Raw genomic sequence first — 57,671 nt, 5'->3', positions numbered from 1 at the left:
ACGTCAAGAAAGAATTGGAAGGCGCCATCGCTGTCGAAACGAAGTTTCGAATTCCGCCGGGCAAATCCGATCACGTGGTGACGGCAAAGCACACCGTGCGAAGGGACGTCGAGCTTCTTGGGATGACACCGCACATGCACCTGCGTGGCAAAGCATTTCGTTACACGGCGCACTTCCCCGATGGCAAAGAAGAAATTTTGCTGGACGTTCCTGCTTATGATTTTAACTGGCAGATGAAATACATCTTGAAGGAACCGCGAAAGTTACCTCGGGGGACCGTCGTCCACTGCCGCGCGGTCTTTGACAACTCGGAATACAATCTGAGCAACCCCGATCCTTCCAAGACCGTTGGATGGGGCGACCAAAGTTGGAATGAAATGATGATCGGCTTCATGGACGTGGTGAAGGCCGACTGACTTTGGCAGTCGAACCTTCGAAGAGCCAATGATGAACCAAGACCCGCGAATGCTTTTACCCGGGAGGCTGGTTGGTCTCTCATTTCTCTGTTTGGCGGTCCTGACGCCGACATTGGCAGACGATGACACCGCCAGATCGCCCGCTCGTTTCGATCCAGTTGTACGTGAGATCGAAGGCTGGATGGTGCACATCGAACCCGTTCTTTTGGGTGAAGCTGCTTCGGGTGACGGTGCCTCCGGAAATGAACACCGCTCGCTGGCGATGCTTGCCAACCATCTGCAACGCATCCAGATTCTGCTCCGTCCAGCAACACTTGCGAAGTTGCAACAGGTTGAAATTTGGATCGAAAAAGAGCATCCGAGCTTGGCGGCCATGCAATATCACCCTAGCCGCGGTTGGTTGCTGGGCAATGGGCACGATGAGCGACTGACGAAGAAGGTTCACATTCCACGAGCGGATCAGTTGCTGTCAAAGGAGCAAATGCTGAAGCATCCCGCGGTGATCTTGCATGAGTTAGCGCATGCCTACCACGATCAATTCTTGGGCTTCGATCAACCGGAAATCATCGCCGCGTTCGAAGAAGCCAAATTGACGAAGCGATACGAAAACGTTTTGTCGTACACTGGTCAAAACGTCCGCCACTACGGACTGAGCAACCACAAGGAATACTTCGCCGAAGGCACGGAAGCTTACTTCTATCGCAACGACTTCTTCCCTTTCGTGCGAGCCGAGCTCAAACAACACGACCCCACGCTGCACGACCTTCTCGGCCGTCTCTGGGGCGAACGTTCGAGCAAGTAGGTTGGAAAGATTAGATGTTCCTCCATGTACCTGTTTGACGAGCCGCGAAACCTTGCTTGGAGTTGCCCGCAAAACATGCGTTGATGCGAGGGATGCAGGCAGTTCCTTCAGCGGGCAGGATCAAGGACAACATGTAGCAAAATCGCTTGCTGAAAGCGTCACTGTAGGTCCGATGCACGCTGAAGAGTCCTCTGGGGCTGCCAATTGCCCTTTGGGGGCGAAGTGCTGCCGAACACTTCCACCCCCATGAGCCATGCAAGGCGAACGTGGCACGAGGGTTGCCCTTGCAGGAATGCAAGAAAATGGCATGTAGATCCTTTCCGAGAACGCCGCGATGACCAGCCAAACAAATGATGTCAACCGACAAACTTGCGGGATGACGATCGTGGAAGTGCTGGTCGCAATCGGCATTGTTGGGGTTCTCGCCGCACTTCTATTGATGGCAGTGATGCCGATCCGAGAGACGGCCAGAAACGCGTCGTGCAACAACAACCTGCGTCAGATTGGTCTTGCACTTCTAGCCTATGAAGCAACCTGGAAATCGTTTCCACCCGGCACAAGTTTCGACGGGATCTCCGCTCATGCCCGGTTGCTGCCACAAGTCGAGGAAGGTGCGTTGTTCGAAAAGATGAACTTCGACGCTTCTTTCCACGATCAGGCTCCCGAACTGAGATTTGCACCGGCTGTGTTTCTGTGCCCCAGTCGAGTGACACCTGACCAGCGAACAATCGCTGCGACAGGACCAACCAACTACTTATTCATCGCTGGTGGTGGTTTGCCTGGCGTCGAAAATGGAGTCATCGTTGGGACACCGGAGGATGGCAAGCTCATCCGAATGGCCAGCATCACCGATGGTCAGTCCAACACTGCCGTGATAACCGAGTGTGCGACCACCCCGGTCGTTTCTCCGAAGAGCAAGCCAGCGTACGGATGGCAAACTTCGCTATTCAAGACGTCCAAGCGATACGACGTAGAAACTGAGCTAGACGCATTCACGAGTGAATGCATTGTCATCGGTGAAAATCCAAGTGAGTATCTTGAACGACGTTCGAGAGGCCTTGGTTCAGAATGGCTCTTCGGATCACTTGGTATCACACGAATCATAAATTCGATTCCCAATCTGGCAACCAACTGCACAAATCGAGGTTCGACTGTCTCTGGGCTTTACTCGCCCTCAAGCAATCATCGGTCGACATTCGGAATTGTCTTTGCTGATGGTTCAGTACATGCGTTAACTCGCGAGATTGATCCTGACCTTTGGAAGGCAATCGGTTCCATCAACGGGCGAGAGTCGTTCAACGGTATTTTGTGAATAAATCGCAATTGACCTGGCTGCTTGGTGCTTTCATGCGTTGGTGCAGTCAAGCAGCAACATGCCCTTCAGGTGGCTCCACGCTCTCGGACGAAGATGAAAAGAATGTGATGCGCCACGACCTTCACCTAATGGTCTCGTCTTTCCGCTGGATTGGTCACCGCCAACTGAACTGCTGGAGCCGTTCGAATCATCAGCCAAGTAGCGACTGCTTTGATTTCAAGTGCGGGTGCGGTTTCTGTTCCAGTGTTCTTCGTTTTGGATCATGACGTTGCGGAGGTCATGAGCTTGTCATGGAGGCAATGTTAACAGTTATTGGTGGATTGGCATCTCGAAGGCCGAGGGTTCTGATTCGAGAAACATCCACGACGTATCGATCTCGACGTCGTTCCAATGCTGAAGGGTTCCGTTTGGCCACCGAACTTCGACATCGACATTGTCTTCTTGGTGTCCCAAACCAATCGTCATTTCCGGTTCGTCACGGCAAAGGAAACCATCCCCTGAGGTCACGCGATGTGTGTAGGTGCGATCCTTGCCTATCACCTTGATTGCCGCACCCACGGCGTTCCGAGTGGATGTTTTGCCTACCAAGGAAACGCGAATCCAATGATGAGCGGTCTCCGTGCGGTTGAGTAGGATCGCCGAATTTTCATTCAAATTGGTGATGGCAACGTCATCGCGACCATCGCCATCAAAATCCAATCGAGCCATTGCCCGGCCCACATGTGGTCGCGACCAATAGCCGCTTGAATCAGACACCGGTTGCAGCTGATATTTTTTGTCCTGCCGAACGAGCAACTGCATGGGTTGCTCATACGGTGGAGTCTGTTCGGCGGGATCATCGATGTATCCGTTGGTCACCATCAAATCAGGCAGACCATTGAGGTCAAAGTCTAACGCCGCGGTGCCGAATCCAAGCACATTGAAGCTATGCCGATGAAGTCCGCTTCCGATGGAATGGTCCCGATATCCAGAGCGGCATCCGTAGAAAAGCGAGGCCGGTTCGTCTTGGAAATTGGTGATGTGCAAATCCTCCTGCCCATCCTGATTGAAATCAGCGGCGGCGATTCCCATTGATGCCGACGGATTTCCAAAACTTCCGAACGCACAACCGTGAACCATCGCTGTTTCCTCCCATCCGTGTTGGGCGACGTTGGAATGCGTCCAAAGACGATCGTTTTGCTGGTCGTTCCCAACGAAGATTGAGTTGACCTGAACGTCTGAGGCATTCTTTCCAGCAATTGTTTTTCCGACATCCAGTCCGACAATGATTCCCAACGATGTGTCGGTCACTGTTTCTTCGGATGCACGGATTTCATTAAAACCGTCTTCCCAACCAGTTGGAGTCCCAAGTAATGCGAGGTTGGCGGCTCCTGCAAAACTAGCCGGTCCGATCAAGTAAGTGGGGCGGCCTTCTTCGTTGACCGGCGGCTTCTTCCAAATCTCTTCGCTGTCGGCATACGCCAGGGCAATCAGATCCTGCAGGCCGTCCGCGTTGATATCCGAGATGACAATCGATGAAGGAAGCCAAGTGGTCGGCTTTTCAAGCAGGACACTGCGTTGAAATGTGCCATCGCCACGATTGGTCAACAGGACAACGGAACCGAACTGGTTCACAGCTAGGTCGTCGAACCCATCCTGATTCCAGTCGCCCGCCGTGACACCTAGTGTGTACATGGTTTCGCCAGTTCCTGCCCACTGACTGATGTCTTTTACCTGAGTCTCAATGTTCCGGTACAGCGGATTGGGTTCGTCCGATTGGAAGTCTGGCGGGTCAGCGGCTCCTTGTGCGCAATAGAGATCACAGCGACCGTCCAGGTCAAAATCGATCGCCGCAATACCACCACCGAGCGATTGATAGATCGCAAACGCCTTGGACTGCGGTTCCTTCGCGACACGAAATTGGTGATTCAAACTAACATCCCCGGCGATGTTTTGCCAAACTGCCGTTTCAGGTGGTGAGGGCCAATCGTATGAACGATTGCCTGACGCGATCCGTGGCTGATTGGATCGATTGGGGGTCGTGCCGGAGTCCGGCAAGATGATGTTTCGTTTTGCATCTGGAAGTGATGTCGGCGGAAAGGCATTGCCTGATTGGGCGATGCTGGAAAATTGTTCCACCAACGCACGCACTTGGTCAGCCGAATCGCTTTGGCGACTCGCCGCAATGGTCCGCCACAAAACGGCTTCTAATGGTCGGTCGAGTGAGTCCAGTGCGTCGGCAAGTTCTTGCATCGTGTCCTCGGAAGGACTATCCGCAATTTGATTGCTCAGTCGAATTGTCTTGAGAACCTGACGAAATCTTTGGTGATGTTGGTCAGCCAATTGAATCTTGCCAGACGTGCGGTAGGTCTGACTGAGTCTCTGGATAGAACTGGCGTCCGTCGGGTCGATGGTAACGGCATTGGAGAATGCTGAGATGGCAGCTTCGAAGTTCTTTCGTCGAAGTGAGTGAATGCCCAGCGCGGCCCAATAGTCCGAATAGGCTTGTTGGTCGACGCGACCTTGTGCCAGTCGCTCTTCCACCATTTTGTCTTGTTGAAGCTCGGCCAACATGCGGGTGTGAAATGCCTCCACATCCGATGTCTGGTATTGCGTTGGAGGGCGGGATGCCAATTGATCCGCTGCTCCTTGGTAGTCATGTTGCTTAGCCAGTTGACGTGCTTTGGCAATCGGACCGATCGGTCGACTGCTGTCGACCTGAGAGATCGAGATTAACGCAGCGAGTTCCGGTCGACGCACATCACCGCTGCGGCACAACTGTCTCAGAGAACCCTGAGCGAGTTGCGGACGACCCATTCGAATCATCAGGCCTGCTAAGCGGCGGTGAATCATCACGGCATCGGGAGCAACGCGAAGCATTTGGCGATAACAGTCCGCGGCTTCTTCTGGACGCCCGAGTTGTACGAGCCAATCAGCCGTTGTTCCCAAAGCTGGCAACGCTGCATCGGACTCTTGGATAGCCGGATGTCGGAGTGTCTTGATGGCCGTCTCTAGATCGTCTGATGCCGCATGAAGTTGAGCAAGTGTGAACAACGCGATAGGGTCGTCGGGACTGGCAATCAAATACGGATGCAAAATCTTCTCGGCACCGCGAAGATCACCTTCCGCGATCAATGATTGAACTTGTTCAGCAGGAAACGGCATTGCTTCTGAGTTGACGCTCGCGTCCGGAGACTGTTTCGCGGTCGAGTTCGACTTAGCCGACACTGGTTCTGAGGCAAGCGGATTCGATGCCAGATCCGGATCCACGCTTGTGTCTTCGGAAAGTGGGCTCGAAGAATTCGTGGTGCTTGCCTGTCCACTTTCATTTCGCGGCGACGATGATCGATCCGAGTTGCAGCCGAACAACAAAGGCAAGATCAAAAACGTCGTGAGAGCCTTCCATCCAGTCCATTTTGAATCAACAAATCGTCCATTCCACGGGCGAGGTAGGTGGTCGTCTTGATGCAGCGTCAAACGCTCTCGACTCATTTACAGACCTTTGAAGAAGACTGATTCATGTGGATTTCAGTGTCGCGATAGTGCAGTCGAGTTGTCGCTGCTGCTGCAATCAAACGAAATCACGGAAGGGGGGCAGTCAAAGTGTCAGTCGTAGGAACCACGTGGGTAAATGCGAACTCTGAGCGTTTTTCGCTTCAATGAGCTACCTGGTTCGTCGTGGGCGGACTTTTGGGATGGACTCGGGTGTTTGAAGCACCAATGTTTTTCGTGTTTTCTGAAATCAAAACGACTGTCCCGTTGTGGCTCGACCATCCGTTGCCTTTCCCGTCAATGTTGGACGGCCTTGGTTTGGTTGAAACGAACAATCGAGTGACATGTCAACCAACTTGGTTTTGATGACCGTCTTCGTGATCTCAATCGTCTGGATCGATACCACTGGACTTTTGAATCGCAAAGACGCGACGAGTGGCAGCTTTGTTCTTCGCCGTACAAAGGGGACACGATTGTTCAGGCGGCGCTGATCCCTCTTGGAGATGGCACAGACCATCCTCGCCACACTTGGAGCAAACGGACTTCGCGATCCATGTGTTCAATCTACGTGCGGATCTCTTGAGCTTTGTGATTGTGAAGAACCTCTGTGATCACCTAGGGCGAAGAGTGCCCTCGAAACTAATGGCAAGGATGATTGTCTTGCATGGTGAATCTCATTGACGGAGAATTCTGCGAATACACGGTGAACCATTAAAGAATCTCGGAGCCAAATTGATGACCTACCAACATCGTTCGATTGTTGTCTTGCTCCTCTTCGCTGTCTGTCTTGGCGTTGGTGATTTTGGTGCGAGGGATGCCAATGCGACGGAAGTCGTGACAGGGTGTCAGCAATGGCAAGAAGTCGAGCTTGAGTTCACCGCTGAAAAGGAAGCCACCAATCCTTACACGGACGTGGAGGCTTGGGTGGATTTCACTCACGACGATGGGACCGTCATTCGTCGACAGATGTTTTGGGATGGCGGGCAAACATTCCGTGTGCGGTTTGCGTCACCGCTTTCATCCGGTCGCTGGCATTGGAAGTCAGCCGACGGCGGTGAGGATTCTGGGCTGCATGGAAAAACCGGTTCTTTCGCGGCGGTTCAGTCGAAGGTCGATGCACCGACTGCTTTCACGCAGCATGGTTTTTGGAGTGTTCCCAAGAACGGACGAAACTTGGTTCACGCGGATGGTACCGCCAGACTGCTTTGCGCTGACACGGCTTGGGCGTTGCCATGGCGAGCGACGGTGGATCAAGTGAAAACGTATGCCAAAGACCGGCATGCCAAAGGGTACAACGCCGTGTTGTTGATGACGGTGCAACCCGACCTGAAGACCAAAGGGCCGCGTTCTCGCACCGAAGCGGAGGGTTTCGATGTTGGCTTTGAGGATCTCCCCCAGGGGACGCTGACGAAACTGAATCCCGAGTACTTTCAGACGTTTGACCAGTTAGTGGATGTGCTGACATCCCATGGGATCGCTCCTGTTTATCAACCTGTCTTTCATGGGTACGGATGGAAAGGTGGCGGCACGGCTGGCAATGTGGTCAGCGCCGAAGACTACGCTCGGTATTGCCGCTACCTCGTCGCTCGCTATGGTGCCCGACCGGCGATTTGGTTGGTGGGAGGAGACGGGCCAGCCGAGAAAGCTTCCATCGTCGAGCAACTTGATGCTGCGGGAACGGAAATCGAGAAGTGGGATGCGTACCAACAGCCCACCGGAATTCACTATTCACCCCATGCGAAGAATCGCACGCATCAGGAGAAAGCGTGGTTGGATTTTCAGTGGTGTCAAACGGGGCACGGGGGCGAGCATGTCGCTGAACGTGTCGCTGACATGTGGCGGAACCGTCCTGTCAAAGCGGTCGCTAATGGCGAACCCACATATGAGAACATTGGTCGTACCGGCAATGGAGCCGGCTGGTGGCAGGGCCACGAAGCGTGGTGCAATCTGACCGCCGGTGGCACGATGGGAGTGGTCTACGGAGCCGGCAGTTTGTGGCAATGGCGGCTCGATGCCAACGAGCCTGGTCACGCGAATTGGTGCACCGCTCCAGGAGCAGGTTGGCGCGAAGCCCTCGACTTCGAAGGTTCCAAGTACCCCGGCATCGCCGCGAAAATTTTGGAGGGTTTGCCGCTTGCCAACATGGAGCCAAATTGGGACTGCACTTATGGACGGCGCGGATTGCTGGTCCCGGGCAAGCTGTTCGTGTTGTATTTGCCTGAAGGTGGGAACTCGGCGATTCTCTGCAAGGACGTGCCGCGATCGTACCGAGTTTATGATCCGAAAACCGGAAAGGTCATGGCAGAGGGGACGCTCGAGGACAAAGAGACCGCCCAAGCCAAGAGTGACTCATCGGGTGAGCCACGTGTGTTGGTGTTCACAGCGAACTGAGGTGGCGAGTTAGGGAGCCTGGCTGGGCGCCGAAAACAATGTCTCCTGCTGCAGTTCGCTTCGTTCGGTATGGCCTGTGTCGCTGCAAGGGACGCTCGAAAAATGAATGGTGGCTGGCGTCTGGGTTTCGCCCCGGATGGGGCCGTCGTGGGAGTTGGGGGCGTCCCTTGCTCGCGCGTTTTGAAGTTGCGTTTTTTGCAATTGGCGTTTGTTGGCCAACGGCCATCCACATCGAAGCCAGGGGCATCGCCCCTGGGATCGAGAACGAAGAGGACTGGTTGGCCAACGGCCAACATCAACCCATACGTTTCGAATTGAATTTGGCCGTTGGCCAAAATGGGGCCGTGTTATTCTGCTCCAGGGGCGACGCCCCTGGCTATGTTAAACGAGGCCGTTGGCCATTAGAGGAAAAAGCGCAACTTCAAAACGCGTGACTGGGGATCGCCGGATGGTGCCACCCGCCAAACATTGCTTGCTTGGATTGAGCGAGGCGTTTGAGCCGATTGCAAATCGCAAGTCGTCGCGATGGCCAGTGGGGCAATGGTTCTGCTCGGATGTTTGTGGCGGAGAGGTCCCGGACAAATGCGCACTGCATAGAAAGAGCGTGCCTGCCGGAGCGGCGCCGAAGCGGCTTGATCCGGCCTACTTGCTGACAGGAAGTGACGACAGTTGGTGGAGGGCACCGAGCGTTTCTTAGCAACGCGTGAACAGCACGTGACGATGTCAGCGGTGTGGCGCAAGCCGCCCGGTGAGGAACCGGAGGGCTCGCGCTCTTCCGCTATGTCACTGTTATTCACGACGTGCTCACTCGCGGATGAAACGCAGCAGGTCGTAGGACTGGGCGGTTTTTCGCTCGGTCATTTCCAGCGGCCACCAGTCGTATTCGAGGTAGCGGTCGGTTTGCTTGGTGATCACGTAGGCTTCTCCGCCCGATCGAAGCTTTTTCGCGGCGGTGACCATGAAGTGCTCGGCGATTCGGAAGTCGCCGTAATACGGCGGGTTGAGCAACGCGATGTCGCAAGGAGGCACGTTCGGTAGCTCTCCATTGTGGTTGACGATCGCGGTGAGGTTCTTGATCTGGTTTTGAGCTGCCGCTCGCTCGGTGCACTGGACGGCTCGCGAATTGCAATCGACAGCGTATGCGTGACCCGTTTTTGATCGCATCGCGGCTGCCATTGCGACGGCACCGTTGCCGCATCCGAGTTCCAGCACCGTGGAGCCTTCGGGGATGGGGGCGTTCCGGATCATTGCCGCGGCGGCTCGGTCGACGGACCGATGAGAGAACACCGACGGACGAGAATGCACGGTCAGGATGCGATCGTCGACTCGGTGAGTGAATTCAGCGTCGAAGTTTTTCGGTTTGAATGTCACCGAAGACTTTCGCACGGAATAGACGCGTCCGGTCGCGTGATCGTGGCATCGGACTTTGGGACCGAGAGCCTGCAACTGGTTCAGCAGCCAAGTGTCTTTGGGTGAGTTGACCGCGGCAATCAGTTCACCGCCGATCGTAAGACGCTGCCATGATTGATGAATCAGGTCGCGATTCATCTCCGCTTCGCCGGTTTTCAAGACTGGCAGCAAAGCGAGTTCCCATGTCGTGTCGGGAAGGTCGGGTTGGCAGATCACATGAACGTCTTCCGAGGTCACCTCGCGAGCCCGTTCGGCGCGGTGCAAATCCACGAACCAGCTTGTGGTCTTGCTGTTTGGGAATGCAGCAGCCAGTGCATTGGCGGCTTGTCCACGGCCCGGTGACATCACGATCGCGGAGGCGAGCGATGAACGTGTGGAAGAAGCCAGGTGATCGATCAGCAATTGTTCCGACGGAAGCGGTGGCAGGTCACTCACCGCTAACTCCAATTTGCAAGGTGATGGTTTCATCCTCGAGTAGGTTCGCGGTTCGAATCCGTGCCCAATCCTGGGCCTCGGCTTGCACGCGGTGGGTGCCACGAAAGGCTCGGACGGTGGCAATGCCGTCAGCGTTTGTTTGAACGGTTTGGTCGGTCCACCAAGTTTGGAAGATCAACTCTTCCCAGACTTGGCCGTTGGGTTTGATCGTCCAATCCTCGCGAATCATGGCGCCGTGGGGACGCCACATGTCGCCTTCCCAGAAACCCCAGGTCGTGAACCCGGTGGTCGCGGGATGGGCGAACACCAGCGTGAGAAAATCGCGAGTGAACTGTGCTTGGGTGGCTTCGTCACGCGTGTCGACATCAAACTCGGTGATTTCGATCGGCAACTGGAATCGTGAGAGTTCGTTGAGGATTTTCCAGGCTTCCGGCATTGTGATCAGGTCGGCTTGGAAGTGCCCTTGGACACCGATGCCTTCGACGGCCCCGCCGCTGTCCAAGATTTGTTCGATCTGCTGGATGTAAGTCGCAAGATGTTTTGATCGCTCGCTGCCGCCGGTCATCAATCCATATTCGTTGATGAACCAGCGTGCGTTTGGTTGAGAGCGTTGGCCGCGGTTGAACACGTCGGCGTAGTAGTCTCTTCCCAAGACGTCGCCGACCAGGGACACATCGCGAAGTTCGTTGATGGCATCCCAGACCGCGATTGGCATGTCACGTGTTCGCTCGAGAGCGGCGTCCATGGCGGTTTCGATTTCGGTTTGGAACCGCGATGGTTGATCGGCCAATTGTTTGACGCGATCGGGAATGAACTGCGGGTACAGCAGCAAGTGGTTCTTGATTTCAAAGCCCGCGTCGATGGCCCATTCGGCGGTCGCATCGGCTTTGACGACCCCGGCGGGACGATCCGTTCCCCAGTCCGCCCAGTAGCGAGGCAGAGTGACACGGTTGAACCAACGCTTGGTTTGGTCGCGAAATTTGGCGGCGTCTTCGCCGGCGTGGATCGGCGTGTTGCCGACGAAGGTCCCGAAGGCGTAGTCGTGCTTTTGCTGCTGAACTTGAACGGTTGCACCAGCCAGCGGTTGACCAGCGGCATCGACCACTCGGATGGTGAGGTTGCGTTTACGATGGCGATCGATGCTGCGCTGAGCTTCGGATCGCCAGGCATCGTTGTCCGCGCCTGGGTAGAACAACCGCGTGAACGGAAGGCTCGCGTCGGGAACGTTTCCCAACCCGACCAATTTCAGATCGCGAATTTCGAGTCGTTGCTTTTTCTCGGCGCACTGGATCGAGGCGTAGACACGTTTGGCGTCGTAGTCCTGCTTGGCACGAAAGCAGATTCGAAACGGATGCCACTGATTGGGAACGTCAAACGTGCGGAATCCGTTGGGTTCCTCGATTGGTTCCCAGGGATCGTTGGTCGCCATCGAAACATGAATGCTTCCCAGTCCATCCGTGTTAGACGGAAGTGCCCGCGCATCGAAGGAGACGCAGAACACCTCGAAAGCCGACACCGAGTTTGAGATCGGCTCGCACTGAACCTGTAGTGCCCAGGCTTCTTCTTGCGGGGCAGGGCAGTCGACCGTGATCAGGTTGTTTTGTCGGTCGATCGAACCGGTGCCGGGGCGGGCATCGAGTCGAAATTCGGCGGTGGGAACGAGCATGGTTCCCTCCGCCGGAGTTTGCGATTCTTGTGCGAACGCATGGATGAGCGTGGCCGGTGTCCCGAGAGAACTCAGGAGCAAAGCGATTGCCACAGGGGCCAGCCACCAACGCATGATCAAGCTCAATCTTGGATCTTGAGCAGGGCGTATTTGCGTTTGCCGCGGCGAAGAACCAAGACGGATCGACCGTCCAAGTCATCGACGGTCAAGCGTTTTTGAACGTCTTCCACGCGAGTGTTGTTGACGTACACGCCGCCTTCGGACAAAGCCCGTCGAGCGTCGCCGCCACTGTTGCACAGTTTCGCGGTTTGCAATGCCTCGACGATCCACAGACCTTCGCCTTCAAGAGCCGATTTTGGAACGTCGCAGGAGGGAACGTCGGCAAAGATTTCACGCAGTTGTGAATCCGTGGTGTCGCCGAGTTCACCACCGAACAGAATCTGTGTGGCTCGTTGAGCCGATTGGACTCCGGCTTCGCCGTGTACTAATTCGGTCAGCCATTGGGCCAGTCGTTTCTGTGCGGTGCGTTGACCGGGATCGTTCTTGGTTTTGTCTTCGAGTTCGTCGTATTCGGCTCGCTCGATTTCGGTCAGGTACGCCAAGCATCGCATCACGTCTTCATCGGCGACGTTGATCCAGTACTGGTAGAACGCGTAGGGGCTGGTTCGCTCGGGATCCAACCACACGGCGCCGGATTCGGTCTTGCCCATTTTGCGACCATCGCTGGTTGTCAGCAGCGGTGCGGTGATGCCGAACAATTGCTTGCCCAACATGCGACGGCCCAAGTCGATGCCAGCGGTGATGTTGCCCCACTGGTCACTGCCTCCGGCTTGGATGCGGCAATCATGAGTCTGGGCCAGGTTCACGAAGTCGTAGGCCTGCAACAACATGTAGCTGAATTCGGTGTAGCTCAGGCCGGCTTCGCTTTCCAATCGGCTGCGGACGGATTCTTTGCCCATCATTGCACCGACGGGAAAGTTCTTGCCGACGTCGCGAAGGAACTCGAGGTAGGAGTAATCCTTCATCCAGTCAAAGTTGTTCAGCAACTTGGCTGCGTTGTCGCCTTCGAAGTCGAGGAAGTGACGCATTTGAGCTGCGACGCCATCGACGTTCTTTTGCAGTTGATCGGCGGATAGCAGATTGCGTTCTTCGCTTTTGCCGCTGGGGTCGCCGATCATTCCAGTGGCACCGCCGACCAAGGCAATCGGATTGTGACCGGCACGCTGGAAGCGACGCAGCATCATCAACTGCATCATGCCGCCGACGTGCAGCGATGTCGCCGTGGGGTCAAACCCGATGTAGATCGTTTGCGGGCCGGAGTTGAGCAGTTCGGCGATTCCGTTTTCGTCGGTGGTTTGATTCAGCAAACCGCGCCAGCGGAGATCTTCGATCAGTGAATTGGTGGCGTTGGAGGTGGTCATACGAATTCGCTTCGGCACTCGTTCAGGATCGCCTCCGCGATGCGGAGATCTTCGGGGAAGGTAATTTTCAAGTTGTCAGCGGAACCAGTGACAAGCTGAACCGGGTGAGAGGTTCGCTCGACCAGTTGGGCGTCGTCCGTGGCCATGCGGCCTCGATCGCGAGCGTAAGCTTGACAAATGACGTCGATCGCGAACACCTGGGGAGTCAGCGCGACGTAGGTGTTGCGGCGATCGACTGTTTCCGATCCATCGCCCGTGGCTCGTTTGAGCGTTCCTGAGACGGGAGCGGCGAGGATGGCGGCGCCGGTTTCAGCCGCCTTGGCGATGACCCGGTCCAGGTCAGATTGGCGGACCAAGGGTCGTGCTGCGTCATGAATGGCGACTAGCGTCTGCGTGGATGCATTGGCCGCAGCGGATTCGGCTGCAAATCGTTTCACTTGTTCCAATGCCGCACCAACGCTTTCGCTGCGTGTTGCGCCGCCTCGAACGAGGTGGATCGGAACGGCGGAAGAGATGGCCGCGATTTGTTCACGAAACCTGGACTCGTCTTCTTCGGAGACCGCCAGGACGATTTGCCGAACGTCGCCGCGATGTTGGAAGCGATCAATGGCGTGTTGCCAAAGCGGTTTGCCGTCCAGGTGTGCGAACAGCTTGTTGGACTGGCTGCCAAAGCGTTGCCCGCTGCCAGCAGCGGGCATGATCACAGAAACGGAAGCAGCGCAGTTCATAAAGCTGGAACGCCGATCAAACGCGAGCGACAGGGTGCTTCAGTGGCAACCAAGCGGCATTGTCTTGGCTGCTGGCGACGCACTGTTGGATGAAGTACATGCCTTCGACGCCGTCATGAACGCTCGGGTAGAGCGACTTCTTGCGATCGATGGTGGCTCCTTCGGCACGTTTGGCCATGTCGTCAAACGCGGCGGCGTAAACGTTCGCGAAGGCTTCGAAGAACGCTTCGGGGTGACCCGATGGCAAACGGCACGATGCCGCAGCGGTTTCGTGCATGTAAGGCGCGTTGGGATCACGCGTGTAGATTTGGTGAGCCTTGCCGTTTTGGCGGTAGTGCAATTCGTTCGGGTTTTCTTGACGCCATTTCAGCGAACCCTTGGTGCCGTCGATCTCGATTTCAACATCGTTTTCGCGGCCGTGGCTGATTTGCGAGGCGGTGACGGTACCCAAGGCACCGTTTTCGTAACGGATCACGGCAGTGCCGTAGTCGTCCAGCTTGCGTCCTTCGACGAATGATTTCAGGCTGCAGCTGACCGTTTCAGGCAACACGCCGGTCATGAAGCGGCCCAGGTTGTAGGCGTGCGTGGCGATGTCGCCGAAAGCGCCCGCGGCACCGCTCTTGGACGGGTCGGTTCGCCAGGAGGCTTGCTTTTGGTCGTCGTCTTCCAGTTTGTCGCGAAGCCAGCCTTGGATGTACTGCGAACGGATCGCGTTGATTTCGCCCAGTTCGCCGCCCAGGATCATTTCGCGAGCCTGGCGAACGAGGGGATAGCCGGTGTAGTTGTGAGTCAGGGCAAAGATGACGTCGGAGTTTTCGACCGTCTTCAGCAATTGTTCGGCTTGATCCAAATCGAACGTCATCGGTTTGTCACAGACGACGTTGAAGCCCGCTTCGACAGCGGCTTTGGCGATTTCGAAGTGCGTGTGGTTGGGCGTGGTGACGCTGACGAAGTCGATTCGTTGGTCTTCTGGCAGCCGTGATTCGGCGTCCAGCATGGCTTCGTAGCTGCCGTAGGCTCGCGATTCATCGACGCCATATCCGGGGGCGGAGTTGCGGCTGCGTTCTGGGTTGCTGGAGAAGGCTCCGGCGACCAATTCGCTGCGATTGTCCAATCCGGCGGCAACGGTGTGGACGCGACCGATGAACGATCCCAGACCACCGCCAACGATTCCCATGCGGAGTTTTCGGTTCAGGGGAGCATTGAGCGACATGATGATTTTCGCGAGAAACGTGGAAAGAGGCGGTCCAGGACACGAGATTCCAATCGTAAAGTTCTCAGCCGATGCGTACAATCACAGGCTGAATCAACTCCATTGTTCCCTTCCTCCGCCGCTAGCTGAGAAACGATTCATGAAAGATTTTGCTGATCCCGCTCAATTGCCAGTCGTTCCAACCGAATCAACGCGATGCTGTGGGAATCGCGGATGGATGGTTGGTCTGGTCGGTGTGACTGTGGCAGCCGTTGGGGTGGCCATCTACTTCGCAGGTGTCGCCTCCGAGGCCCGTCGTTCTGCAGAAACCGCTGCTGTGGATGCGAACCCATCCGCGATGGCCAATTGGCAGAACCTGCCGATCGCCAACGCGACCGCCGCGGTAAGCAGCGAAACGTTTTCGCTCGCGACGGGTGCCGTCAGTGATCAAGCGGACGGATTGTTCGTCCTGGACCACAATTCGGGTTTGCTGCAGTGTTCCGTGATGTATCCACGAGTCAATCGTTTTGCGGCCACGTTCACCGTCAACATCTCCGATGCATTGGGGACCGATGGCAAAGGTGGGACTTACATCATGGCAACCGGGCAAGCCGATTTTCCTCGCAGTAGCAGCAACCCGGTTGGACGCTCGGTCATTTATGTCTTGGACACGGCAACGGGCAACTACGCGTGTTATGGCGTGCCCTTCAATGCTCAAGCGATGAATGCCAACCGTCCACAACAAGGGTTGTTGGTGTTGATCGGACAAGGAACCGCGAACCCGGTGATCGATCGCGATAACTTGCGTTGATCCCGAAACGGTTCCGTTGAACGCGAGCTCATCCGAAACGCTGGAAGTTGTCGACGATCGATTCCAAAAGGATCGATCGTGGACGGTCGCATGGATCGCGGGTTTGATCGTCGTCGGCATGGTGTTGGTGTTGGCGGGAATGGGCCGCCGGTTCTGGTGCGAGTGCGGTTCGTGGGTGCCATGGTCTTGGGACATTTGGACCGCCCATAATTCTCAACACCTGATCGATCCCTATTTCTTTTCGCACGTTTTGCACGGCGTGCTGTTTTATTGGGCGCTCCGATGGGTGCCTCGTTTGAATCGCACGCAATGCCTCTTGATTGCGTTGGGGCTCGAGGCAAGCTGGGAGATCTTGGAGAACTCACCGCTGATCATCGAGCGTTACCGCGAAGCGACGATGGCGGTGGGTTACACCGGTGATTCGATCGCGAATTCGGTCACGGATGTGGCGGCGTGCATGTTGGGATATTGGTTCTCATCCAGATTTCCATGGCGTTGGTCGGTCGCATTGTTCGTGGTGAGCGAGATCCTGATGCTGATCATGATTCGCGATAATTTGCTGCTCAACGTGTTGATGCTGGTCAGCCCGATTCCTGCGATTCAAGAGTGGCAGAGCGGCTGATTCGATCTTGCGAGCACCCTCCGCCGGATGGTATTGCGGAGCGTGAATGTTTGAAAATCGGCGTGTTGGACGCCCTTTTCATTGAAAATGACTGACTCCACGCCATGGAAGGCTGAATCAGGATGTCTGCTGGACGATTCCATTTGATCGCGTTGACGCTTGTCGTCGGTGCTTTGTGTTTAGGTTGGGACACTCGAACCTTCGCGGCGGAAGCGGAGTGGATTTGGGCGTCAGGAACAACCGCTGAGCAAGCGATCCCGCACGGTGAAACGTGCTGGTTCCGCAAATCATTGAATTTGCGTCACCGTGGCGAAGCGATCATCGAAGTCGCCGCCGACGATGCCTATGAAGTGCACGTCAATGGACGCAAAGTCGGTGAGGGCGAGTCCTACCGGCAGATGCAAGAGTTCGATATTAGCGACTACATCGAACCGGGACGCAATGTCGTCGCGGTCGAAGTTCAGAACACTCGTGGTAATACCGCTGCTCTGGTCGCCCGCGTTTCGATTCGCCCTGAAACTGGTGAGAAGTGGTTCACCTTCAGTTCCGATCGAACATGGAAAACCAATCTGCAAGAAGTTCCGTTGTGGAACACCGCCGCATACAACGATGGAGCTTGGCTGCCAGCATCGACCTTTGGTCCGCTTGGCGAAACCGCTCCTTGGGATCGCGAACCCAGCGTCGAAGTGGAAGTCGCCAAGGAGAATTCCGAACGCTTTCAAATCCAACGCGGCTTCGGTGTTCAGCGTCTGATTAACGACGAACAAGTCGGATCGGTCATCGCGATGGCGTTTGACGAGTTTGGCCATGTGTTGCTTTCGCAAGAAGGCGGGCCACTGTTGATCGTCACCGACCGTGATGACGACGGTGTCCCCGAAGACGTTCAAACTTATTGCGACAAAGTCGAATCCATCCAAGGCATTTTGCCGCTCAATGGTGAAGTGTTCGTGACCGCGGATGGACCAGACGGATCGGCTCTTTATCGCCTGATCGACAAGGATCGAAACGGCGAACTTGAAACGGTCAAGACAATCGTCAAGTTCAGCGGCAACGGTGGTGAGCACGGGCCTCACGGTTTGCGTTTGGGCCCGGACGGAATGATCTATGTCTCGGTTGGAAGTTACGTCAAGTCGATCGGTAAGACCGGTAGCGGTGAGACACTGAAAGACATTTACGAAGGTGACTTGTTGCCACGCTACGAAGATCCGGGCGGGCACGGTCGAGGCGTGAAGGCCCCCGGTGGAACGATCATCCGGACTGACATCGAAGGCAAGGTCATCGAGCGAATCGCGGGTGGATTGCGAAACGCATACGATTTGGCATTTCACCCCGAAGGCAACTTGTTCGTGCATGACGCGGACATGGAAGCCGACGTCGAAACACCTTGGTATCGACCCACCGCGTTGGTGGATGTCACCGAAGCGGCTGAGTTTGGATGGCGAACCGGTTGGGCAAAATGGCCTGAGTATTACATCGATCGATTGCCAAACGTCCTGGATACAGGCCGCGGTAGCCCCACTGGAATCGAGTGCTATGAGCACCACATGTTCCCGGTTCGATATCACAACAGTTTGTTCATGGCGGATTGGTCAGAAGGTCGGATCTTGAATGTCCGTCTGAAACCCAACGGCAGCGGATTCCAAGCCGACAGCGAGGTGTTCTTGAAAGGTCAGCCGCTCAACGTCACTGACTTGGCCGTCGGTCCCGATGGAGCTTTGTATTTTTGCACAGGTGGTCGAGGGACCGCCGGTGGCGTTTACCGAGTCGTCTATCAAGGCAAAATTCCAGAAGCGATGAAGCAACTCGGCAGCGGGATCGCCGCTGCGGTTCGCCAGCCTCAGTTGGATGCCGCTTGGTCCCGTCAACGCATCGCCGCGATTCGTCGCGAGTTGGGTAGTGATTGGGATCAGCAGTTGGCTGGAGTCGCGTACAGCGATGAGAATCCGCCGTCCTATCGCATTCGCGCCATGAATTTGATGCAAATGTACGGGCCCGTTCCCAGTGATGACTTGCTGATCGAATTGTCCAAGGCCGAAAGCGAATTGGTTCGCCGCCGGGCCGCGATTCAGTTGGGGCTGAATCCGTCCGAACGTGCGAAAGCTCGTTTGAATGACATGCTGAGCGACAGCGACTTGCGAGTCCGTCGTGCGGTTTGCGAAGCCATGCTTCGTAGCAATCAGATTCCGAGTGACCCACAGCCATTGATTGATTTGCTGGCTCACGAAGATCGAGTCCTTTCTTACGTGGCTCGCCAAGTTTTGCAGCGAATCCCAGCGGCGAAGTGGAAAGAGACTGTCATCCTGCACGAGGACACACGGACCGCTTTGGTTGGCATGTTGGCTTTGGTTGCCGCTGATACCAACAAGGCGACTGGATTGTTGGTTTTGAAGAGAACCAGCAACATGATGAAAGAATTCTTGAGCGACAAAGACTTTGTCGACACGCTTCGCCTCTGCCAGGTCACGTTACATCGTTGCAACATCAAGGCCGGCGAAGTTCAGTGGTTGTCCAAACAGATCGCGGATGAGTTCCCCGCGGGTGATTCTCGAATGAACCATGAGTTGATTCGCTTGGCAAGCTATCTGCAAGCTGAATCCTTGGTTCCTCGAGCGATGGAGTATTTGGAATCCGATGCGCCGGAGTTGGACCGCGTTTTGACTGCGATGTGTTTGCAACGAATCGATCGTCAGTGGTCGGCTCGCGAGCGATTCGCGTTGCTGAAGTTCTACGAAGGCATCGCCGGACGCGACAGCGAGGGGTCGTTGCCAATGTACATGGTAGGTGTGACACGAGATTTCGCTCGCCATCTTTCGGAAGACGACATCCAAGCGATCTTGGACGAAGGCAGTCGTTGGCGTAATTCCGCCCTCGGTGCTTTGTTCCAACTGAAACGTCCGATCGACGAAGCGACCGCCGAAAAGCTTCGAACGCTGGATGATGAACTCACAAAGGAAGCCAAGCTGGATGATGTTCACCGGCGTTTGCGTACCGGCATCATTGCCATGTTGGCTTCGGCTCCTGACGACGCGTCGGCCGCACACCTAAGAAAAATCTGGCGCACCGAACCTCAGCGTCGGGCGGTTGTGGCAATGGCATTGGCACAAAACCCCGACGGAGAAAACTGGGATTACTTGGTTCGTAGCTTGAACGTCTTGGATGGACCGGCCGCGAATGAAGTCGTCACTCGACTTCGCTCTGTGCCAATCGCCACCGATGATCCGATGGCTCTTCGGTCGTTGGTCCTGATGGGATTGCGAGCGGAGAAAGAAGGCACAACCTTTGAAAGTGTGGAGCAATTGCTCGAACACTGGACCGGCATGCAGCGTCCCGAGGGCGTGAAGCAGTCGATGGCCCCATGGCAGCGCTGGTACGCGAAGACATTCCCGGATCGTCCAGCGGCGGAATTGCCGCGAGAAGATGAATCGAAATGGGATTTCGAACAGTTGATTTCTCACCTGGAAAGTGACGAAGGGCAGGGCGGTGACGCCTTGGCCGGCGCAGAGGTTTATGCCCGAGCCCAATGTGCGAATTGTCACCGTGCTGGAAACCAAGGAACCGTCATCGGTCCTGATCTGACTAGCGTGGCTCGTCGATTCACACGTCGAGAGATCTTGGAGTCCGTATTGTATCCATCACATGTTGTGAGCGATCAATACGCCAGCAAGAAAGTGCTGACGTTGGACGGTGAGGTTTACGTCGGAATGGTGAGCAAAGCTGGTGGCGATCTACAAATTCGCGATTCGAACAATAACGTGACCACGTTGGCGGAATCGGAAGTGGATCTGATCCAACCCAGTCGATCGAGCATCATGCCGAGTGGCCTGCTGGATGATTTGTCGCTGCAGGATATCACCGACTTGATGGCCTACCTCAACGACGCTCGTCGAGTTGAAATCGCGACCCGACCGAAGTGATTCGGGTTGTGAAGCTTTGCCCGATAAGGGGATGACCTCTTAGAGGGCAAGGGCTAGATCAAGCGTTCGAGCATTGCGGTGGCCAGTCCAAGGACGAGGAAGAAACCGCACATGTCGGTCACGGTTGTTAGCAACGGGCCGCTGGCGACGGCGGGGTCAAAGCCGAGTCGTTTCAGCAGCAATGGCACGGTGCCTCCGATGGAGACGGCGATCAACGTGTTGGCACACAACGCCACACCCACCACGAGTCCTAAGTAAGGATTGCCGTCCCAGACGACGGCGACGATTGCGACCAGCAGTCCCAGCACCGATCCATTGATCAGTCCGACGCTGATTTCTTTCAGCCACACGCGAACCATTTCGGTGGGGCGAACCAAGCCGAGTGAAAGTTCTCGCATGCTGACCGCGACGGCTTGATTGCCGCTGCACCCGCTCATGTCGCTGATGATTGGCAAGAAGACGGCCAGAGCGATCACTTTGGACAATGTGTCTTGATAAACGGCGATCACGCCGGCCGCACCGATGTTCAGCAAAATGTTGATGCTGAGCCAGCTGAGCCGTCGTTTGGCACGTTGCCACAGCGGCATCGTTCGCAGTTCCTCGCCGCCGATGATCCCTTGGCTTTTTAGGAAATCGTTTTCAGCTGCGCGAGTTGATTCGTAGTCCACTGCATTCCGGTGGACGACCCCGAGAAGTTTGTGGTTGTCGTCGACGACGGGCACGCCGAGGAAATGGTGTGCGTCGAAGATGTCACGCAGTTCTTCCAGCGGCATGCTGGCGGTGATCGACAGCGGGTCCAGGATCATGATGTCCGCGACCGGGTCGGTTCGTTTGGCGAACAACAGGTTTCGCATGGGCAACACACCGACCAGTTTTTCATCGTCGTCGGTCAGGTAGGCATACTGAACGTCATAATCGCGGAACTCTTCTGCGTTTTCCGAGAGTGTCGTGATGACTTCGTGAACCAAGCTTTTCTGATTGAAACGCAGGATCTCACGAACCAGCAAACCACCGGCCTGGTCATCGCTGTAAGCGGCCAATTCCCGAACCGAGGCGGCGTCTTCGGGCGGCAATGCTTGCAGAATGGATTCGGCTTGATCGTCGTCCAAGTCACCTAGCAAGTCAGCTTGTTCGTCGCTGGTCATCTCCTGGACGATGGCTGCGGCGTCCGACGCGTCGAGCGAGTCGACCAACTCAGCCGCCTGCGTTTCGCTGAGGTGACGCAGGATTTCAGCCGCTTCCTCAGCGGGAAGCAGCGTCAAGACGGCGCAGTAATGCTCCTCATCCAAACGGTTTAGCGCCAACGCCTGATCGTTGGGGCCCAGGCGGGAGAGGAAGTTTTCGACGCCGACTGCGTCGCCTGCTTCGGCCAGTTCACCCAATCGCTCCCATGGTCGCCAATCCGATTGCTGCGCGGATTCGTCGAGGTCAGAAGTCGTGGGTTGTTCGGGGGAGGCGGGGGCATTCACTGGTGCAGGGGGCCGCTTGAAGGTGTAGATTGTCGGATTTGAGATGCCACGGCTGTTCCTACCGAGACCTCGTTTTGTCACTTGCTGTTCGACTACTGTCCGAATTGATCGCTTATCCAACGGTCAGTCATACCAGCAACGGAGCGATCACGGAGTGGGTGGCAGATCGTTTGCGAGCGCAAGGGTTCGAATGTGAGCAAACGCGGTACCTGGATGGCGAAGGTGTCCCAAAATTCAATTTGATTGCCAAGCGTTTGCCAACGGGATCCGGTTCGGAATCCGGCAATTTGTCGACACAATCCGTCGATCGGCTTGAGTTGGGTCGCCCCGAAAACGAGATTGGGTTGGCATATTTTTGCCACACCGATGTTGTCCCCGCGGATCGATGGGGTGGACCGGGCGGAAACCCGTTCGAGGCCGTGATCGAAGACAACCGTTTGTACGGTCGTGGTGCTTGTGACATGAAGGGGTCGTTGGCAGCGATGCTGGCGGCGATTGACGGTTTGGATGCCTCGAAGCAATCCGCTCCGCTATGGCTCGTTTGCACCGCCGACGAGGAAGTCGGGCTTCGTGGTGCCAAGGAATTGGCTCAAAACAGTCCGGCTTATCGCGAAATCGTTTCTTGTGATCCGGTCGCTTTGATTGGTGAGCCGACGGAACTGCGGGTTGTCCATGCTCACAAAGGCATGGGCGGTTTTCGAGTGATCTCGCATGGCAAAGCCGCCCACAGCAGCACCGACCGAGGCATCAATGCAAACGTCGCGATGATTCCTTTGTTGCAGACGATCCTGGAATTGCACGAACGAGTCCAGACGGACCCCATGTTGCGGGATGACCGATTTGATCCCCCGACGTTGACATTTAATTTTGGGATCAGCGACCACGCCGATGCCACCAACATTGTTCCTGACCGAAGTGAAGTATGGGCCAATTGGCGAACCATGCCCAATGTCGACGGCGAGTGTTTGATGGAGGACGCAAAGGTTGCTGCCGAACAACTTGGATTGCAATTTCGCGGTTACAAATCGGTCGCTCCGCTGGAAACATCAATCGACGATCCCACGCTGATGCGGATGTGCGAGTTGGCCAGTTCTTACTGCGGCCGTGAAAAACCGGAGACGGTTTGTTATGCAACCGACGGCGCGGTGTTGGGAGAACTTCAGCATCGAATCGTTTGCGGGCCGGGCAGCATCGAACAGGCGCATACCGTTGATGAGTTCATCGAGCTGGATTCGCTCGAGAATGGAGTCTCGCTTTTTCGAGATGCTATTCAGACCTTCGCCATGCGGTCTTGATTGATCGGCGTCGCTGATTGACGAGCGACAATTCAGCCGTAGAAGGAATCGACCCCGACGGCGTTGAATGCCGATTCGTAGTGTTCGACACGGGTTGGACGCGGTTCATCTCGCGGCCACCAAACCGCGACGACGTCAAAGCGACATGTGATGCCCAGAAGCTTCTTGCGTTTCAAATAACGAAGGGCGGCTCTCGTGATGCGGGCCTGTTTGTTTTCATCGACGCGGTCTGCCGGGTGTCCCGGTCGCGTGGTCGATAGCGTTTTGACTTCGACAAAGACAATCAGGCGTGGCCGTTTGCGAAGAGCGATCAAGTCGATTTCACCGGCGCGATCGGATTCACTTTCGGCGATAACGTTCAGGCCTTTGCGACGCAGTAATTGAGCTGCTGCTTGCTCACCACGACGGCCGAGTTGGGCGTTCTCATCGATTGAACCAAATCGATAGTCTTCGTACCAGCTTCTGACTCGCTCGCCGCACGTGGTGATCCAGGCAAGCGTCTGGCGAGTGCGATTGGCAAATTGGTTGGTTGCCAAACGTCGGCCTCAGGGTTTGGGGACGTGACGGTATTGACCGAAGTTCTTTTCCGCGATCCGACGCATCCGGCTTTCGCCTTCACGACTGTGATAGCTGATCGTGTGAACGATGCTGATTGGATCCGAGTCGCCGAACAGATTGGTCGACCGGTTTTCTTCGGAGAGCAAATCCTCGATGCCTTGGGGGAACTCGCCATCACTGAGCAAGAAGATCACATCGGGTTTGAGTCCCAAGGCGAAACGCAGCGGCTCGTAGGGGGCTTTGCCGCGATCCATGGAAACTCGCATGGCCCAATTGCGAAGTTGTTGTTTGTTGTTCGCGGTGGCATAGGCACTGCGTGATTCAGGTTCGGAGGATCCCGACAATTGCATGTAGTCGCATTCGGCATCAAAGAAAACGACGTAAAACCGCTGCTTCTCCGTCAACATGTCAATTGATTGCAACAGGGCCGATCGAGCGGATGTGAAGGCATCGCCCATGCTGCCGGAGCTATCGACGAGATAGACAAAGTGGTTGCCACCGCCTTCTACGCCGCAGAACTCCATTTGTGATTTGGAGCCGGACTTCAGCTTTTGCATCGCCTGTGATGCGGCAGACGAAGAGCTGGAAAGTGACGACAGGTTCGAAGCCGCCGCGGCAACGGAATCCATGGCCGTCGAGGTGATGTCCACCATTGGCATCTCACCAATCTCACTGACATCGTATTGGGTTTCGTTTGTTTGCGATTGAGTTGGTTCGGTGATGGGTTCGCTGCTTTCGATGGCAAACGTTTCCATCGCAGTCTCTTCGCTTTCGCTGCTTGCGGAAGCGGAGAATGCCATTTGATCTTTTGGGCGAGCGTTGCTGAGCGTGAAAGCGGCGAGGATAAAAAGCAGAGCCACATGCACGACCGTGCTGACGATCAACGCGGCAGGTTTGGCACGTCGTCCATTGGTGTTAGTTTCTTCGTCATCTTCCACAACGCTGGGAAGCGGTTCGCTGGCAAAGGACGGTTCGTCTTCGGTTGGAAATGGCGAATCGTCTTTTGATTCGAGATCAGATATCGGGGTATCCGAAGTCGTGGTTTCGTCGACCTCGTCCGGGGCGGCTGTGATCTCCGGGGCGGTAGTGACCTCGGGTTCAACTGGTTCCGTCGGCGAGGTCGGAGTGAGGTCCGGCAACGCAGTTTCACTGAGGCGTCTCATCTTCGGTGCTCGCACCGATACGCCGTGACCGGAATCGTGCCGGGTGGTGACCTTTGTGAACGAGTCAAATGCTTCGCGAACTTCGTTCCATGACGCGAAGCGACCGGAGCGTTGGAAGTTCGACGGGTTCAGGTGCTGTTGCGATGCACTCGGGGCAGGATCGGCTACGCGCGGCAGATCAATGGGCTGCCCCAGTTCGATTGATTCCAACTCTGCTTCGATTTGCGATGCGGTTGCTTCCAGTCGGGCCGCGTTGGCCTCGAGTCTTGCCGCATGGGCTTCGCGACGGACGCGAAGCAATTCGGAATGCAGCTTCGCTTTCCGAGCACGCAACGCGTCGGCATGATTCGGTGAAAGACCGGAGGCGGGGTCGACGCGATTGGAGTCGGGAGCGTTCATTAATCCGTTGGAAGCAGTCGGCAGAATTCACGCATCCAAGCGGGGTGAGCGGGCCAGGCTGGTGCCGTGACCAGGTTGCCATCGACGTGGGCGGTGTCCATGCCTTCGCCGGGTGTCATGTAGGTTCCGCCGCCGATCTGAACTTCGGGGGCGACGGCTGGATAGCAGCTGCACTCACGGTTCTTGAGCACACCTGCGGCGGCCAATACTTGTGGTCCGTGACAAACCGCAGCGATCGGTTTGTTCTGATCCGCGAAATGGCGAACGATGTCGAGGACCTTTTCGTTGAGCCGTAGGTACTCGGGAGCTCGGCCGCCCGGGATGACCAAGGCGTCGAAGGTTTCAGGTTGCAATCCATCGAAGTCCGCCGTGATAGCGAATCGGTGCCCCGGTTTTTCGCTGTAGGTTTGGTGACCTTCGAAGTCATGGATCGCGGTGGCCACGGAGTCTCCGGCGGATTTGCCGGGGCAGACAGTGGCCACGTCGTGTTCCAGCATCAGCAACATCTGATAGGGAACCATGGCTTCGTAATCTTCGACGAAGTCGCCGACGAGCATCAAAATTTTGGCCATTCTGCCTGGGAGCGGATACGAGGGAATGGAAAAGCGGCGTTCAGCAACTGCCCGCGAGAGGGGCAGATACTGGCGGCCTGAAAGAAGAACGCGAAAAACGGGTGCCGATCACGACGATTGAATCGATCTTTCGGGCTTTTTTTTGCGAGGCGAGTGTACCCAATTTCGTTCAGATTGGGAAATTCGCCGCCGCGGCTGTCGTGGATTATGCTGAACGGTCTTCCGGATGGCTCCCGTTCTTTTCTGGTATCGCTGCAATGCACCGCTCTTTTCATTCCCGTCTCATCCTTTCACTGACGCTGGTCGCCGCCCACGCGATTGGTTTGTCCGCGTCCGCACTCGCAGATAACGAGTTGCTGGGCCCCAACGAGACTCGCCAGCTTGGATTGGAAGAAGTTTGGCGACGCAATTTGAGCGTTCCTGCGGGGCGTCAATCGATCGTTGAACAAAAGATGGTCGTCCACCAAACGCAAAGCCATGTGTTTGTGGAAATCGTGGAAAAGTCGGGTGAGCCAAAACCTGCGGAATCCAAACCCGTTGCTGAGGGAGAAGACCCGGCTCCGGTGATCGACGAGAAGGCCGTTGTCTACGCGCGTTTTCAAGTCGACAGTGATTTGTCCGGGCGAGGTGCGATTGATCAGAAGGAAGCGGAGCGATTGGCGAAAAACGAAATCCGCCGCATGAAACGTCGAGGCATCGACGCTGAGTTGAGGAATCGGACGATTCCAACGATTCGGTTTTACACGCTTTCGGACGATGGGACCGTCGAGTGCCGTGACGCCGAGTCAGGTGATTTGATTTGGTTGCAGCGTGTTGGGTCCAATATGCGTGGCTACGGCGGTTTGGGAGTGGACGAGGAGTTCGTTTCTGTTGTCAACGGTGGTGAACTGATCAAGTTGGACGTCAAAAACGGACAGGTGTTTGGCGTGACCTCGTTGGAGTACGTGCCACTGCGAGGCGTCGTGCATTGCAACGGGTTCGCACTGGTGCCATCGATTGGCGATCGAATCGCGGGTTATGGATTGGTGGACCCAACGATCGATCCTTTCGCGGAAATTGTTGCTGGATCGTCATTGGCGATGCCCACGCACGCTGCGGACTCCAACAAAGTGGCTTGGGGAACCAGCAAAGGGTTTGTGTATGTGATGGAAATGGAGGGCGAACCCAACGTTCAGTTTCGTTTGAACACAGACGGGATCGTCAGCGGTGCTCTCGCCGCGGCACCCGGAGAACGATTCTTCTTCGGTTCGGAGTCCGGTCAAATCTACGGAATCAAAGCCACCCGAGAAGGTGAGGTGTTGTGGAGTCGACCGACCGGCGAGCCGATCTACAAAAGCCCGATCTTCTTCGATGAAAAGGTTTTCTATCCAACGACCTACGGCAATTTGATGTGCGTGTCCGCCAGCGATGGTTATTCGGTATGGCCACAAACGGTGCCCGGCGTCCAGGAATTACTCGGTGCGATCGATGGCAAAATCTACGCACGTAGTATGTCGGGATCGCTGTTGGTGATGTCCATGGAAGATGGCTCGTTGCTTGGCCGTTTCCCTCGCATTAAACCAGAGACGTTGGTCGTCAATCGTTACACCGACCGTCTGTACTTGGTCAACAATCGAGGCACCATGCAGTGCTTGCGTCGTCCCGGTTCAGTGATTCCGAAGGTGGTCAAATCATCGGCGCCGGTTGAAACTGAAGAGGAAGCCGATACGGAACTGGAGAAGCAAGAACCAGAATCGACGACGCCAAAGGTCGTCGACCCATTTGGTGGTGGCGGAGGAGCAGATCCGTTCGGTGACACCATGGACGATCCATTTGCTCCCGCGGGGGGGCAAGATCCGTTCGGCGACTTCTAATTCCTCCAGCAATCTGACATCTGGGCTCTCCTCGGAAGTGGAAACGATTCCGGGAGAGGGTACGCACGTGATCTAGCGCAAAGTCGTTCTTTTTGGTAGACTGCTGCCTGCTATTTGACGCTTTTTTTTGACGTGGGGGCGAGTCCGCCTTCAGCGTCAAAAACCCCGCATTTGACGGCCTCCACGGGCCGCCCATTCATGAGCGATTCCTCCTCGACTGACCCTGCTTCGAACAACCCATCCGAGGATCCAAACGCTGTGCCCGCTGGTGCGGCATCCGGCGACGGAAATTCAGCCGAGGCGAACGCTGGTCCACAACGACCCGTGGAACGTGTTTCGACGGGGCCGTCGGCAAATTCGGAGTACACCGACAAGGATTTGCTGCACCTGTCGGACCTTGAGCACGTTCGCGAACGTCCCGGGATGTACATCGGTGACACAACCGTTCGCGGTCTGCACCACCTGGTCTACGAAGTCGTCGACAACTCGATCGACGAAGCGATGGCTGGATTCGCGAAATCGGTCAGCGTGATCGTTCACACCGACGGCAGTGTCACGGTCGAGGATGATGGCCGTGGAGTTCCGGTCACCCGTCACGATCAATTGTCAGAAGAACTCGATCGCGAAGTCAGCACGCTTGAGGGCGTGATGACGGTGCTGAAGTTTGGCGGCAAGTTTGAGAAAGGGGCCTACCAGACTTCGGGCGGTTTGCACGGAGTCGGGGTGACGGTTGTGAACTTCCTGAGCCAATGGGCCGAGGTGGAAGTCAGCCGCGATGGTTCGACTTGGACTCAAGGCTACGAACGAGGCATTCCTACTGGTCCGATTCAAAAAGGTCGGCCGACAAAGAAGACAGGCACGAAGACCACGTTCAAAGCCGATGGTCAGATTTTCAGTGTCACCAAATACAACTTTGACACGCTGCAAAAACGTCTTCAGGAACTCGCGTTCCTCAACAGTGGTGTTCGCATCAAGTTCCTTGACGAGCGAAACGGCGAAGGAGGCGACTACCAATATGACCGTGGGATCGTCGAGTTCGTGGAACACCTCAACCGCGCCAGCGATGTGCTGCACGGCGACGTGATTCAGTTCGTCGGTGAGAAGGACGGTGTTGAGTATGACATGGCGCTGCAATACAGCACCGAGTTCACCGAAACGGTTCAGTCTTACGTCAATAACATTCACACGATCGAAGGCGGGACGCACGTGTCCGGTTTCCGTTCGGCGTTGACGCGGACGCTGAATAACTACGGCAAGAAAGAAGGCCTGTTTAAGAACACCACGCCGACCGGCGACGATTTTCGCGAAGGTTTGACGGCGGTGATCAGCGTGCGGGTTCCTCATCCGCAGTTCGAAGGTCAAACGAAGACCAAACTTGGTAACGGCGAAGTTGACGGCATCATCACCAGTGGTGTTGGTGAAGCGTTGAACAAGTACCTCGAAGAGAATCCTCGAACGGCCAAAGCGATCGTTCGCAAAGGTTTGCTCGCCGCCGAAGCTCGCGAAGCGGCTCGCAAAGCCAAGGACCAACTGCGTAAGCGTAAAGACGCCCTTGGTGGCGGTGGTTTGCCCGGCAAGCTTCGCGATTGCATCTCAAAAAACATGGAAGAGTGCGAAGTCTACCTGGTCGAAGGTGATTCGGCCGGTGGATCGGCCGAAGGCGGACGGATGCGTGAGTACCAAGCGATTCTGCCGCTTCGCGGTAAGATCATCAACGCTTACAAAAGCCGCGAAGACAAGGTGCTGGCCAACGAAGAAGTTCAGTCGATGATCCAAGCGATCGGTACCGGCATCGGTGCTGATCAGGATCTTTCGCGCCGTCGGTACAACAAAGTCATCATCATGACTGACGCCGACGTCGATGGCAGCCACATTCGCACGTTGCTGCTTTGCTTCTTCTATCGGCAAATGTATCAGCTGGTTGCCGCCGGGCATGTTTATGTGGCTCAGCCGCCGTTGTTCCGGGTCTCGCAGGGTAAGAACCGGTACTACATTCAGTCCGAAGAAGAGATGAAAGGCCAGTTGCTTGAACGTGGTTTGAATGACACACGATTCGAGACCGAAGACGGACGCAGCGCAGAAGGTGATTCAATGCGTGCACTCTGCGTCGCGCTGGCATCAATGGAAGATGCAATTCTTGCCTTGGAACGCCGTGGCGTCAGCTTGCGAGTGCACAGCGAACGCTTCGATCCGGTTACCGGCAAGCTGCCTCCGTTCTTGTTAACGATCCTTGGTGGTGAGCATTGGTTCATGAAGCAATCGGATGTCGAGGCATTCCTTGCTGAAAACGATGCGACGTTGGACATCGATCAAGCCGAAGAAGAGCTGAACGTCGAAGGTGAAGAGGAAGTCAAAAGCGATGAACCCGAGAAGGTGGTCGCGCACTTGGCCGAGCTTCACGAAGTCCGGACGATCAACAGCGGCTTGAAAGATTTGGAGCCGCTAGGATTTGGATTGCAGGATTTGATTCCCGCCGACCGTACCGGTTCCACCACCGCCCGGTTCGAATTGGTTCGCGGCGAGGATATGCGTCGTCCGCTGGAAGACTTGCGAGAGCTGTTGCCGGAGGTGCGAGCCGCCGGTGAAAAAGGTCTGCAAGTGACTCGCTTTAAAGGGCTGGGCGAAATGAACGCGGAAGAGCTCCGCGAAACAACGCTCGATCCTGCCAACCGGACGCTGGTGAAGGTCAATCTGACTGACGCGGGTGCGGCCGACGAAATGTTCCGTTTGTTGATGGGCGACAAAGTCGAACCCCGTCGCGAATTCATTGAAACCCATGCACTTGATGTGCGAAACCTGGACGTCTAGCACGATGGTCACACCGCCTCCCAGAGACAACACCGAAGGTTCGGACATCGAAACTGCGGAGGCGTTGATCCAAAGCGTTGCCCAGGTCAAAGAACAGGTCGGCCGAATCGTGGTCGGGCAGAGCGACGTGATCGAGCAATTGCTGATCGCGATCTTGGCTCGCGGCCATTGCTTGTTGGAAGGCGTGCCCGGGCTGGCGAAAACGTTGATGGTTCGGACGTTGGCCAGTTCGATGAACCTGGATTTTCGTCGTATTCAGTTCACGCCCGATCTGATGCCCGGTGACATCACTGGAACGGACATCATCCAGGAAGATCACGAAACCGGGCGTCGCGAGATGTTGTTTCGTCCCGGACCCGTCTTCACCCAAATGCTGTTGGCCGACGAGATCAACCGAACGCCACCCAAGACGCAGGCGGCATTGTTGGAAGCGATGCAGGAGCACGAGGTCACCGCGGGCGGTAAGACTTACGCTCTGAAGGAACCTTTCTTTGTTCTTGCGACCCAGAATCCGATCGAGCAAGAAGGAACTTATCCGCTTCCCGAAGCTCAACGCGATCGGTTTTTGTTCCACGTCGTTGTTGGATATCCGTCACGTGATCAAGAAGCGGAGATCGTTGAGCGAACCACGTCCGGCGATTTGGCGGATGTTCAGCCGGTCGTCAGCGGCGAAGACATTTGCAAGTTTCAGTCTGTGGTGCGACGAGTCCCATTGCCCGAGCATGTGAAGAATTGGGTGATCGATGCCGTGCGCTCCGCGCGGCCGAACGAACCCGATGCGAAGGATTGGGTCAAAGAGTGGATCCAGTGGGGACCCGGCCCGCGAGCGAGTCAACAATTGGTGTTGGCATCGAAGGCCCGTGCGTTATTGCACGGTCGCACACACGTGACGCTCGAGGACGCACAGGCGTTGGCGTTGCCAGTGCTTCGCCACCGAATCGTGCCAACATTTTCTGCCGAAGCGGATGGCATCGCGGTCGAGGATTTGATCTCGCGATTGGTTGCCGAGCAGAGTGCCGGCACGGCATCCGTTCTTTAGAGTTGGGGCGGTTCGCCTCGTGGTCTGTCGCAGCAAAAAGTGACGGGTGATTGTCGTGGCCTCGTCACTACCCTGAAAATAAGTCGTGGCTGGTTACTAAGCACGTGAGCGGGAGTCGTTGGGCTTGATCACGTAGCGGCGTCTCTCCGAGACGCTGTCATTTGCGAGTCTCAGAGAGACTCGCCTAGGTGAGGTTCTACCCGATCATTCCTGCCGACCTGCTTGGCTTTCTGGCCACTAGCTCTCCGCTCGTGCCGCGCGGCCATAGCTTCCTAGCACATGGGTGTGGTGGGTCGCTGTCTTGAGGTCTTCGATTGCTTTCGCGATCGCGATGTCTTGGCAATGCCCGGGGAACTCAACGACGAAGAAGTACTCGTTCTTGGTGCCGGGTTGAGGGAACGACTCAATCCAAGTCAGGTTCAATTCGTGTCGTTTGAAGATGCCCATCACATCGGCCAACGCGCCGGGTTGGTGGGCGACTTGAAACAGCAGCGTTGTTTTGTCCTGGCCTGTGGGTGCCGGTTGTTCGTGGCCGAGCACCGCGAATCGGGTCACGTTGTCGCGATTGTCTTCGATGTTGGCGCCAATGACACGAAGTCCATGGCGGCGACCGGCGGCTTCGCTGGCGATTGCAGCGACGCCAGCTTGAGTCGCGGCCAGTTTCGCGGCGGCCGCTGTCGAGCTGCACTCGATCAGTTTCGCTTTGGGCAAATGGTTGGCGAGCCAAACGCGGCACTGGGAGATCGCTTGCGGTTTACTGTGGACTTCGGTGATGGAGTCGCGATCGCACATCGCGAGCAGCTGGTGATGGATTGCAAGCTGCACTTCGCCGGTGATTGATACTTCGCCTTTGGATAGCCGGCCGAAGGTATCGACAACACGGCCATCGGTGCTGTTCTCGATCGGCACAATTCCTCCGGCGCAATCACTTCGTCCAACTGCGTCAAAGACAGCCCCGATCGAAGACACTGGAAGCAAGTTGGCGGCTTCCCCGAAATAAGCCAGTGCCGCCAAATGGCTGTAACTGTCCGGTGGGCCAAGGAACGCGTAAGTTCCCGGTCGAGTGGCTCGCCAGCAAGCCGACGCAACGTGTTGCAGTATGTTCCGCTGGATCTCGCTCTCTGGCATTTCGTTGTTTGTGCCATCGTTTCCGGATCCCGATTGTTTGAACCGGTCCACAACAGCGTCAATCGATGTCAGCGTGCTGGCCCAATCCGGGTTGGAATTTGACGCCGTGTTTTCAGTCATCGCTCGGCAGCGTTCACGCAGCAGATCGAGGATTTGTGTGTCGATCGATGCGATCGTATCGCGTGGGTCAACTGAACTCATGAGAGTGAATTTTCGGGCGTGAGCGAAAGATGACTGCCGTTTTGGCAAGGCAGCATTGTGGCATAGAGAGTAGTTTTGAGTGGCCTGCCAAAACGGTTTTGACGGATTTTTTTGAAACGTGTGGTCGTGTTTTGGGTCGGCGAAACACGTGTTTTTTGAGAGTTGACTTTTTGGCAAGCACACTGCGGGAGGGGCTCTGGCACAGATCTTGCCATATCTGTGGATCCAACCAAAAGGCTGACGAAATGGACCGCTCAGGGGCCGCGGTCGGCCCGGCGAAATCCAAATTCATATCATTTGACACCCACCATCCAGTTCGGACACAGGAGCTCACGCATCATGGCACAAGGCGAAAAAATCATCGGTATCGACCTCGGGACCACCAACAGCGTGGTCGCGATCATGGAAGGTAGCGAGCCCAAAGTTATCCCAAACCCTGAAGGCAACCGGCTGACTCCCAGCGTGGTCGCTTTCACTGACAAGCAAGAAACCATCGTCGGCGAACCCGCTCGACGTCAAGCCGTCACCAACCCGAAGCGTACCGTTTACTCGGCAAAGCGTTTCATGGGACGTCGTCACAACGAAGTTCAATCGGAAGAGAAAATGGTGCCCTATGGCATCACCGGTGGACCTGGCGATTACGTCAAGATTCAGGTTGGCGACAGCGAGTACACGCCACAAGAAATCTCCGCCAAGGTTCTTCGCAAGTTGAAGGAGTCGGCTGAGTCGTACTTGGGGCATAAAGTCAACAAAGCGGTCATCACCGTTCCTGCTTACTTCAATGACGCACAGCGACAAGCAACCAAAGACGCAGGCCAGATCGCCGGATTGGAAGTTGCTCGGATCATCAACGAACCAACCGCCGCCGCACTGGCTTACGGGTTGGATAAGAAGAAGGACGAGAGCATCATCGTCTTCGACTTGGGTGGTGGTACGTTTGACGTCTCGGTTCTGGAAGTCGCTGACAGCGGCGATGAAGAACAGGAAAGCCGCGTGTTCCAAGTTGTTAGCACCTCGGGTGACACTCACCTCGGTGGCGATGACTTCGATGAAGCGTTGATCAACTACGTTGCCAGCGAATTCCAAAAGGATAACGGCATCGATCTGCGCAACGACGCGATGGCGTTGCAACGTTTGCAAGAAGCTTGCGAGAAGGCAAAGAAAGAACTCAGTACTTTGCCAGAAACCGACATCAACTTGCCCTTTATCACGATGGATGCTTCGGGACCGAAGCACCTGACGATGAAGATCACTCGATCAAAGTTCGAAGAATTGATCGATGCGTTGGTGGAGCGTTGCCGTGGGCCAGTTCTGCAAGCGTTGAAAGATGCTGGCATGGATCCCAAAGACATCGACGAAGTCGTCTTGGTCGGTGGTAGCACACGGGTGCCAAAGGTACGCGAAGTTGTCAAAAGCATCTTCGGCAAAGACCCTCACCAAGGTGTGAACCCTGACGAAGTGGTTGCAGTTGGTGCCGCGATTCAAGGCAGTGTCTTGGCCGGTGACCGCAACGACGTGTTGCTGCTCGACGTGACTCCATTGACGCTCGGGATTGAAACCGAAGGTGGCGTGATGACCGCACTGGTCGAACGCAACACGACGATTCCGGCCGAGAAGAAGAATGTCTTCAGCACCGCCGCGGACAACCAAACCGCTGTGACCGTTCGAGTGTTCCAAGGGGAACGCAAGATGGCCAACGCGAACCGATTGCTCGCCGAATTCAACCTGGAAGACATCCCCGCCGCACCACGTGGTGTGCCTCAAATCGAGGTCAAGTTTGACATCGACCAAAACGGCATCCTGAGTGTCTCGGCGAAGGAACTGAAAACCGGGAAAGAAGCCAACGTCGAGATCAAAGACAGCGGCGCGCTTTCCGATAGTGATATCGAGCAAATGCAGAAGGACGCGGAAGCCAACGCGGAAGAAGACAAGCGACAATTTGAATTGGTCGAGGCTCGCAACAAGGTCAACCAACAGGTTTACCAACTTGAAAAGTTGATGGGCGAGAACGACGACAAGTTGTCCGATGACGACAAGGCTCCGATGAACGCTGCGATTGAAAAGGTCAAGAAAGCCGCTGAAGGCGATGACTTGGCTGAGATCAAAGCCGCGTCGGACGAATTGGAAGCCGCCTCGCAGGCGTTCAGCAAGGTTTTGTACGAGAAGACCGATGCGGCAGGCGAAGCCGGTGCCGATGCGGCGGGTGCCGCTGGTGCAACCGCGGGCGGTGGAGACGACGACGACGCGATCGACGCGGAGTTCGAAGTCAAAGAGTGACCCAACCGATGTGAGTCGGATGGTTGAATCCTTTCGGCTTGCACGTTTTTGATAACGGCGAGTCTCGCTCGGCTGCATCGCAGTCGAGCGGGCGCTCGCTTTTTTTATGCCCATTCATTTTGTCTCTGCAATGCCGTTCGGCGCGGGAATTGTATTGCTGATCCTCCAGATTGATTCCGCGTCCCACCTCCTTATCCCACCCACTTCTCTGCCTGGAGATTCTGATGGCCTTTCGAATCGACAAACTCACAACACAAGCTCAAAACGTGGTCGCAGAAGCGCAAGCTCAGGCCACTTCGGCCGGCAACGCCGAGATCGATCCGCTGCATGTTCTTTCGGCGGCGGTCAACCAGCGAGATGGCATCACGACGCCGTTGCTCGAAAAGATCAACGTGGATGTTCCGAAGCTGAAGTCGTTGCTGACGAGCGAACTGGAAAAGCTGCCCCATGCATCGGGCATGGGTCAGGCCCGAGTATCCGCGAAATTGCAGGCGGCTCTGGAAGCGTCGGCGACCTCGGCGGAGTCGTTGAAGGACGAGTACGTCAGCACCGAGCATCTGCTCGTTGGTTTGGCTCGCACCGACAACAAAGCCAAAAATCTGTTGTCTTTGCTGGGTGTGTCGGACAACGATCTGCTCACGGCAATGAGCCAAATTCGCGGATCGGCTCGCGTGACCGACCCCAATGCAGAATCGACTTATCAAGCTCTCGAGAAGTTTGGCATTGACCTGACCCAGTTGGCTCAAAGCGGCAAGCTCGATCCTGTCATCGGACGTGACAATGAGATCCGTCGTGTGATTCAGGTTCTCTCGCGTCGGACAAAGAATAATCCTGTTCTGATCGGACAGCCTGGTGTCGGTAAAACAGCAATCGCGGAGGGATTGGCACTTCGTATCTTCGAAGGTGATGTTCCTCAAAGCCTCAAAGGCAAGAAGGTCGTCTCGCTCGACATGGGAGCACTCGTCGCGGGAGCTAAGTTCCGCGGTGATTTCGAAGAGCGTTTGAAGTCGGTGCTTCGCGAAGTCAAAGACTCCGATGGCAAAGTGATTCTATTTATCGATGAGTTGCACTTGGTCGTTGGTGCTGGCAACGCGGAGGGTTCGGCCGACGCAGCGAACTTGCTCAAGCCTGAACTGGCCCGTGGTGCGCTCCGCTGCATCGGTGCGACGACGTTGGATGAGTATCGTCAGCACATCGAAAAGGATGCGGCGCTCGAGCGTCGGTTCCAACCGGTTTTCGTGGGTGAACCAAACGTGGAAGACACCGTCGCGATTCTGCGAGGGCTGAAACCTCGTTACGAATCGCACCATGGTGTCCGTATCACAGATAGTGCTTTGGTTGCCGCCGCCAATCTATCGGATCGTTACATTGCGGATCGATTCCTGCCGGACAAAGCGATCGACTTGATCGACGAAGCCGCCAGTCGTTTGGCGATGGAAAAAGAAAGTGTGCCTGAACCGATTGATCGTTTGCAACGTCGTCTTCGGCAATTGGAATTGGTTCACCGTCAACTGGTGGACGAACAAGAAGCTTCTGCCGTCGATAAACGCGTCGAGGTGGAAGAAGAAATGGAATCTGCCAAAGCAGAGTTGGCCAGTTTGAAGGAACAATGGGAAACCGAAAAAATGGGTTTGGACGACGTCCAGTCCGTTCGACAAGAAGTTGATCAGCTTCAGCATCGTTTTGCTCAGCTAGATGCGGATGCGAAGGAGAAGCAGCTTCGAGGCGAGAGTCCTGAGGATGCGTATAGCGAGATGCTGCAGGTGCAATCGCGGCTTCGTGAGTTGCAGGCCCGGATTGATGAAGCTGAAAAACATGACGATTCAGCGGATCAAACCAAGGAAGAACCGGGAGATGAAAAACGTCGCCTGCTTCGCAAGGAAGTTACCGAAGAAGAAATTGCAGAGGTCGTCAGCACTTGGACCGGTGTTCCAGTCACTCGAATGATGGAAACCGAACGAGCCAAGTTGTTGGTGATGGAAGAGAGATTGCATCAACGGGTTGTTGGACAGGATGAAGCGGTCACCGCAGTTTCGGACGCGGTTCGTCGCAGTCGCAGTGGGTTGCAAGATCCCAATCGTCCGATCGGTTCGTTCCTGTTCCTAGGACCCACCGGTGTCGGAAAGACGGAACTTTGCAAAGCATTGGCGGAAGTCATGTTTGATGATGAATCCGCGATGGTTCGTATCGACATGAGTGAGTTCATGGAACGCCACAGCGTGTCGCGACTGATTGGTGCGCCTCCCGGCTACGTTGGCTACGAAGAGGGCGGCAAGCTAACCGAGGCCGTTCGCCGGAGACCTTACGCGGTGATTCTGCTCGATGAGATGGAGAAGGCGCATCCGGATGTGTTCAACGTTCTATTGCAAGTGCTCGATGATGGGCGATTGACCGACGGGCAAGGCCGAACGGTGAACTTCACCAATACCGTGGTTGTGATGACCAGCAATGTTGGTAGCCAGGTGATTCAGCGAGTGACGGAGGAAGGCGGTGGTGAAGATGAAATGCGTCAGGCGGTGGAAGATGCTTTGAAGGCAAGGTTCTTGCCAGAGTTTCTCAACCGGATCGATGACACAGTGATCTTTCACCCGCTGCAGCAAACTCAGATTCGCAGGATTGTTCAATTGCAACTCGAAGAGCTGCGTTCGCGTTTGGCAGCCAATGGCTTGTCATTCGAAATCACAGACGCTGCGATCGATCAAATTGCGGAAGTGGGGTATGACCCAGCGTATGGGGCAAGGCCTCTGAAGCGTGTGATCCAACGCGAGGTGCAGAATCCGCTTGCTTCAGCGATTTTGAAGAACAGCTATGCCGAAGGCACCACGATCAAGATCGACCACGATGGCGATCAATTCGTGTTCTCTGGGTGAGTTGTTTGTCGCTGAACCGCATGCGACAATTGCGAGCATGAGTGCCAACTGCAATTCCGGCCGAAGCATTCGCCATTTTTCGGCGGATGCTGGCTAGGTTCGGACATTGTCGGTTGAGACTCGTTCTTGTGAGAATGCTCTGTCCCCCATCTTTCGAAGGTTTCGTACATGATGATGCAACGTGTTGCCTTGATGTTGACGTTGGTTTGTGTTTCTTCCGTGGTCGCTTCAGCCGAGGAAAAGCCAACCTTTGATTCGGAACAATCAAAGATCTCTTTCATCGGGGCAAAACCCGATGGCAAGCACGATGGTGGTTTCAAGAAATTCACCGCCGAGGCGACTTTGAATTTGGAAGATCCCAGCAAGGGATCACTGAAGATTGAAATTGACGCAACCAGTCTTTGGTCAGATGACGACAAGCTGACCAATCACTTGAAGAATCCCGACTTCTTCGATGTTCGCAAACACCCAAAGATCACGTTCGAATCGACCAAGATTGAACACGATGCTTCGCAAGATAAAGTCAACATTGTCGGGAAGCTAACCATGCTCGGCAAAACGGTCGAAGTCACGATCCCGTCGATGCCAAAGCTGGCCGAAGACATGCTTGTCTTAGCCGCGAATTTCGATATTGATCGAACCAAGTGGGGCATGACCTACGGAAAAGGCAAGATCAACGACGATGTTGCCATCCGCGCGTTGCTCGTTTTTAAACGATAAGACCGTGGAAACTCAAATCCTACTTTGGTGCGTGATAACGCCAGCGATCTTGTCGCTGGCGTTTGTCGTTGGTGCGTGGGCGATTCAGCGTTCCGAATCGAACGCTTGGTCGCGACCGCTGCCAGCAGTGCTAGCCGTGATTGGTTGGTGTGTTGCGGTCAGTGCCTGCATGTACGCGAGACAGGACTTGGATTGGTCCGCTTTGGAGGCTTGGCAAATTGTATTGGTCCCTATCGGGATCGCGTCGCTGTTGCTGGCTGCGTGTCCATGCGAAGCGGATTCATTGCAAGCGACAAGCCCGCGAACGAGCTTTGGACTCTGGTGGTTGATTGCCGGTCTGGGCTCCGTCGCGACTGCGATGTGGACCATGCCAACCGGTGATGGATGGACCGATATGTTGCCGCTTCATCGGCCTTGGATGGCATCCGTGGCGGCAGCATCGCTGATCAACGTTTGGTCTCTGGACCGGATGCGTCGTCACGGTGCATCACCGTGGATTCTTTGGGTTGGATTGGCCGGTTTGGTCGCTCCCACTTTGTTAGCGGCCAGTGCTTACGGTGGTCTGGCGGAATGGATGGTGAGCGGACTGGTTTCGACATTCGTTTTCGCGACTGCCGCAGTGCTGATGCCCGAGTCGACGATAGGCAAGTTGTTTCCCGCAGTGCTGTTGTTGGCGGCGAGCACCACCGCGACGGGGCGGTTCTATACCTATGAAGATCATCCGACTTGGTTGTACGGATTGATCCTGCTGATGCCAACTTGTATCTCGATTCCCGACGCGTGGCTTCGGGAAAGATCGACGATGGTCCGAGTATCCACGGCGGTCGTTGTCGCGGTCCTTTTACTCGCCGTCACCGGATGGTTCTTGCTCGGTGATTCACTGTTTGGTGAACCAACCGAGGAATGGTGATTTGGGAGTGGAAAGGGGCACAGGGGCACAGGGGCACAGGGACTCAGGACTCGTTCCACTTGCAGAGGTCGTCGACGTAGGCGGAGCCTCCGTCTCGGTTCCAGCCATCAAGCTGGCTGGGTTCTTTGAGTTGTTGGCCGCGACGCATGGGGGTCACGATGAACCGGCTGTCAATGTCCGAGAGCGTTGTCATGTCACCCCACAATTTTTCAAATTGGGCGACCGGGAACACGTCTTCTTGAGCGTGACCCCAGCGTTTCTTAACCTCTTTGAGGGTGATGTAGGTTGGCAAGCGTGCGGCCATTTGACGGACTGCCGCGTCAACTGCCGAGGCGTCGTTCAATGACTCTCGGTTCAACCCAAATGAGTCCAGCAGCGCGTCGATGTCGATCCAAGTCGTCATTGAGTTGTAGTACTTCAGCCCAAACTCGATTCGTTCATCAGGCATCGCGAGTCCTTCGACCAGTCTCGGGCGACCGGCAACCAGAGCGAGCCCTCCGCCGCGATCTTCCAGGCGGCGTGGAATGACTTCGTAGCTGAGCGTGGCTCCTGATTCGATGTGCAAGCCGAACAGTGCCGGGTCCACGTTGGCACCCAGTGTGTCAATGTTGTGCAACATCAGGTAGCGAAGGGATGGTTGATCACGCAGCATCTGCGAGAGCACACCATTGCGGAAAAGGTTGGGGACTTCGTACCAGTGCCCGACTGGATGCACGCACTGTGCCGCGACGTTGTCGGTGTAGTCGGAACCTTCACCGGTTTGCTGCGCCCAGTTCGCAATCGCGGATCGGGCGCTTTCACGCATCTTTTGTTGTTGTTGATCCAGTACCTGTTGAGCGGTTTCTTCCCACAGGAAGTGCAGGTCTCGAACCATAGGAACCATCCGCAATCCGACGCTGCGCCCACTGGAGACATGCACCGGACCATCGTGACCATAGTTGCGAGTGCGGTCCAAAACGGTCCGGATGGCTTCGTCGGTCATCCAACTGGTCGTGATGACGTGGGGGATCGTACCGCCGTGTTGAGCGGTCGTGGCACGGTTCTTCGCCAAGTGAATTTCGAGGAAGCTGCGATGCTTTCCCGCAAAACGGTGGAACGGATGGAGGGCTTTGCAAACACCGGCACCCTGCGTCCAGCGACTGCCAACGCCCGCGGCCAACGTGATGACCCCGATCTCTCCATTGGCGATGGCCTCGGAGCCAATGTCGGCTAAGCGGTCATCTAGGCCGTCGCGAGTATCCGTGACATGTTCTTGGGAGACGTCGGTGATTTTGAGGTCGCGGGAAAGTCGGTTGGCAGCCAAGCCAAATTTGCCGGCTCGCATGTCGGCTCGGATCTGCTCGTGCTGAGATCGATCAAAGCCGCTTCGTTTTAAGATCGCCGCAAGCGAGTCGTCGCTCGTTTGCGCTTCATCGTTCTGCGAGCTGGCGGTTTTGTCGTCCGACGGCAAAACGCTTCGAAGTAGTAATGCAGCGTTCGCATCGTGATCATTTGGGTCGCTGCAACGCCGTGAGATGCCCGCCAATTCTTCGCGGGTTTGAGGCGATAAATCTCGCAAGGGTTTGCGAAGCCATTTGGGCATCATCAACGCGTAATACTTCTGTGGCAGCACAGCGGACTGGGCCGGAATCAATTCCGCAAAAGTTCCATGGTCATTGATTCGGAAGTCGTAAACAACCGGATCCATGGCGAATGGCAACGCTGTCTCCAGTTGGCGTTTGACCGTCACCATTTCTTCGCTGAGCCAATCTTGTGCGGCTTGTTTGATGGTCGGATCAAAGATAAATCCCATGCCGCCGCCGGACATGCCGCCCAACATCCAGAATCCCCAGAACTGATCTCCGTACTGCTCGCGACAACGCTGGATCATCACATCGGTGAACCGGTTGGTTGCCCACGGAATGATCGTTTGTAGCGGGCCTTCGAAGTTCTCGGTGGTCAACGATCCGAGGCGGCGGATGTCGCCTTGTTGCAGTGCGTCAACCACTTCGTCGTAGATCCGCATGGCTTCTTGACGGCCAATCCATTGATCACGTCCACGAACGAGATAGTGTTCGGTGACCATCTCCAAGATGGGACCAACGTTTTGTGCCATGCCACCGTGAACGACGACCAACGAATCTTGCAGCTTTTGTCGAGCTTCCGCGCTGACGCGTTTTTCGCCGAGGACTTCATGGTCAGGCATCAATCGTCCGCGACTGATTCCGAATTCGGGATCTTCGTCGCCTGCGGTTTGCCCGCAGATGAGTTTGATGCCGGGCCATACACCACCCGAATCTTGCCATCCGCCTCCGCTGCCGCCGATCCATTCGCCCAAGATTGCACGTGCCGCAATCAAACGCCGGTCGGGTTCGGTCAGCTCGCCCTGAAGCGACTGGATCTGTCCGGTTGCTCGCATCAAGTTGCTGATGAGCGAACCGAGCAAGTTGGTTGAAACGGCCAGGCGAGAACCTTTGGGGATGTCGTTGATTTTGGAGACCAACTCCAATCCTTTGCCGCGACCGACAACTCGTTCCAGCAGGGATGCCATGTCAGAGCCGCAACCTTCCAGCCCTGGTGGGACGACACCGGCAGCAATCACAGCGGCTTTTAGCAATCCAAGGTAGTCCCTCGCAAAGTCAAACATTTCGGCGATGGTGGTCACTTCAACGCTGGCGTTGAGGTCGACGCTGACCAAACGAAACACCGGTTTGTCGATCACTCGTAGGTAGGTTTCGATCGGTGGTCGAACCTGGTCGTCCCGACCGCGAACGCCGAGGTCGACCGAGACGTTGATGACGCGAGCACCTTCGGGATAGTCCATTCCCAAAAAGAAGATGTCACTCCATGCCGAGTGCGAAACGTCCATTCGCACGGCGGTGGTTTCTTTCAAAACCGGCGAAAGATTCGGGGCGTTTTTGTTTGGCAATAACTCTTTGCGGATGCGAAGTGGATGTTCGGCGACGTGGCCCAGGCGGAACATCCATTGGTTTCCGCGGACAGTGCGGACGCTGTGGCGAACTTGATCGGCCAGCGTTTGGAAACCTAATTCGTGGTACGCCGATGCCAAAGCGCTGGACAATGAATCGCTGGCGCCATCGGTCGACTGGACTTCCAGAAATTCATCGATCGCTTCTTGAAAGCGGCGTCCGAGTAGATGTTCGTAACCTTCAAAGGGGATGCTGCCGGAACTGGATTGATCCAAGCGTGGCGGAAGGTGATACCGATAGATGGCCGATAAGAAAAACAACGCACGCACACGTTGATACAAGTTGTCTTCTTGACGCCGAAAGCGATCCAGTTCGGCGACATGATCGAGCAACTCGGATAGCGTGACATCTTCCAGCAACGATTCGAGCGAGCGATCACGCAAGTTCGCTTGGTCGGTGGTGATCGTTTCGATCAATGAGTTCATGGAGCGAAGTTCCGGCATCAGTTGGATCCTTCCAATGAGGACGATTCCGATGGTGGATCAATGGTTGCCGTGACTGGATTTTCCGTTCGCGTGGCAAGAAGTTCGACCAGTTCGGTCAACAACAAATCTCGATCGCGCCCGGACAATCCGATGGCCAATTGTGCGATCAGAACGCCGTACTGTTCGCCGATGTTGTAACGACGTCCCAGGAGCTGATAGGCAAGGTATTTGCCTCGGTGAGGAAGTTTTGCCATCGCATCGGACAGCGAGGGGCGTTCCATGCTTTGATCGGCGACGACTTCGTGCAGGCATTCCATGACCGCGGGAGTCAGGACATGCATGCCAAAGTAGCCAAGGTAGTAGCCGCTCCGCAGACCTGGCGTGATCAAAGATTGTTCTGCGAGTGTGGGCGTTGGTTTTTCGACAACGGTTCGCACGTCATACAATCCATCGAATCGAGGCACGCTGGCTCCGGCGACAATGCCAAAGTATGGCAAGCGGTGTTCTCGAGTGGACTGGACCGCGGAGACCGGACAGGAATGTTGTTCAGCCATCTCGATCAGTTGTGCTGCGCATGTTTTTGACGTGGCAGACAGATACAGGTGATCGCCGACAAGATGCAGGAAAGCATCGTCCCCGCAAAACGATTCCGCTTGCAGGATGGCGTCGGCGTACCCGAGCGGTCGTTCTTGATGGACGAATTGAAGGTTGCCGAGCGAGCCACCGGCCGCCTTGCGGTAGTTGTCCTCATCGCCGGGCTGGATCACGACGCAGATCTCTTCCACGCCCGCCGAGAGCGTTTCTTCGACGATCAACTGCAGAGCTGTTTTTTCCTCGCCCGAACCGTCGACCAGGCGTTGCAGCGGCAGGGTGTTTTGATTGGGGGCTGCGGCGGTGATGACCGCTTTTCGAACTCGCATGGATCGATCTTTGAGATAAGAAAAAGGCAATGATTAGCAATGAGCCTGAAATAGGTGTCAGGTACCCTCTGCGTGAAGCAGGCTTTGCGCCGTTCCGGCAAAAAGGTACCTGACACCTATTTCACGACCGTTCCTTCGTTGCATCGACCCACAGAATAGTCGAGGCGTAATTGGTCGCCACCAGATCACGTCAATTGAAGAGCGTGAGGGCGAAATCCCCCACCGCGGATGCGGTCAGCTATCCTGTTGGCGTTCCGCTTGGAAGGACTTTGTCGGTTTTTCCGTTGGTGCGGGATGTGGTTGATGGTCCCCGGAATAGAAGGTCAGTAGTGCGCGTTATCTCCGTTTCTCGCGACGTTGTGGTTTGGTCGTGTCTCTTGACATCCTGGATTGGCTTCGGAACATCTTGCCGAGCCGACTCTGATTCACGTCCCTCCGGTTCACGGCCCAATGTGTTGGTTGTTTTGACGGATGATCAGGGGTGGGGAGATCTCAGTCTGCACGGCAATCCCAATCTGCAGACGCCACACATCGATTCGCTGGCTCGCGATGGAGTTCAAATCAAAAACTTCTACGTGTGTGCGGTTTGCTCGCCCACTCGTGCGGAATTTTTGACCGGTCGTTATCACACACGATCGGGTGTGTTCAGCACCTCAGCGGGTGGTGAGCGATTTGACTTGTCTGAGCGGACCATTGGCGACGCTTTTCAAGCGGCCGGTTATCGGACCGCGGCGTTCGGAAAGTGGCACTCGGGCATGCAGGCTCCGTATCACCCCAACGCCCGTGGGTTTGATGAGTTCTACGGTTTCTGCAGCGGGCACTGGGGCAACTACTTTTCACCAATGCTGGAACTCAACGGCGAGATCGTGAAGGGCGACGGATTCATCGTGGATGATCTGACTCAGCACGCGATCGACTTCATGGAGCGAGATCGCGAAAATCCTTTCTTTATCTATTTGCCGCTCAACACACCTCATTCGCCGATGCAGGTTCCTGACGAGGATTGGCAAAATTTTGAAGGCAAAGAGATTGTGCCGGATCCGAGGCCGGAGAATGCAAAGAAAGAAGACGTTCAGCACACGCGAGCGGCGCTGGCTCTTTGTGAAAACATCGATGACAACGTAGGACAATTGCTCGATGCGTTGGAGCGTCTCTCGCTGAGTGAAAATACGATCGTCGTGTTCTTTTGTGACAACGGTCCCAATGGATCTCGGTTCAACGGTGGGTTGAGAGGCCGCAAAGGCGCTGTTCACGAAGGTGGTTTGCGATCGCCTTGTTTGATTCGTTACCCCAGCAAAATCCCTGCCGGTCAAACGGTTGGCGGAATCGCGGGGGCGATCGATTTGTTCCCGACCTTGGCGGATCTTTGCGACGTTGAGGTTGGGGCCACCGCCGGGCCGCTGGATGGCATCTCGTTGATCGATGGATTGCGTGAGCCGAAATCCAAACCCTCGGAGCGGTTGATCTTCACCGCTTGGAGTGGAAAATTCAGCGTCCGATCCAATCGTTATCGCTATCACGCGAACGGCGACTTGTTTGACATCGTGGCTGATCCTGGTGAGACAGGGTCGGTTGCCGAGGACCAGCCCGTCGCAACGGCTCGGCTGAAAAAAGCATTGGAGGATTGGGTGAAGGAGACCAAGCCTCGCGACCGGAGCCATTCGGAAGAGCAGGTCTTTCCGGTAGGACATCCCGATCATCCATGGACTCAGCTTCCCGCTCGCGACGCACAGGCAACCGGTCAGATTCGTCGTAGCAACCGGTTTCCCAATAGCAGTTACATGACCCATTGGCATTCAATCGAGGATGCTATGACCTGGGACGTCGATGTGCTGGCCGGTGGCCGCTTTGATGTGGAGGTTTTTTATGCTTGCCCCGAGTCGGCCGTGGGAACGCAGTTGCATTTGGAATGGAAGCAGGGTGAAACAGAGTCGGCAACCGATTCCGTCGTGACGGAATCCAATCCTTCCGGACCAATTCACTTGGACAAGGACCGTTCGAAAAGAGCTGAAAGCGATGAGAAGGATTGGAAGAAAATGCCGCTCGGCAAAATCGATTTGTCCAAAGGCAGAGGACGCCTCTCATTGACCTGCCCAAGAATCATGGGCGAGGATGGGGAGACTCGAGGCGTGGAGATTCGGCTGATGATGCTGCATCGCGTTCCCGCCGAGTGAGCGACCCCACCTGAAAAGCGAACAGAATGACGGAATCGGAAAAGAGGAAATCGCGAATCACGACTCGAACGCTGCAGCGCATGCGTGACCGGGGTGAACGGATCACGATGCTGACCGCCTACGATTTTCCCACCGCAAAAATTTTGGATGAAGCCGGTGTTGATGTTTTGCTGGTCGGTGACACCGTGGGAATGGTCGTGCAGGGGCACTCGACGACCCTTCCGGTGACGATGGATCAAATGATCTACCACGCCGAAATGGTGGGGCGAGCCGCGGACCACGCGATGGTGGTGGTCGATCTACCGTTCCCGGATGGTCAGCTCGATTTGCTTCACAGTGTCCGCTGTGGGGCTCGCGTGCTGAAGGAAACCCAGTGCCATGCGGTCAAGTTGGAAGGCGGTGCTGAGCAAGCCGAACGGATCGAAGCGATGGTGGGGGCCGGCATTCCGGTGATGGCCCACATTGGGCTGCGCCCACAGAATATTCATGTGGAAGGCGGCTATCGCCTGCAGCGTGATATCGAGCGATTGGTGGCGGACGCGAAGGCCGCTGAAGCTGCGGGGGCGTTCACAGTTCTTATTGAATGCGTTCCCAGCGAAGCCGCCGCTGCGATCACGGATGCGGTGAAGGTTCCAACGATCGGCATTGGTGCCGGCCGAGATGTGTCCGGACAAGTTTTGGTGACCCACGACATCCTCGGGCTGACATCAGGTTACACCCCAAAGTTCACCCGGTTGTTTGCCGATGTTGGCAATACCATCCGAGAGGCGGCCAAGTCGTATTGTGATGAAGTGAAGGCAGCCAGTTTTCCGAGCGATGCCGAATCGTTTGAGTGATTCACGGCGTCGTCGGCCACCGAATGACATCTGTCTTAATCCCCCCATCATTGAGAATGCAACGTGCAAGTATTTGAATCATTGGATGAGCTTTCCAACGCCGCCGCGGACGCTTTTTGCAAAGCTGCGAAAGAGGCAATCGAGCAGCGTGGTGTGTTCCGCGTGACGTTGTCCGGTGGCTCGACGCCCAAGCGGCTGTACGAATTGCTGGCGACGAAAGAGTTGCCGTGGCAAAACATTGAGTTTTACTGGGGCGACGAACGCAACGTCACGGAAGACAACTTGGACAGCAACTACCGGATGGTTCGCGAAGCGTTGCTGTCGCATTTGCCAGCCGATTCACTGCATGCGTTTCCGGTGCCAGTCGATCCGGACAATCCTGCCGCGACGGCGGAAGCCTACGAGAAGACTTTGCGGGAAACGTTTGCGGGTTCTGATGTCCCGACGTGGGATTTGGCTTTATTAGGAATGGGCGATGACGCGCACACGGCGTCGTTGTTCCCGGAGACGAAAGCCATCGAGCAGAACGATCGTTGGTTCGTGGAGAACTGGGTGCCTAAGATGAAAACCTATCGCTACACGCTGACCGCGCCCGCGATCAATTCCGCTCGGCAGCGTTGGTTCTTGATCGGTGGATCAAACAAGCGTCAGGCACTCGCCAGTGTTCGCAGTTCCGCCAGTGATTTACCCGCCGCGCTGTTCCCGTCGCGATTGATCGAGTCGCCGACTTGGTTTGTGACGCGCGATGCCGTCGCGACTGCTTAGTAGCGAGTGAACAACAAGTGACGATGTTAGCGGTGTGGCGCAAGCCGCCCGGTGAAGAACCGGAGGGCTCGCGCCCTTCCGCTACGTCACTTGTTGTTCACGTGGTCCTTAGAACAGGTTCATGATCGCGTTGATGCACCAGACGAAGATCATCACCATCAGTCCCAGCAGGATGATCAGGGCGATCACGATGGCCATCAAAATGGGCCAAACGCTTCCGCGGTGCTTGTCTTCGACGTAGTACTCTCGCAATAGAAGCAGATTGCGATGGTTGGCTTTGTAGAACAAGTCGAAGATGTTGCCCAAGACAGGGATGGTGCCAACCAATGCGTCCAGACCCACGTTGCCCAGCATTCTCAGCACGAGTCTTGGGCTCGCTCCATTTCTTGCCATCGTCGCGATCAGGATTCCGGACAACCCCATGCTGATCGCATCACCAGCACCGGGGACCAATCCGAGAATGAAGTCCAACCCAAAGCGGACTTTGGTGCCGGGGATACGAAATCGCGTGTCCAGCAAGCGGCTGTAGCGATCGACCCACCGCAGCGATGGATGACCAAGCTGCAGTTCGGTCAGGACGGCCGATTCACCAGTGAGTGTCGCTTCACCGTCGCGTGCCGATTTACCTCTGAGTCGTTTGGAAGCAGATTTCATGAGCGTGAATGGTCCCGGGATGATGCGATCGTTTGTGCGTCTGTCTTCAGAAGCCTCGTTGCAGTCCGGGGGTGATGTCCAGATCAAGCGATGCGAATTGTTCGGCTTCGAACTTCTTCCAGGCGATCGCACCCATGACAGCATTGTCAGTGCATAGGTGCGGTGGAGCGATCCAAAGCTCGAAGCCGTCTTTGTCGGCGGCGGCTTGCAGGTCACGTCGCAAACGCTGGTTGGCTGCCACGCCGCCTCCGACGATCAGCCGATTGATTGAGTTCTGAGGATCGTTGTTGCGATTTCTGTGCCGCTTGATCGCTCGACGGCATTTGGATACCAAGACATCGACAACAGCGGCCTCAAACGAGGCGCAGACGTCCCGTTTGACTTGGTCGGAAATGTCCAGCGACGCAAAGTCTTGGCGGCCCGGGCCGACGATGGCGTACCGAACCGCCGTCTTCAAACCGCTGAAGGAAAAATCATCGCCTGGATCGTGAATCATCGAGCGAGGGAAAGAGTATGCCTTGTCGTTTCCTTGCGAGGCGAGCTTTGCGACTTCGATTCCGCCGGGAAAGGGTAGGGACAACATCGCTGCCACTTTGTCGAATGCTTCGCCAGCGGCATCGTCGATTGTTCCGCCGAGATACTCCAGGTCGATCGCGGTGCGACAAACATACAGGCTGGTGTGACCGCCGGATACGATCAGGCCAATCGCCGGATAGATGTTCGCCGGGGCCCCTTCAATCAATTGACACGCATACAAGTGAGCGTGCAAATGATTGAGCGAGATCAGTGGTTTGTTCCATGCCAAGGCGAGCGTTTTGGCGGCAACGACACCGACCAGCAATGAACCAGCCAAGCCCGGACGATCGGCTACGGCGATCGCGGTGAGGTCTTCGCCACGAACTTTCGCTTGCGTCAGTGCCGTGTCGATCACCGGAAGGATGCGTTCCAGGTGGGCTCGCGCGGCGATCTCGGGGACCACACCGCCGAACTGCTCGTGAAGTGTTTCTTGGGTGGCGATGCATTGGCCAAGGACCGTGCCGTCGCGGCGAATGACCGCCGCGGCAGTTTCATCACAAGTGGATTCAATCGACAGCAGCAATTCAGAAGCGGCCGTCGGCGTCATAGTTGGACTCGCCCGAGCACGTTGTAAGTCGGACCGTGTTTCTCAAGAAAGCTGCCCACCACATGAATTTCGCGAACATTGAATTCGCCAATTTCGTCGTCTTCGAACTTCCGCCATCGATTGATAACGTCTGAGTTAGCACGGCGGGTTCCGCTTCGCGTCCGTCCCACGGTCAAATGGGGACGGTAATCTCTGGGTTCGGGTTTGTAACCCATCGCGGCGAATCGTTTCTCAAGATCAGCGACCAAATTGGTCAGTGTTGACGTGGCATCATCCACCGCGACGGTCAGAACTCGAGGGCGTTCCAAGTCCGGGATCCCGGAGGCACCCTCGAGAACCAATGCAAAGGGTTCTATGTCTTCGCAGGCGGCTTGCAGTGTGTTGCAAACAGCCGGTGTTTCAACGTTGTCGACTTCCCCGAGGAATTTCAGCGTGAGGTGCAAATTCTCGTCGGGAACCCATTTGATTCCGTCTCCTGGGCTTTTGGTTTCCGCCATCCAACGCGATGCTGTGCGGGCGAGATCGGATGGCAACGGAATGGCCAGAAAGGTGCGAATGGTTTTCATGAGCGAAAGTTTAACGAGATGACGTTTTCAGTGCATCGGTTCGAACCACCGAGTTTTGTGCCGCATCGATGGCGTCGAGGTGGGCACCTGCAAACGTTGCTTGCGCCACGGCCAACCATGTCGATCAGCGAATGGCAAAAGCTATCGAGCGGCGTCAAATCAGAAAAGCATCGTCTGCCCGTGTCTGATAACGACACATTGATTCTGCACGATGATACTCCCGAATCATGGTTGGGAACTCCCCGAGGAAGCGTGTTGCTGCTGCACGGGATTTGTGGCTGCCATGCGGCGGATTACATGGTGCGTTTCAAAAGAAGGTTGCTGGCGATCGGCATCCGTGTGTTCCGGTTGGACATGCGAGGATGTGGTGAATCGGTGGCGTATTGTCGTGGCATCACACATGCGGGACGAAGCGAAGACGTATTGGCCGCCATTGAGCGAATTGCCGACTTGACCGGCGAACAGGCTGCCCCGATCGGAGCCGTGGGAACTTCCTTGGGTGGGAACCAATTGTTGCGTGCGGCAGGACGGATCGGGGCTGGTTTGGACGCGAGGCCATCTTACTGGGATCGAATCGGTCCTATTCTGGCGATCGCACCGCCGATTGATTTGCAAGCCTGCAGTGATCGGATGGAATCTTGGTCTTTGCGGTTTTACAACCACTACTTCATCACGCAGTTGCTTCGCCGAGCCAAATCAACGTTGCAGATGAGAGAAGAGCTGGGCAGCCTATTGGACGGCCGGGCTCCAAAGACGCTTCGCGAATTTGATCGCCGGATCACCGCTCCGATGGCGGGATTTCCTTGTGAGCGAACGTATTACGCGGAATCTTCGGCCCATTCGGTCGTGGAGCAAATAGATGTTCCCGCGTTGATTGTCACCGCGGCCGATGACCCATTGGTTCCAGTTGATTCGTTCGTTGCATTACGCGACCGAGTGCACGAATCAACTCGCGTCCTGACCATGCCCACGGGAGGCCACCACGGGTACACCCAGTCCGACGGTACGGCATGGACCGACGAGTTGGTTGCCAAACTGTACGACTCGGCGTGGTAGCATTGATCGTTCACCCCTTGATCTGATGTCTCAATCTGGCGAGTGAACGAGTCGTGCTGAAGAAGTCCAACAACGCGTTTGCTCTTGGTCGCAGTTGGTGGGTTGTGCCTGTGGTTGTGATGACGGCACAGCTACTGCTGTACTTTGTGCTTGAGGCGACAACCGGTTTCGATGGCGATTCCGCAGCCGATTGGTGGCTGTTCATTTCGTTGTTTGTGATGTTGCCGACAATGGCCGCCATTTTGCTCTCGCCTGGCTCGAGATGGCCTCATTGGTGCGTTGCGAGCGTTTGTATCTGTTGGGGTGTCGTGATCTTTGGTTTCCAGTCGGGATTCGAGATCGGGATGGTCATTCCAGCGATGGTTGTTTGTGCCATTCAGGCTGCCAATTTTCGTTGGTCTGCCACACCTCCGTGGCGAATTCGTCCATCGAAATCTCGCAAGCCCAGCGTCTCGATCCGGTGGCTGTTGGTTTTTACCGCCATCGTCGCGGCGTTGATCACATTGATTCGTGTCTCGGGGCTCAATCGTGAGCTTGTTTCCATCGCGAGTTACACGACCCCTGCGGGCGTCCCCGCGTTGATCGCCAACTACCTCGTGATGATGAAATCACGATGGAAGAGGCTGGGTATGTTATTTGGCGTCTTTCTTGCCGGTGCATTCCTGCACAGTCAGTCACAGGCGGGGTGGACGCTGGCAGATGACGTTTGGCGTCAGCTTGTCGGCCAGCATCATTCGAACCGGTTTGCTTCTCAGATCCTGTTCGTTGCTCCTAGCGCGTCCCTAGTAACGGTCACGTTGATGCAGCTCGCCTTGAAGCGGTTTAGCAACGGCAGGCAACGGAAGTGGCCTTCAAAACAGCCAGCCAACGCGACGCTGTCGGGATAAACGTCAGCGTTTCTTTTGGGCTTCCCGCAACGGCCGACTGAGCGTTTGCTCGCATCAGTTAATGCCTTCGAAGGCGGCTTTGAGCAGATCGATTTGTTCCAATTTGTGAGCCGCCATTGAACCGGTGCTGGGGCTGGCCGATTCCGCACGAGTTGCTTTGGTGAACCGGAAGCGCTTATTGAGTTCGTCGCCGATCTTGAGTTTCAAGTACGGCCACGCGCCCATGTTTTCGGGCTCTTCTTGGACCCAACGGATTTCGGATCCTTCGGCGAGACCCTCAAAGGCGGCGAAGATTTCATCGGGCGACAGCGGGTAGAGTTGTTCCAAACGCATGATCGGAACGTCTTCGATATTTCGATCGGTGCGTTCTTGCAGCAGGTCGTAATAAACTTTCCCGGTACACAGAACCAATCGCTTAGCGCCTTCAAGTGGGACTTTGCGATCGGGCAAAATCTTTCGGAAACTGCCTTCTGCGACGACATCCAGTGGGCTGGTGACTTCCGCGTGTCGTAGCAGACTTTTGGGTGTCAGCACGATCAGAGGCTTACGCCATTTGCGAATGACCTGTCGGCGAAGCAGGTGGAAGTATTGGGCTGGTGTAGTCGGCTGGCAGATTTGGATGTTGTCTTCGGCCGCCATTGCCAGGAAGCGTTCGACTCGAGCGCTGCAGTGTTCGGGGCCTTGGCCTTCGAATCCGTGTGGCAGAAGCATGACCAAGCCGGATAAGCGATTCCACTTGTCTTCGGCACTGGCGATGAACTGGTCCACGATCACCTGAGCGGCGTTCCAGAAGTCACCAAACTGAGCTTCCCACATGCACAGGCCACTGGGGCAGTCCAGCGAGTAGCCATACTCAAACCCGAGCACTCCGGCCTCGCTCAGGGGGCTGTTGTAGAGTTCTAGCCGAGCTTGGTTTTCGTGGAGGTTTTTCAGCGGGCAGTATTCGTTGCCGTCGCGCATGTCGTGCAACACGGCATGGCGGTGGCTGAACGTACCACGCTCGCAATCTTGGCCCGTCAATCGGATCGGGTGACCCGCGTCGAGCAACGATGCAAATGCGGCGGCTTCCGCGGTGGCCCAGTCCAATGGACGTTCGCCGCTGGCCATTTCACGACGCTGTTGCATCGGTCGTTTGAGCTTTTTGTGCGGCGAGAATCCTTCGGGCAGACGGGTCAGTGAGTCAATCAACTCGCTCAGTCGCGTGGCCGGAATGGTCGTGTCGACTTCATCGGCAGGTTCAGGCCCGCCAAAGTACTCCATCCAGTTCGCGGCGAGCGTTTGCGTGTCGGGAACAAACGACTCGTGCTTGCTCGCTTCGAATTCGCTCTCGAGCTTTTCAGTCCGGTCACGACTGATCTCGTCGGCTTCTGCCTCGGTGATTTTCCCGAGTTTTAGCAGGCGATTGAGATACTGTTGTCGCACACCTGGACGACGATCGATTTCAGCGTACATCTGAGGTTGGGTGAAACGAGGTTCGTCACCTTCGTTATGTCCCCAACGGCGATAGGCGTACAAATCGATAACAACGTCACGGTGGAATTCTTTACGGAAATCCATCGCCAACGAGACGACCTGAGCGACCGCTTCGGGGTCTTCGCCGTTGACGTGGAAAATCGGGATTTGCAGCATTTTCGCGATGTCGGTCGCGTACGTCGTGCTACGGCCTTCGTCCGGTTCGGTGGTGAATCCGACTTGGTTGTTGATCACGACGTGCAGGGTGCCGCCGGTGCGGTAACCTTTCAGTTCGCTGAGGTTGAGTGTTTCTTGAACCACGCCTTCACCAGCAAAAGCGGCGTCGCCGTGAATCAAAATCGTCATCACATCTTGGCGATCCACGTCGCCACGGTTGTCTTGTTTGCAGCGTGTGCGTCCTAGAGCGACCGTGTTGACGTACTCAAGGTGGCTGGGGTTGAAGCACAGCGAGATATGCAATCGGTCACCGGACGCGGTTTTCCAATCGCTGCTGTATCCCAGGTGATAACGTACATCGCCACCACCGCGGCTGAGTTCAGGAGTTGGGTCATCGAACGACCAAAAGATATTCATCGCCCGCTTCTTGAGGATGTTCGCCATCACGTTGAGGCGTCCACGGTGTGCCATTGCCATGACAACCTCTTTGACTTGATGCTGGCCCGCTTTTTCAAGCGCCAGGTCAATCAGAGGAATCAGGCTTTCGGCACCTTCCAGCGAGAATGTCTTTGCACCGACGAATTTCCGGCGAACAAATTCTTCGAAGATCGTCGCGTCGGCCAGTCGCGTGTAAATCCGCCGTTGGACTTCGTGCGACAGGTCCAACCGGTTTTCCGTCGTTTCCATCCGACGCTGCAGCCAATCGCGAATGTTGCGATTGTCGATGTGCATGAACTGCGCACCGATACTGCGACAGTAAGTGGATTGCAGTTTGTTCAGAATGACGTCAAGCGTGCTGCCCGAAACGTTTTCGAGAATGCTGCTATCAAAAGGACGGGCCAGGTCTTGCTTGCTCAGTCCATGGCTTCGCGGCGACAGTTCCGGGCAGGTGTGTTCGAACAACCCCAATGGGTCCAGGGTGGCGACCAAGTGACCGCGGACGCGATATTCCCGAACCAATTGGTCCACGCGATCTTGGATGCGAGCCAGCCACAGGGCTTGGTCGACATTTTGATCGCCGGTGGAGCCAGGACGCTCCGACGTGTCTTCGGCGCTGCCGGGTTGGCCGGATGCAAACGCGGGCGCAACGACGGAGCGTGCGCCCGAGGTTTTCCCATTGGCGGATGCATCACCTTGCGAAGCCGTTTGGCTGGCGGCAGGTGCAGCGTTGGTCCGCGCACCAGCCCCGACCAGGAACTGCTCGAAGTATTGACGCCAGGTTTCCGAAACGCTCGACGGATCACGTACATATTGCACGTACAAATCGTCGATGTAGTCCAACGAATAGCTATTCATGAGTCCCGCAACGAACCGCCGTCGCCAAGCGGATCGCAAAGGAGGAAGGAAACGTGGAAGGTGGGAGATAACGTCAAAAGCACGCTTCCAATCGGGGTGCTGATGCCGCGCCTGAGTCTACTGTACGGAACCAATCCCGGGGTGGGTAGGACGACCGGGTGAACTTTTCGCCGGTTATCGGTACGTTTGACGAGACGATGAGGTTTTGGGAACGTTTTTCCCGCCCGCTTGTCTTTGTTTGCACCACTTTCAGTTTTAGAAATTTACTCAGAATGGCCGTTTTAATTCAGCTCCGAGACGCCGAGAAACGGTTCGGCGACCAAGTCTTGCTCAACGGCGCCAACGTCTCTTTGGTTGATGACGTGAAGGTGGGCTTCGTAGGACGAAACGGGGCAGGTAAATCGACGCTGTTGCGAATCCTGTTGGGCGAAGAAGAAGTCGAAAAGGGTGAGGTGATTCACCACCCCAATCTGAGGATCGGTTATCTGCGTCAGCATGATCCGTTTCATGAAGGCGAATCGGCTCTCGATTTTCTGATGCGAGACAGCGGCGAACCGGATTGGCGTTGCGGTCAGGTTGCTGGCCAATTTGAGCTGAAAGGCGACTATCTAGAGGGGCCGGTGAAAGCCCTTTCGGGCGGTTGGCAGACTCGCGTGAAGTTGGCGGCACTGCTGCTTCATGATCCCAACCTGCTGATGTTGGACGAACCTACCAACTTCTTGGATTTGCGAACTCAGATCCTGCTGGAACACTTTCTGCGTGATTTTGGCAAAGCCGCCCTGATCGTCAGCCACGACCGGGCTTTTCTGAAAGCAACTTGCAGCCAGACATTGGAGCTTTCGCGTGGACAGCTGACGATGTTCCCCGGCAAGATTCAGGAATTCCTCGAATATCGCGAGGAGCGACGCGAGCACGAAAAGCGTGTGAATGCGACGGTGGTGGCGAAGCAAAAGCAACTGCAGCGATTTATCGACAAGAACCGAGCCAATGCTTCCACGGCCAGCCAAGCCCGGAGCAAGGCAAAGCAACTCGAGCGATTGCAGACCACTGAAATCGTGGGTGACGAACCAACCGTCAACATTCGCGCGCCCCGCGTTCAGCCTCGACAAGGAACCGCCGTCCGATGCGAAGGGCTGGCGATTGGATATCCAGGACACGTCGTCGCCGAAGATATCTCACTCGAAATCGAGCACGGTCAGCGTGCGGCGATCGTTGGAGACAACGGTCAGGGCAAGACAACGATGCTGCGGACTCTGGTCCACTCTCTCGAACCCATCGAAGGTTCCATGAAATGGGGCCATGGGATCGAGATCGGAACGTATGCCCAGCACGTGTACACGACTTTGGACGAGCGGCAAACGATCCTCGAACATCTCGAGTACGCGTCCGATCCAGAAACCACTCGCCAAGATGTACTGGCGATGGCCGGTGCATTGTTGTTCCGCGATGAGCACATTCAAAAGAAGATCAAGGTGCTTTCCGGGGGCGAACGGGCACGCGTTTGTATGGCGAGCCTTTTGCTAGGGACCGCGAACGTGTTGGTGCTTGACGAACCAGGTAACCACTTGGACGTCGAAACGGTGGAGGCTCTTGCGGACGCGCTGAAGCTTTACAAAGGCACGGTGATCTTCACCAGTCACGATCGTCACTTCATGGCCGAAGTGGCAACCAACGTGATCGAGGTTAGAGACCGCCGTGTTCGCAACTATTTCGGAAGCTATGAGACTTACTGCGAAGCCGTCGAGAAAGAGATCGACGAGGGTGAGCGAGTCCGCAATGCAAATGCAAAAGCGTCCGGCACGGCTCCTAAAACGGGGGCAGCAAAAGGCAGCGGCGATTCAAGACAAGACCAGAAAGATCAACGCAAGCGTGAGAAAGAAGTCAAAAATCTCGAGCGGAAAATTGCCAAGCTGGACGACGAGAAAAAAGATCTGAACAAGAAACTATTGACGGAAACAGATCCGGGCGAAGCCGTTCGCTTGCACGATCAGATGAAAGAGATCGAATCGGAATTGAGCGAAGCCGAAGAGCGTTGGATGGAGCTGAGTGCTGATCAGTGGGAATGATGGATTGTTGATCTTGCGAGGCTTGCTAGCCCACGAAATCAGCCAGTTTGAATCAGTCGCCGATGGCCGGTTCAATCAACAGCAGTTCTTGCTGAGGCATCGAGACGGTGATGCTCTGCTGGATTCCGCTTGGCCACCGCACTTCCAAGGTCACCTCTGAATCAATTTCCGGAATGGCAAACGAAAGGATCGGTTCATTCGAACTTTGATAGCCCGATCCGGCCGTTCGCTGCCGCATTTGGACGCCGCTGCTGGTTGTTGCCAATACAGTTGTTCCGATGGCATCTCGTTCGGATTGAACGCCGACGACACGCACTGACAATGAATTGGTCGCACGAGGTGTTTGGTTGATCAACAGCGCGGTGGGGCGGAACAGGTCGGTGACCACCAAGTCCGTTTGCCGATCTCGGTTGGCATCCAGCGTCGCCATCGCCCGTCCCATTCTTGGT

General features: G+C 55.8%; 39 protein-coding genes (2 of these 39 running past the window's edge). 21 read left to right on the top strand and 18 right to left on the bottom strand.

Translation table 11 applies throughout. The features are described 5' to 3' along the window. The 3 genes from RB_RS18740 to RB_RS18730 form a co-directional block, all read left to right on the top strand. Positions 1-416, top strand: partial view of a redoxin domain-containing protein gene (locus tag RB_RS18740; RefSeq protein WP_164922210.1) — the 3' end only. The gene continues 1,342 nt to the left of window position 1, outside the view; only the last 416 of its 1,758 coding nucleotides appear in the window; its start codon lies beyond the left edge, outside the window; its stop codon occupies positions 414-416. A 28-nt stretch (positions 417-444) separates the two neighbouring features. Next, a complete protein-coding gene (locus RB_RS18735) occupies positions 445-1,218 on the top strand; it encodes a M90 metallopeptidase family protein (RefSeq protein ID WP_011122175.1) in 774 nt (257 codons plus the stop codon). Positions 1,219-1,552: 334 nt separating this feature from the next. After that, on the top strand, positions 1,553-2,530 hold the full coding sequence (locus RB_RS18730) for a DUF1559 domain-containing protein (RefSeq protein WP_011122173.1): 978 nt from the start codon (positions 1,553-1,555) through the stop codon (positions 2,528-2,530). A gap of 312 nt (positions 2,531-2,842) precedes the next feature. Here RB_RS18730 and RB_RS18725 read toward each other — a convergent pair whose 3' ends face one another. Beyond that, positions 2,843-5,677, bottom strand: coding sequence for an FG-GAP-like repeat-containing protein (locus RB_RS18725; protein WP_231845780.1), 2,835 nt, complete (start codon positions 5,675-5,677; stop codon positions 2,843-2,845). A gap of 1,062 nt (positions 5,678-6,739) precedes the next feature. On the opposite strand from RB_RS18725, the gene RB_RS18720 reads away from it, so the two are divergent. Next, entirely contained in the window at positions 6,740-8,395 is a 1,656-nt protein-coding gene (locus RB_RS18720; RefSeq protein ID WP_164922209.1) for an apiosidase-like domain-containing protein, read from the top strand. Between the two features lie 804 nt (positions 8,396-9,199). On the opposite strand, the gene RB_RS18705 is transcribed toward RB_RS18720, so the two are convergent. Genes RB_RS18705 through RB_RS18685 form a run of 5 tightly spaced genes read right to left on the bottom strand, consistent with a single transcriptional unit; the run spans position 9,200 to position 15,349 of the window. After that, positions 9,200-10,240 (bottom strand): class I SAM-dependent methyltransferase, encoded by a 1,041-nt coding sequence (locus RB_RS18705; protein WP_011122163.1) that lies wholly within the window; start codon positions 10,238-10,240, stop codon positions 9,200-9,202. Then, positions 10,233-12,020, bottom strand: coding sequence for an endo-1,4-beta-xylanase (locus RB_RS18700; RefSeq protein ID WP_164922207.1), 1,788 nt, complete (start codon positions 12,018-12,020; stop codon positions 10,233-10,235). The genes RB_RS18705 and RB_RS18700 overlap by 8 nt, the downstream gene beginning before the upstream one ends. Positions 12,021-12,028: 8 nt before the next feature. Further along, a complete protein-coding gene (tyrS, locus tag RB_RS18695) occupies positions 12,029-13,327 on the bottom strand; it encodes a tyrosine--tRNA ligase (RefSeq protein ID WP_007332625.1) in 1,299 nt (432 codons plus the stop codon). After that, on the bottom strand, positions 13,324-14,055 hold the full coding sequence (gene ispD / locus RB_RS18690; RefSeq protein ID WP_011122160.1) for a 2-C-methyl-D-erythritol 4-phosphate cytidylyltransferase: 732 nt from the start codon (positions 14,053-14,055) through the stop codon (positions 13,324-13,326). Before ispD ends, tyrS begins: the two co-directional genes overlap by 4 nt. 16 nt (positions 14,056-14,071) lie before the next feature. Beyond that, a complete protein-coding gene (locus tag RB_RS18685; RefSeq protein ID WP_011122159.1) occupies positions 14,072-15,349 on the bottom strand; it encodes a Gfo/Idh/MocA family protein in 1,278 nt (425 codons plus the stop codon). A 58-nt stretch (positions 15,350-15,407) separates the two neighbouring features. Between RB_RS18685 and RB_RS18680 the strand changes: the two genes are divergently transcribed. The 3 genes from RB_RS18680 to RB_RS18670 all read left to right on the top strand — a co-directional run bounded on the left by RB_RS18680 (position 15,408) and on the right by RB_RS18670 (position 20,594). Beyond that, a complete protein-coding gene (locus RB_RS18680; RefSeq protein WP_007332622.1) occupies positions 15,408-16,058 on the top strand; it encodes a hypothetical protein in 651 nt (216 codons plus the stop codon). A gap of 16 nt (positions 16,059-16,074) precedes the next feature. Continuing rightward, the gene (locus tag RB_RS18675; RefSeq protein ID WP_011122157.1) at positions 16,075-16,680 is read left to right on the top strand and encodes a DUF2585 family protein; all 606 of its coding nucleotides are present in this window, start codon (positions 16,075-16,077) and stop codon (positions 16,678-16,680) included. A 122-nt stretch (positions 16,681-16,802) separates the two neighbouring features. Further along, positions 16,803-20,594, top strand: coding sequence for a DUF7133 domain-containing protein (locus RB_RS18670; RefSeq protein WP_011122155.1), 3,792 nt, complete (start codon positions 16,803-16,805; stop codon positions 20,592-20,594). Positions 20,595-20,647: 53 nt separating this feature from the next. On the opposite strand, the gene mgtE is transcribed toward RB_RS18670, so the two are convergent. After that, a complete protein-coding gene (gene mgtE / locus RB_RS18665) occupies positions 20,648-22,063 on the bottom strand; it encodes a magnesium transporter (RefSeq protein ID WP_164922206.1) in 1,416 nt (471 codons plus the stop codon). Positions 22,064-22,137: 74 nt separating this feature from the next. Between mgtE and RB_RS18660 the strand changes: the two genes are divergently transcribed. Continuing rightward, entirely contained in the window at positions 22,138-23,358 is a 1,221-nt protein-coding gene (locus RB_RS18660; RefSeq protein ID WP_231845778.1) for a M20 family metallopeptidase, read from the top strand. Positions 23,359-23,390: 32 nt separating this feature from the next. Here RB_RS18660 and RB_RS18655 read toward each other — a convergent pair whose 3' ends face one another. From RB_RS18655 to RB_RS18645, 3 genes are read right to left on the bottom strand one after another with little or no spacing between them, the layout of a single operon-like run. Beyond that, on the bottom strand, positions 23,391-23,894 hold the full coding sequence (locus tag RB_RS18655; RefSeq protein ID WP_007328162.1) for a YraN family protein: 504 nt from the start codon (positions 23,892-23,894) through the stop codon (positions 23,391-23,393). A gap of 9 nt (positions 23,895-23,903) precedes the next feature. Beyond that, positions 23,904-25,478, bottom strand: a complete 1,575-nt coding sequence (locus RB_RS18650; protein ID WP_011122152.1) for a hypothetical protein — start codon at positions 25,476-25,478, stop codon at positions 23,904-23,906. Further along, complete coding sequence (locus tag RB_RS18645; RefSeq protein WP_007328160.1) at positions 25,478-26,050, bottom strand: DJ-1/PfpI family protein; 573 nt, start codon at positions 26,048-26,050, stop codon at positions 25,478-25,480. The genes RB_RS18650 and RB_RS18645 overlap by 1 nt, the downstream gene beginning before the upstream one ends. A 257-nt stretch (positions 26,051-26,307) precedes the next feature. Here RB_RS18645 and RB_RS18640 point away from each other — a divergent pair, with 257 nt between their 5' ends. The 3 genes from RB_RS18640 to RB_RS18630 all read left to right on the top strand — a co-directional run bounded on the left by RB_RS18640 (position 26,308) and on the right by RB_RS18630 (position 31,750). After that, positions 26,308-27,903, top strand: a complete 1,596-nt coding sequence (locus tag RB_RS18640) for an outer membrane protein assembly factor BamB family protein (protein WP_231845777.1) — start codon at positions 26,308-26,310, stop codon at positions 27,901-27,903. Between the two features lie 198 nt (positions 27,904-28,101). After that, positions 28,102-30,711: a DNA gyrase subunit B gene (locus RB_RS18635; RefSeq protein WP_037247075.1), complete on the top strand. Its 2,610-nt coding sequence runs from the start codon at positions 28,102-28,104 to the stop codon at positions 30,709-30,711. A 4-nt stretch (positions 30,712-30,715) separates the two neighbouring features. Further along, positions 30,716-31,750 carry an AAA family ATPase gene (locus RB_RS18630; protein WP_007338403.1) on the top strand — a complete coding sequence of 345 codons (1,035 nt, stop codon included), beginning with the start codon at positions 30,716-30,718 and terminating at the stop codon, positions 31,748-31,750. Between the two features lie 237 nt (positions 31,751-31,987). Here the strand turns inward: RB_RS18630 and pheA are convergent, their stop codons facing one another. After that, on the bottom strand, positions 31,988-33,079 hold the full coding sequence (gene pheA, locus RB_RS18625) for a prephenate dehydratase (RefSeq protein ID WP_011122147.1): 1,092 nt from the start codon (positions 33,077-33,079) through the stop codon (positions 31,988-31,990). A gap of 339 nt (positions 33,080-33,418) precedes the next feature. On the opposite strand from pheA, the gene dnaK reads away from it, so the two are divergent. From dnaK to RB_RS18600, 4 genes are all read left to right on the top strand, one after another. Continuing rightward, positions 33,419-35,356, top strand: a complete 1,938-nt coding sequence (gene dnaK / locus RB_RS18620) for a molecular chaperone DnaK (RefSeq protein WP_007326035.1) — start codon at positions 33,419-33,421, stop codon at positions 35,354-35,356. A gap of 224 nt (positions 35,357-35,580) precedes the next feature. Continuing rightward, positions 35,581-38,226, top strand: a complete 2,646-nt coding sequence (gene clpB, locus RB_RS18615) for an ATP-dependent chaperone ClpB (protein ID WP_164922205.1) — start codon at positions 35,581-35,583, stop codon at positions 38,224-38,226. A gap of 168 nt (positions 38,227-38,394) precedes the next feature. Further along, the gene (locus tag RB_RS18605) at positions 38,395-38,946 is read left to right on the top strand and encodes a YceI family protein (protein WP_011122143.1); all 552 of its coding nucleotides are present in this window, start codon (positions 38,395-38,397) and stop codon (positions 38,944-38,946) included. Between the two features lie 4 nt (positions 38,947-38,950). Next, a complete protein-coding gene (locus tag RB_RS18600; protein WP_164922204.1) occupies positions 38,951-39,856 on the top strand; it encodes a hypothetical protein in 906 nt (301 codons plus the stop codon). A 43-nt stretch (positions 39,857-39,899) separates the two neighbouring features. Here the strand turns inward: RB_RS18600 and RB_RS18595 are convergent, their stop codons facing one another. Further along, positions 39,900-43,268: a UTP--glucose-1-phosphate uridylyltransferase gene (locus RB_RS18595; RefSeq protein WP_011122141.1), complete on the bottom strand. Its 3,369-nt coding sequence runs from the start codon at positions 43,266-43,268 to the stop codon at positions 39,900-39,902. Beyond that, a complete protein-coding gene (locus tag RB_RS18590; protein WP_193427743.1) occupies positions 43,268-44,170 on the bottom strand; it encodes a sugar phosphate nucleotidyltransferase in 903 nt (300 codons plus the stop codon). Before RB_RS18590 ends, RB_RS18595 begins: the two co-directional genes overlap by 1 nt. A 329-nt stretch (positions 44,171-44,499) precedes the next feature. Between RB_RS18590 and RB_RS18585 the strand changes: the two genes are divergently transcribed. From RB_RS18585 to pgl, 3 genes are all read left to right on the top strand, one after another. Next, the gene (locus RB_RS18585) at positions 44,500-46,344 is read left to right on the top strand and encodes an arylsulfatase (RefSeq protein WP_164922203.1); all 1,845 of its coding nucleotides are present in this window, start codon (positions 44,500-44,502) and stop codon (positions 46,342-46,344) included. Between the two features lie 26 nt (positions 46,345-46,370). Continuing rightward, a complete protein-coding gene (gene panB, locus RB_RS18580; protein ID WP_011122138.1) occupies positions 46,371-47,180 on the top strand; it encodes a 3-methyl-2-oxobutanoate hydroxymethyltransferase in 810 nt (269 codons plus the stop codon). Positions 47,181-47,243: 63 nt separating this feature from the next. Next, positions 47,244-47,945: a 6-phosphogluconolactonase gene (gene pgl, locus RB_RS18575; RefSeq protein WP_011122137.1), complete on the top strand. Its 702-nt coding sequence runs from the start codon at positions 47,244-47,246 to the stop codon at positions 47,943-47,945. A gap of 108 nt (positions 47,946-48,053) precedes the next feature. Here pgl and RB_RS18565 read toward each other — a convergent pair whose 3' ends face one another. Genes RB_RS18565 through thpR form a run of 3 tightly spaced genes read right to left on the bottom strand, consistent with a single transcriptional unit; the run spans position 48,054 to position 50,288 of the window. After that, positions 48,054-48,599, bottom strand: a complete 546-nt coding sequence (locus tag RB_RS18565) for a DUF4112 domain-containing protein (RefSeq protein WP_007338413.1) — start codon at positions 48,597-48,599, stop codon at positions 48,054-48,056. A 46-nt stretch (positions 48,600-48,645) separates the two neighbouring features. Beyond that, positions 48,646-49,722, bottom strand: a complete 1,077-nt coding sequence (gene tsaD, locus RB_RS18560) for a tRNA (adenosine(37)-N6)-threonylcarbamoyltransferase complex transferase subunit TsaD (RefSeq protein WP_007338414.1) — start codon at positions 49,720-49,722, stop codon at positions 48,646-48,648. Next, positions 49,719-50,288 carry an RNA 2',3'-cyclic phosphodiesterase gene (gene thpR / locus RB_RS18555; protein WP_007332599.1) on the bottom strand — a complete coding sequence of 190 codons (570 nt, stop codon included), beginning with the start codon at positions 50,286-50,288 and terminating at the stop codon, positions 49,719-49,721. Before thpR ends, tsaD begins: the two co-directional genes overlap by 4 nt. Positions 50,289-50,306: 18 nt before the next feature. On the opposite strand from thpR, the gene RB_RS18550 reads away from it, so the two are divergent. Then, positions 50,307-51,344, top strand: a complete 1,038-nt coding sequence (locus tag RB_RS18550) for a YheT family hydrolase (protein WP_011122136.1) — start codon at positions 50,307-50,309, stop codon at positions 51,342-51,344. Positions 51,345-51,397: 53 nt separating this feature from the next. Continuing rightward, a complete protein-coding gene (locus tag RB_RS18545) occupies positions 51,398-52,231 on the top strand; it encodes a hypothetical protein (protein WP_011122135.1) in 834 nt (277 codons plus the stop codon). 54 nt (positions 52,232-52,285) lie between these two features. On the opposite strand, the gene RB_RS18540 is transcribed toward RB_RS18545, so the two are convergent. After that, positions 52,286-55,156, bottom strand: a complete 2,871-nt coding sequence (locus tag RB_RS18540; protein WP_007338417.1) for a 2-oxoglutarate dehydrogenase E1 component — start codon at positions 55,154-55,156, stop codon at positions 52,286-52,288. A 272-nt stretch (positions 55,157-55,428) separates the two neighbouring features. On the opposite strand from RB_RS18540, the gene RB_RS18535 reads away from it, so the two are divergent. Next, on the top strand, positions 55,429-57,222 hold the full coding sequence (locus tag RB_RS18535; protein WP_007332595.1) for an ABC-F family ATP-binding cassette domain-containing protein: 1,794 nt from the start codon (positions 55,429-55,431) through the stop codon (positions 57,220-57,222). Between the two features lie 52 nt (positions 57,223-57,274). On the opposite strand, the gene RB_RS18530 is transcribed toward RB_RS18535, so the two are convergent. Then, positions 57,275-57,671 carry the 3' portion of an FG-GAP-like repeat-containing protein gene (locus RB_RS18530; RefSeq protein ID WP_011122132.1) on the bottom strand. The gene runs 2,729 nt beyond the window's last position, so only the last 397 of its 3,126 coding nucleotides appear in the window; its start codon lies off the right edge, out of view; it ends in the stop codon at positions 57,275-57,277.

Origin of the sequence: Rhodopirellula baltica SH 1 (assembly GCF_000196115.1) — a bacterium.
In the GTDB taxonomy this organism is placed as follows: Bacteria; Planctomycetota; Planctomycetia; order Pirellulales; family Pirellulaceae; genus Rhodopirellula; species Rhodopirellula baltica.
The sequence above is the reverse complement of the archived record's forward strand: the minus strand, read 5'-3'. Positions and strand labels throughout refer to the sequence as shown.

Coding starts and splice junctions, on each gene's coding strand:
- RB_RS18735 (WP_011122175.1), top strand. CDS start 445: ATGATGAACCAAGACCCGCGAATGCTTTTACCCGGGAGGCTGGTTGGT.
- RB_RS18730 (WP_011122173.1), top strand. CDS start 1,553: ATGACCAGCCAAACAAATGATGTCAACCGACAAACTTGCGGGATGACG.
- RB_RS18725 (WP_231845780.1), bottom strand. CDS start 5,677: ATGCCGTTTCCTGCTGAACAAGTTCAATCATTGATCGCGGAAGGTGAT.
- RB_RS18720 (WP_164922209.1), top strand. CDS start 6,740: ATGACCTACCAACATCGTTCGATTGTTGTCTTGCTCCTCTTCGCTGTC.
- RB_RS18700 (WP_164922207.1), bottom strand. CDS start 12,020: ATGCGTTGGTGGCTGGCCCCTGTGGCAATCGCTTTGCTCCTGAGTTCT.
- tyrS (WP_007332625.1), bottom strand. CDS start 13,327: ATGACCACCTCCAACGCCACCAATTCACTGATCGAAGATCTCCGCTGG.
- ispD (WP_011122160.1), bottom strand. CDS start 14,055: ATGAACTGCGCTGCTTCCGTTTCTGTGATCATGCCCGCTGCTGGCAGC.
- RB_RS18680 (WP_007332622.1), top strand. CDS start 15,408: ATGAAAGATTTTGCTGATCCCGCTCAATTGCCAGTCGTTCCAACCGAA.
- RB_RS18670 (WP_011122155.1), top strand. CDS start 16,803: ATGTCTGCTGGACGATTCCATTTGATCGCGTTGACGCTTGTCGTCGGT.
- RB_RS18650 (WP_011122152.1), bottom strand. CDS start 25,478: ATGAACGCTCCCGACTCCAATCGCGTCGACCCCGCCTCCGGTCTTTCA.
- RB_RS18645 (WP_007328160.1), bottom strand. CDS start 26,050: ATGGCCAAAATTTTGATGCTCGTCGGCGACTTCGTCGAAGATTACGAA.
- RB_RS18640 (WP_231845777.1), top strand. CDS start 26,308: ATGCACCGCTCTTTTCATTCCCGTCTCATCCTTTCACTGACGCTGGTC.
- RB_RS18635 (WP_037247075.1), top strand. CDS start 28,102: ATGAGCGATTCCTCCTCGACTGACCCTGCTTCGAACAACCCATCCGAG.
- RB_RS18630 (WP_007338403.1), top strand. CDS start 30,716: ATGGTCACACCGCCTCCCAGAGACAACACCGAAGGTTCGGACATCGAA.
- pheA (WP_011122147.1), bottom strand. CDS start 33,079: ATGAGTTCAGTTGACCCACGCGATACGATCGCATCGATCGACACACAA.
- dnaK (WP_007326035.1), top strand. CDS start 33,419: ATGGCACAAGGCGAAAAAATCATCGGTATCGACCTCGGGACCACCAAC.
- clpB (WP_164922205.1), top strand. CDS start 35,581: ATGGCCTTTCGAATCGACAAACTCACAACACAAGCTCAAAACGTGGTC.
- RB_RS18605 (WP_011122143.1), top strand. CDS start 38,395: ATGATGATGCAACGTGTTGCCTTGATGTTGACGTTGGTTTGTGTTTCT.
- RB_RS18595 (WP_011122141.1), bottom strand. CDS start 43,268: ATGCCGGAACTTCGCTCCATGAACTCATTGATCGAAACGATCACCACC.
- RB_RS18590 (WP_193427743.1), bottom strand. CDS start 44,170: ATGCGAGTTCGAAAAGCGGTCATCACCGCCGCAGCCCCCAATCAAAAC.
- panB (WP_011122138.1), top strand. CDS start 46,371: ATGACGGAATCGGAAAAGAGGAAATCGCGAATCACGACTCGAACGCTG.
- RB_RS18565 (WP_007338413.1), bottom strand. CDS start 48,599: ATGAAATCTGCTTCCAAACGACTCAGAGGTAAATCGGCACGCGACGGT.
- tsaD (WP_007338414.1), bottom strand. CDS start 49,722: ATGACGCCGACGGCCGCTTCTGAATTGCTGCTGTCGATTGAATCCACT.
- thpR (WP_007332599.1), bottom strand. CDS start 50,288: ATGAAAACCATTCGCACCTTTCTGGCCATTCCGTTGCCATCCGATCTC.
- RB_RS18550 (WP_011122136.1), top strand. CDS start 50,307: ATGACGTTTTCAGTGCATCGGTTCGAACCACCGAGTTTTGTGCCGCAT.
- RB_RS18540 (WP_007338417.1), bottom strand. CDS start 55,156: ATGAATAGCTATTCGTTGGACTACATCGACGATTTGTACGTGCAATAT.
- RB_RS18535 (WP_007332595.1), top strand. CDS start 55,429: ATGGCCGTTTTAATTCAGCTCCGAGACGCCGAGAAACGGTTCGGCGAC.